Here is a 46,284-nt window from a genome sequence, read left to right on the forward strand (position 1 = left end):
ATGTATCGGATATTCCAGCAGGATGAATAGCTGTCCGGTGGAGATGGGTGTAGGGAGAACAGCTAGTTGTTCAAAAAATGTGGGCACACCTAAGCCGTGAGGGGAGAGGGAGTAACAGCCGTCGTCACTTCAAACGGCGTTGGCGCACTCGTCGGCTTCGGCCAAGGCACGTGGCCCTTACACGTCGATAGCCGCATCCGACTTGACCTTCTTGCGCAGCTCGAACTTCTGGATCTTGCCCGTCGAGGTTTTCGGCAGCGGCCCGAAGTAGACCGCCTTGGGCACCTTGAAGCCCGCCAGCAAGCTACGGCAATGGGCAATCAACTCCTCGGCCGTAGCACTCGCGCCATCCTTCAACTCGACAAAGGCGCACGGCGTCTCGCCCCATTTCGCATCCGGCTGGGCCACCACCGCCACCGCGAGCACGGCGGGATGGCGGTAGATCGCGTCCTCCACCTCCACGCTGGAGATGTTCTCGCCGCCGGAGATGATGATGTCCTTGCTGCGGTCCTTGATCTTGACGTAGCCGTCCGGCGTGCAGACGCCCAGGTCGCCGGTATGGAACCAGCCGCCGGCAAACGCCTCGCGCGTGGCCTTCTCGTTCTTGAGGTAGCCCTTCATGCAGATGTTGCCGCGGAACATGATCTCGCCGATTTCCTCGCCGTCCGAGGCCACCGGCAGCATGGTGACCGGGTCCAGCACCGCCACCTCCGTCTGCAGGTGATAGCGCACGCCCTGCCGTGCCTTCTTGGTGGCGCGGTCTTCTTGCGACAGGCCGGCCCAGTCGGCCTGCTCGGCGCAGACCGCGGCCGGGCCGTAGGTCTCGGTCAGGCCATAAACGTGGGTCAGCTCGAAGCCCATGGCCTCCATCTGCGCCAGCACCGCGGCCGGCGGCGGCGCGCCCGCCACCATGCCGCGCACCGGGCCGCGCAAGCCCTCGCGCCAGGCCGGCTGGGCGTTGACCAGCGCCGTGTGCACGATTGGCGCGGCGCAAAAGTGCGTCACGCCCTCCTCGCGCATCAGGTCGAACACCAGCTTGGGCTCGAACTTGCGCAGGCAAACGTTGACGCCGGCGCGCGCCGCGATGGTCCACGGGAAGCACCAGCCGTTGCAGTGGAACATCGGCAGCGTCCACAAGTACACCGCGTGCTTGGGCAGGTCCCACTCCAGGATGTTGGAGATGGCGTTGATGGCCGCGCCACGATGGTGATAGACCACGCCCTTGGGGTCGCCGGTGGTGCCCGAGGTGTAGTTGAGCGCAATCGCATCCCACTCGTCGGCGGGCATCTGCCAGGCGAATTCGGGGTCGCCCGAGGCCAGCAGGCGCTCGTAGTCGGTCTCGCCGAAGGCCGGGGCGTCCTGCGGGCCCAGCGCATCCACCACCGCCACCACCTTCAGCCCGGGGATCTCGTTGGCGATCTGCCGCGCCAGGTCGGCAAACTCGGTATCGGCCAGCAGCACCCGCGCTTCGCCATGGCGCAGCATGAAGATCAGGTTGGAGGCATCGAGGCGGATATTCAGCGCGTTGAGCACCGCGCCCGCCATCGGCACCCCGAAGTGCGCCTCCACCATGGCAGGCGTGTTAGGCAGCAAGGCGGCAACGGTGTCGCCCTTGCCCACCCCCAGGCGCCCCAGCCCGCTGGCCAGGCGCCGCGCGCGCGCATAGGTGTCGCGCCAGTTCTGGCGCACCGGCCCGTGCACGATGGCCAGGCGGTCGCCATACACGTCGGCGGCGCGCGCCAGGAAATCGATGGGGGTCAGGGGAACGTGATTGGCCGGGTTCTTGCCCAGGCCGGTGTCGAAATCGCTTGGCATTGCCGTAGTCTCCGCATGCGCCGGCTGTGCGAGTCCTGCCCTCAGGATGCGCCTCGCACCGCCGGTCGCTGTTACTTTTCGCTGTGCAAGGCTATCATCGCACAGGACAAAGCTCTGTCGTCCGGATGACAATGCCCGTGCCGGGCCACGCCGAAATCATGCCCAGCCTGCCCGCAGCCACACCCAGATCGCCAACCCTCCCCCCCGCAGATATCACGACTCCCCCGCCCTGCACCGGCCATGCCGCCCTGCTGTCCCGGCATGAATGGTTCGCCGCGCTCGCGCCTGGCCACCAGGCGCTGGCAGCGCGGCAGGTGGTGGTGCAGGATTTTGCCGCCGGTGCCTTCGTCGCGCATCGCGGCGAGCCGTCGCGCTACTGGATCGGGGTGGAGACCGGCCTGATCAAGCTCGCGGTCTATACACCGGACGGGCGCGGCTGCACCTTTTCCGGGGTGCCGGCGGGCGGCTGGTGCGGAGAAGGCAGCGTCATCAAGCGCGAAGCCCGGAGATACGACGTCGTCGCCATCCGCGATTCCCGCGTGGCGCTGGTGCCCGACACCGTGTTCCATACCTTGCTCAACGAAAGCCTGCCGTTTGCCAGCTTTGTGGTACGCCAGTTGAACGAGCGCATGGGGCAGTTCATCGCCACCGTGCAGAACGAGCGCCTCTTGAGCGTCGATGCCCGCGTGGCGCAGGCGGTTGCCCAGCTCTTCCACCCGGCGCTGTATCCCCGGACCAGCGCGGTGCTGGAGCTGTCGCAGGAGGAAATCGGCCTGCTGACGGGGCTTTCGCGCCAGCGGGTCAACCAGGCGCTGCGGCGTCTGGCGGCCGAGGGCATGGTCGACCTGTCGTACCAGAGCATCCGAGTGACCGATCTTGAGCGTTTGCGTCACTTTGGCCTGTCGGAGCTGTAGGCAGCGGCGCAGCCACCGCCAGCGTTGAAACCTTCCTTCGTCATCGCGAAAGCCACTGGCCGCGCGAAGCCGTACAATGCGGTCTCTCCCTGGCGCAGCACCTGTTGCATGCCAGCCCGCGTCACCTGAAATTCGCATGGCACTCGTCAGCAGCACCGATCTGCGCCTCACTCACCTGCGTTTTCCCTTTGCCGTGCGCGTCGACGCGCTGCATGGCGCCGCGCGCCTGCGCGATGCGAATGCGCGCCGGGAGGTGACGCCTGGCAACCCGTTCGTGGTGCCGGCGTTTGCGTATTTCGATTGCGACCTGCTGCCGGCGCCTGGCCAAAGCACGGCCATCACGCTGCAGGAAGTGCCGGACGACGCATGCCCGCGCATGACCCTGGCCACCCTGCCGGGCTGTCCCTGCCATTCGGAAAAACACTGGTCACGCGCGCTTGCCGGCGAGATCTTCTGCCTGCCGGGGCTACCGTGGAACGCGGCACTGGTGGCGCAACGGTGGGAAGTCACCCCGCGGCTGGTACGCGCACGTCTGTTCGCCGAGGGCGAGGCGCTAGGCGCGCTGCTGCGCGAGCAGCGCGTCGCACGCGCGGTGTACCTGCTTGCAAGCGGCAGCGGCGTGCGCACCGAATGGCTGGCCGCGCAAGTGGGACTGGGCCGCGCAGCTGCCTTGACCTCCGCTTGCGCGAACGCGCTGGGCCCTGCCGCGCTGCGCCTGCTCGAAGGCAACGACGAACGCGGAACCTCTTCGGGTCCCGCGCCGCGCTTGCACCTGGCGGCATAAGAGGCCGGCCCTTGGCGCCGCCCCGCTGATCTTCTGCCTGTGCTGTCGGTGGCGCCCGCGCACTGCCACTGCTCGTGTGCGGGTTCATGCATACGTCACTGCAAGTAGCGTTCCGGCTCGCCATGGCATGGGAATGCCGCAAAAACGCAGGATCGCGCACGTCCCCCCCGCATAGCGGCGCCGCCCCGGGCTTGTAAAAAATTGCGGAAGTTGTAAAAAGGGCTGCGCACCACCCTGCTTTCGAGCCTGGACAAGTGCAGGCCCGCAAACTTGCGGTGGTTGCCCGACGCAGCCATCGGCGGGCATCAAGACGGCACACGCCCGCGCCATCCCTTGCCAGACAGGCGTTCCCTGGGTATCAGGCGAGCAAGAAGGCGAGCAAGCCGCGCCCATGTGGCGCCAGCGCACACGCCGTGGCACGCGCCTTGCACCTTTCCCAATCGCGGCACTACCGCCGCGCCATGGAGATAGAGATGGGACAGCAACAGCAACCCGGCCAAGGCCAGCAAGACCAAAACAAACAACACCAGCAAGGCGGCCAACAAGGCGGGCAGCAAGGTGGCCAGGACCAGAAGGGCGGCCAGCAACAGCAGCAGGACCGCGGCCAAGACAAGCAAGGCCAGCAAGGTCAGAAGACCGATCAGGCCGGGCAGCAAAACCAGCAAGGCCAGAAGGGTGGCCAACAAGGCCAGCGCTAACCGCATGGCGCTGCAACAGCCTTAAAGACTTGAGCTCTTTGCTCGCGGCGACGTTCACAGTCGCCGCAAAGCGCCGCCTCTTCTCGAAAGCGTGGAGGCGGCGTTGTGTTTTCTACTTAAATGCTAAGTCTATCGTTAGCGCGCCTTCAGTAGATCCAGCGCCACGTCGACGATCATGTCTTCCTGGCCGCCCACCATGCGCCGCCGGCCCAGTTCCACCAGCACGTCGACGGTCTTCAGGCCGTACTTGCCCGCCGCGGCCTCGCTGTGGCGCAGGAAGCTGGAGTACACACCGGCATAGCCCAGCGCCAGCGTTTCGCGGTCCACCCGCACGGGACGGTCCTGCAGCGGGCGCACGATGTCATCGGCGGCGTCCATCAGCTTGTACAGGTCGCAGCCGTGGTCCCATCCCATGCGCTCTGCCGCCGCGATAAAGACTTCCAGCGGCGCATTGCCGGCGCCGGCGCCCATGCCTGCCAGGCTGGCGTCCACGCGGTCGCAGCCCTCTTCCACCGCCACGATGGAGTTGGCCACGCCGAGGCTCAGGTTGTGGTGCGCGTGCATGCCGGTCTGCGTTTCCGGCTTCAGTACCTCCTTGAAGGCACGGAAGCGGTCGCGGACATCGTTCATGGTCAGCGCCCCGCCCGAGTCCACCACGTAGCAACAGGTGGCACCGTAGCTCTCCATCAACTTCGCTTGCGCGGCGAGGTTCTGCGGCGTGGTCATGTGGCTCATCATCAGGAAGCCGACGGCTTCCATGCCCAGGTGGCGCGCGTACTCGATATGCTGCCGCGAGACGTCCGCCTCGGTGCAATGCGTGGCTACGCGCACGATGCGCGCACCGGCGTCATAGGCGCCCTTCAGGTCATGGACGGTGCCAATCCCGGGCAGCAACAGCGTGGCGATCTTTGCGTGCTTCACCACGCTGGCTGCCGCCTCGATCCATTCCAGATCGGTGTGGGCGCCGAAGCCGTAGTTGAAGCTGGATCCTTGCAGCCCATCGCCGTGGGCCACCTCGATCGAATCGACCTTGGCGTCATCCAGCGCCTTGGCGATTTGCCGGGCCTGCTCGACGCTGTACTGGTGGCGGATGGCGTGGCTGCCGTCGCGCAGCGTCACATCGGAAATGTAGATCTTCTTTTGGCCTTGCATGGCAGGCACTCCTTATCTGCAGGTGAGTCAGGCGGCGGCGCGTTGGGCAAGCATGGCGCTCGCCATCCGCTCGGCGATGGTGAGCGCGGCGCTGGTCATGATGTCAAGATTGCCGGCGTAAGCCGGCAGGTAGTGCGCCGCGCCTTCCACCTCCAGGAACACCGAGGTCTTGAGCCCGCTGACCCGGCCCACGCCCGGCACCACCAGCGGCGCATCCGCCAGGATGCGGTCGAACTGCACCTTCTGCTTGAGGCGATAGCCGGGCACATACTGCTGCACCTCGGCGGCCATGGCCTCGATCGACGCGGCGATGGCGTCTTCGTCCGCCGTCTCACTCAGGCAATACACCGTGTCGCGCATGATCAGCGGCGGCTCGGCCGGGTTGAGCACGATGATGGCCTTGCCCTTCCTGGCCCCGCCGATCGCTTCGATCGCCTTGGAAGTGGTCTCGGTGAATTCGTCGATGTTGGCGCGCGTGCCGGGGCCCGCGCTCTTGCTGGAGATGCTGGCAACGATCTCGGCATACAGCACCGGCGCCACCCGCGATACGGCCGCCACCATGGGGATGGTGGCCTGCCCGCCGCAGGTGACCATGTTGACGTTATGCGCGTCCAGGTGTGCGTCGCCGTTGACCACTGGGATGCAGTAGGGGCCGATGGCCGCCGGCGTCAGGTCGATCATGCGCAGCGACGGGCGCAGGCCGCGCAGGAACGCATCGTTCTTCACGTGCGCGCCGGCGCTGGTGGCATCGAACACAACGTCGATATCGTCAAACACGGGCAGGCGCGTGAGCCCTTCCACGCCTTCGTGGGTGGTCGCCACGCCGAGGCGCGCGGCGCGCGCCAGGCCGTCCGATGCCGGGTCGATGCCGACCATCGCGCCCATCTCGATATGCGCGCCGTGGCGCAGGATCTTGATCATCAGGTCGGTGCCGATATTGCCGGAACCGATGATGGCGGCTTTCAGTTTGCGGGTCATGGATCTCTCCTGTTCGATCTCTTGCGTCATTCCACGCTGGCGCCGCTGGCCTTGACCAGCGGGGCCCAGCGCGTGCTTTCACTGTTGAGGAAGGCGCCGAACTGCTGTGGCGTCATGGGCAACGCTTCGAGGCCCTGGTCGGCAAAGCGCTTGGTTACCTCGGGCGCCTTCAAGGCCTGGACGGCCGCCTCGTTGAGGCGCGCGACGATGGCATCGGGCGTGCCGGCCTTGACCACCATGCCGAACCAGACGCCGGCATCCAGCCCACCGATGCCCAGCTCCGCAAGCGTGCGCACATCCGGCAGCGATGGCGAGCGGCGCGGCGCGGCGATGGCCAGCGGCTTGACCTTGCCGCCCTTGATCAGCGGCGAGGTGGTGATCACCGGGTCGAACATCATGTCGACCTGCCCTGCCATGACATCCTGCAAAGCCGGGGCCGAGCCCTTGTAGGCCACATGCGTCATGTGCCCGCCGGCCTTGTCGGCAAACAGGCCGCCCAGCAGGTGGCCGATCGAGCCGATCCCCTGCGAGGCATAGTTCACGCCGTTCGGCTTGCTCTTGGACAGCGCCACCAGGTCCTTGACGGAATTGACCGGGCTGCCCTGCGGCACCACCAGCACCAGCGGCGACGCCGCCAGCGCCGTCACCGGCTTGAAGTCCTTCAACGGGTCGTATGAGAAATTGCGGTACAGGCCGGGATTGATCGCGAACATCTCCGTGGCGGCCACGAACATCGTGTAGCCATCCGCGTCGGCGCGCTTGACCGATTGCGCCGCGATCTGGCCGCCACCGCCAGGCCGGTTCTCGACCACCACCGGCTTGCCAAGGCCGGCCTGCATCTGCTGCGCCATCTGGCGCGCAATCATGTCGGTCACGCCGCCCGCGGGGAACGGCACCACGATGGTCAGCGGGTGGCTGGGGAAGGTGTCGGCATGGACGGGGGCGCCGCCAAGCACGCCGGCGGTCACGAGCAGTGCGCCTGCGAGGATGGATTGGGTGGTTTGCATGTTGTCTCCTTGTGTATTTCTAATGCGGTGCAAAAGCTTGATGCGCCGTGCCTCAGTCCGGTGCGAACCGTGCCCGCACACTGCCGATGCCGCTGATGCGGGCCTCGAAGCACTGCCCGGGCTGCGCGGCCACCATCGGACCCAGCGCACCGGTCAGGATCAGGTCGCCGGCACGCAGCGGGTCGCCCAGCGAGGCCAGCTTGCGCGCCAGCCAGACTGCCGCGTTGAGCGGATGCCCAAGGCAATCCGCGCCCGAACCCGTGGAGACGCGCTCGTCGTCGCGCAGCATCTCCATCTTCACGGTCTTCAGGTCCAGGCCGGCCAGCGGCACGGGCACCGCGCCCAGCACCACCAGAGCGCTGGAGGCGTTGTCGGCCACGGTATCCACGTACGAGATATCCCAGTTGCGGATGCGGCTGCCGACCACTTCAATCGCGGGCAGCACGTAAGCGACGGCATTGATGAGGTCGACCAGCGTGGCGTCCTCGGCCGTGACATCGCGGCCGAGCACCAGCGCGACCTCGGCTTCGGCCTTCGGCTGCAGGGTGCGTGCGACGGGAATCGGCTCGTCGTCGCCAAAGACCATGTCGGCGAACAGGGTGCCAAAGTCCGGCTGGTCCACGCCAAGCTGGCGCTGCACCGCAGGAGAGGTCAGGCCGATCTTGCGGCCAACCACGCGCCGGCCCTGGGCGCGCCACGCATCGACATTGGCACGCTGGATGGCATAGGCCATCGCCGCATCGCCGGGCGGGATCTCGCCCCGCAGCGGCTCGATCGGCGTGCGAGCCTGCTCTGCCTCGCGCAACCGTCTGGCGAGCGCAAGGGTCATTTCCTGGTTTGACATGGTTGGGTCCTTGTTGCGTTATACGCGCGCGGCGACGGGCTGTGCCTGCATCACGCCGAAGCCCGCGATCCATTCATCGATAGGCCGGTAGTACTCGATCGATGCCACGTAGGGCCCGGCAGCAGCTAGCGCGCCAAACGCGGCGATCCAGGTACGGATCTCGTGCGCCGACTTGCCGGCGTCGCGCGTGATGTCGCCATTGCGCATGGCATCCACCGCTGCGAGGTTGCCGCAGGCCAGCCGTTCCAGGAAGGCGCGGTCCCATGCCGGGTTGAGCGGATGCAGGGGGCTATCGCCGGCGGTGAAGGCCTGCGCGGCCGCCACGGTACGCGCCTGGCGGGCGGCACGCGATTCCGGCGGCGGGTTGCGCCCGGCGATCAAGCGCTCGGCGACCTCCGCGTTGGCCGAAGCGATTTCCGGCACGGGCGGCTCGTGCGAGATGCCGCCCGAGCCCACCAGCAGCACGCGCTTGCCGAGGCCCTGCAGGAAGCTGCCGATGGCGTCGCCAAGCAGCCGCGCACGCCGGCACGTCGCCATGGGCGGCGCCACCGAGTTGATGAAGACGGGGATGACCGGGCAAACGTCCAGCCCGCCCAGCAACACTTCCAGCGCCTGCGCGCAGCCGTGATCCACCTGCATGCGGTACGACACAGCCACATCCACGTCGCGGTCCAGCACGGCCTGGGCCATGGCCAGGGCGGTGTCGCGCGGCACGTCGAGCGGCCCCGCCAGGCTCTTGAAGTCGCCAATGGCGCTGGCCGCAACCCCGATGCAGAACTGCGGCATCACGTCGTAAAAGAAGCCATTGAAATGATCCGGAGCAAAGACCACCACCAGCTCCGGCGCAAAGGCTTGCACGCGAGCGCGCGCCGCGGCCTGCACGCGCTCCACTTCGGCCACGATCTCCGGAGCCGGGTCGTGGTAGCCGTGCAGCGGCGTGTGGGACAGGCATTCGAGATGCATCGGCATGTCAGGCTCCCCGTGCAAAGGCGATGGCGCGGTCGCCTACCGGCGCCGTCCCTGGCTGCGCCGGCAGGGCGCCCGGCGCAGCGCAGGCTGACCCCGACACATCGGCCAGGGCGAGCTTGCCGGCCAGCGCGTGGATGGCGTCGGACACCTGCTGCGGCGAGCACATGCCGGCGATAAAGCGGTCGGGGCGCAGCAGCACCACGGAGTCCGGCAGTTTGCCGAACCATTCCTTGAGACGCCCGGCGGCATCGCCGATGGCGATCACCCCTTCCGGCACGTCGTCGCGATAGGCAAGCTGCGTATCGGGCTTGGCCATGACGAAGCAGGCGCCGAGCTTTTCCCAGACGGCGCGCGCTTGCGGCGTCAGGCCGAAGGTTGGGTCCGCACCCCACGCGATGATGGCGAAGCGATTGCCGATGACGTCGTCCAGGCGCGCGGTATCGCCTTCCTCGGTCCGCACCATCGGCTGGATGAACATGCGCCCAACCGGCGAGCCGCCGGCGGGGTCGCGGCCGTGGACGAGCCGGCCAACCAGCGAATCCCGCTTCTCGCTCATCAGGCCCAGCATGCGTCCCAGCGGCGAGTTGCCGCAGCGTTCCAGCAGGCGCGCGAGGAACGGATCGTCACCCTGGCGCTCGGGCAGCAGCACCACGCCCGATTCGTAGCGTGGCATGGGCTTGAAGCGCATCTCCACGAAATACTGCTTGACCGAGGGAAACACGTTCAGCACACGGGTCAGCCCGTCGCGCAGCGATGCCCCGAAGCGGCTGGCCGGCGCGAAGATGTCGCCCGCCACCTCGGACAGGTGAATCATCGAACGCGCATGGGCGCGGCGCTCCATGCCGTAGGTATCCAGCAGGCAGTCCTGCGCCACGCCCTTGACGACCATCGCTAGCTTCCAGCCCAGGTTGCTCGCGTCGCGGATGCCGCTGTTGTAGCCCTGCCCCTGCCAGACCGGCATGATGTGCGCGGCGTCGCCCGCCAGCAGCACGCGCTTGACGCGGAACGTCCGCGCCAGCCGCGCGTTGTGCGTATAGACGCGCTTGCGGATGTAGTCGACCTTGTCCGGATCGGCCACCACCTTGCGGATCAGCGCGGCGAGGTTCTCCGGCCGGGACAGCGCTTGCTCCGTCTCGCCGGGCATGACCATGAACTCGAAGCGGCGGATCCCGTGGGGCAGCGCGGCCGACACATAGGGGCGCGTCGGGTCGCAATGCATGTAGATATGCGGCGTGCCGATCGGGTCGTTGCGCACGTCCACCACGATCCACTGGTTGGGCTTGGTGCGGCCTTCGAAAGGCACGTCCAGCGTGCGCCGCACGACGCTGTTGCCGCCATCGCAGCCGGCCAGGTAGCCGGCGCGGATCGAAGTGACGCGCCCGAGCGCGTCCTCCGCGCGGATCGTCACGCCGTGTTCGTCCTGCGTGAAGCCCGACACGCCGTGGCCGAACAGCACCTGCACATGGGGAAACCGCTGCAGCCCCTCGTACAGGATCCGGTCCGCCAGCGGCTGGATAAAGGCATTGCGGCGGGACCAGCCGAACTCGTCGGTGCGCGGCTCGATCGACGCAAAGCAGCGGCCGGTGTGCGTGACAAAGCGCATCCAGTGGTGCGGCGTGGTATGCGGCAGCAGTGCATCGGCCAGGCCGACCGACTGGAACACCCGCAGGGCCTCGTCATCCAGGCCGATGGCGCGGGGGTAGTCGATGATCTGGTCCAGCTTCTCGACCAGCACGACGCGCACGCCCTGCAGGCCAAGGATATTGGCGATCATCAGCCCGACGGGGCCGGCGCCGATGATGGCGACGTCGGTGTTCAGATCTTGCGGACGAGCGTCTGCGCCCACCATCTCGATGGCGTTGTTCATGTCTCCTCTCTCCTGCTTGTGCCGTATTGGCTGTATTTGCCGTAACTGCCGGATTCGCCCGGCTTACACCGTGGTCGCTTCGGGCACGGCGTTGCCGAGCAGGAAGTTCAGGTGGATACGGTTGAAGGTGGCGGCATCCTCGAACTGCGGCCAGTGCCCGCAGCCGTCCATCACCGTGAACAGCGCGCCGGGGATCATGGTGGCGATGCGGCGGCCTTCCGAGACATCCGCGGTCGGGTCATCGGAGGTCCACAGCACCAGCGTGGGCGCCTGGATGCGGCCGTAGTGCTCGGCGCGAAGGATGTTGCGCTGGCGCGTTTCCATGTCCTGCAGCACCATGTTGTCGCGCTGGGCGTCGACCATGCCGGGCTGCGCGTAGATCGCCTGGCGGGTGGCGATCAGGTCGTCGAAGGCCTTGCTCTTGTCGGCCATCAGCCATTCCACGCGCGCCTTGATGAAGTCCCAGCCCGGCTCTTCCACGGCGCGCATGGACAGCGTCTTGAGGCGTTCCATCACCACCGGGTCGGCCTGCGAGCCGCCGGCCGTGTTCAGTACCAGCCGCTCCACCCGCTCGGGATGGTCAATGGCGAGGCGCGAGGCCACCCAGCCGCCCAGCGATTCCCCGCTGAACGAGGCGCGCGCGATGCCAAGGGTATCCATCACGCGGATCACGTGGTCCACATAGTCCGGGATCTCCCGGCCGCCGGCCGGCTTGTCGGTCCAGCCGTGGCCGATCATGTCGATGGCCCACACGTCGAAATGCTCGGCATGCGACTGCAGGTTGCGCACGTAGGCCTCGGCGTGGCCGCCGACGCCGTGCAGCAGGATCAGGGCCGGCTTGTCATTGCTGCCAGCGTGCAGGTAACGGGTGCGGATGCCCTTGGCATCCAGCCAGCCCTGGCTGAAGGACACGCCGCGCAGCTCTGCCCAGATGCTCTGGAACTGCAGGCTGGGCTGGCTGGACTGGGCGGGCTTGAGGCTGGTGGCGGCGTTCGACATGGAGTCTCCTTCGTCAGTGCGCGTTTAAGTAGTACTGCGCAGTGTAGAGACCCGATTGCGCCGCGACAAAAAAACGAACAGAATGTGCAAGGAGTGCACAACGTTGATTTAAAAGGACTTTTTATGCCCGCCAGCCGAACCTCGCCCTACGCCAGCGTGCGCGGCCTTACCCGCGGGCTGGACGTGCTCAAGGCGCTGAACCGGATGGAAAGCGGGCGCGGCACCGCCCTGCAACTGAGCGAGTTGACCGGGCTGCACCGCACCACGGTCAGGCGCCTGCTGGAGACGCTGATCGCGGAAGGTTTCGTGCGGCGCAGCGAGTCGGACGACAGCTATCGCCTGACGCTGCAGGTCAGGGCCTTGAGCGAAGGCTTCAATGACGATGAGTGGATTTCCACCATCGCCGCGCCGCTGATGGGCGAGCTGCTGCAGCGCGTGCTGTGGCCGTCGGACCTGACGACGCCCGACGGCGACGCCATGATCATTCGCGAGACCACGCACCGCTTCAGCCCGCTGTCCTTTCACCGCGCGATGGTGGGGCGGCGCCTGCCGATGCTGTCGACAGCCGCCGGACGGGCCTATTTTGCGTTTTGCGGCGACGGGGAACGGGAGGACATGCTCAACCTGCTGCGCTCAGGCGGCGGCGGCGATGAGCAGGCGGCGCTGGCCAACAACGCCGCCTATGTCCGCAAGCTGGTCGAGCGCGTGCGCGCGGATGGCTTTGGGTCGAATCGCGGCGACTGGCTGGAGCAGCGCAAGATCGGCGCGGTCGCCGTGCCGATCCGGCACGCGGACCGCGTGCGCGGCAGCCTCAATGTGGTGTATCTCGCGCGCGCCTTGAGCGAGGAAGAGGCGGTCAAGCGCTTCGTCGGCCCGCTGCAGGACATTGCGAACCGCGTGCAGGCAGCGATGGTCTCGCCGCCGACGGCGCGCAGCGCGTCTTAGGTGGCATCCTTGCGCGCGCGGTCGAAGTCAACTCAATCCAGCTCGATCTTGTGCGCGCGGATCAAGGCGCCCCATTTGGCGCGCTCACGGGTTACGAACTCGGCAAAGCCCGCCCGGCTGTCGCCCATGGGCTCAAGTCCAAGCTCTTGCATCTGCCTGACCACCGCCGGGTCCTTCAGCGCCGCTGCAATGGCCGCGTTGAGCTTGTCGACAGAGGCCGGCGGCGTGCCGGCCGGCACCACCACGCCCTGCCACGCAAACGCCGTGAACCCGGGCAGCCCAGCCTCGGCAAAGGTCGGCACATCCGGCAGCACCGCCGAGCGCTGCTCCGCGGGCAGCGCAATGGCGCGCAGGCGGCCGGCGCGGATCAACGGCACCGCGGCCGAGAGATCGGCCATCATGAAGTCGACCTGTCCGCCCGCCACATCCTGCAGCGCGGGCGGCGTGCCCTTGTACGGGGCGTGGACGGCGCTAGCCTGCACGCGGTCGAGCAGCAGCTCGGCGCTCAGGTGGTGCGGGCTGCCGGTGCCGACAGAGGCATAGGTAGCCTTGCCCTGCCCCGCTTTCAGCCACGCGATGAACTCAGGCAAGGTCTTCATCGGCAAGGCCGGGTTGGCTACCAGCACCACGGGCAGCTTCACCAGCGAGGTCACCAGCGTGAAATCCTTGGCAGCGTCATAGGGCAGCTTGCGATACAGCGCTGGGTTAAGTACCAGCGTGCCCTGCCCGGCTGTCAGCAGCGTGGCGCCGTCGGCGCGCGCCTTGGCCACGTCCTGCGCCGCGAGGATGGTGGCGCCGCCCGGCTTGTTGTCCACCACGAAGTTCTGGTGCATGGCCGGCGCGATCTTCTGCGCGACGATGCGCGTGGCCAGGTCGCTGCCGCCGCCGGCGGTGTAGGGCACCACCCAGCGTGCGGCGGGGTCGGCGGCGTGGGCCTGGGTGGCAACGCTCAGCGCTACCGTGATTGCCAGCACGAGGCGGAATGCATGGCGCATGGTGAGAAGCGAGCTCGCGCGTCGCGGGCAGGCTGATGCTTGCACGTTGTGTCTCCTTTTGTATTTTTTGGGACCTGCCAACTACTTGATGTCTTGCTTTGGTTTGCTCTGAGGGGAGAGGGAGTAACTGCCGTCGTCATTTCAAGCGGCGTTGGCGCACTCTTCGGCTTCGACGGATGCCGCCGGTTTGCTCCCCTCTCCCGCGCAGCGGATGAGGGGTCGGGGGAGAGGGCGAGCGCTCGTCATGCCTTCGTGCTGGACAAAACCATTGGCTTTGCTTCCAGTGGCTCCTAGCTAAGCCACCCCTCTCCCCGGCCCTCTCCCCCTGAGGGGAGAGGGAGAGACAGCCGTCGTCGTAGCGCATGGCCTTGGCCCGTTCGGCGGCTTCGTCCAGCGCTCCTGGTGCGCGGCTAATACGTCTTGTCCCCGCCGCCCACCGCGCCGCCCTGCCCCTTGAACTGCGCGGCGAGGCTCTCTGCCGCGCGAGCCAGCATCGTGGCATCCACGCCAACCGCGGTGAACGTGGTGCCCAGCGCCATGTACTGCCGCGACTGCGCCACATCGGCGCTGAGAATGCCCGCGCCCTTGCCGGCCTGGCGAATGCGCGCGATGGCGTCGGCGATGGCGCTTTGCACGTCCGGGTGGCCCGGGTTGCCGAGATGGCCCATGTCGGCGGCAAGATCCGCCGGGCCGATAAACACGCCATCCACGCCTTCGGTGGCGGCGATCGCGTCGAGGTGCGCGAGCCCCGCGCGCGTTTCCACCTGCACCAGCACGCACATCTCGCGGTTGGCTTGGGCCAGGTAGCCGTCGACACGGTTCCAGCGCGAGGCTCGGGCCATCGCGCTGCCCACGCCACGCACGCCTTGCGGCGGGTAACGCGTGGCGGCGACCGCGGCGGCGGCCTCGGCGGCACTTTGCACCATCGGCACCAGCAAGGTCTGCACGCCCAGGTCGAGCAGCTGCTTGATCTGCACGGTGTCGTTCCACGAGGCACGCACCACCGGCCGCACCGGATAGGCGGCCAGCGCCTGCAACTGCGCCAGGATGGACGGCACGGTGTTGGGTGCGTGCTCGCCGTCGATCAGCAGCCAGTCGAAGCCGGCGTCGGCCAGCACTTCGGCGGTGTAGGGACTGGCCAGGCCGAGCCACAGGCCAATCTGCTGCTCGTTCGCGGCGAGCGCGCGCTTGAAGGTATTGAGGGGGATTTCCATGATGGCGGTATCGGGACGTTGGCGTCAGGCGAAGTGGCATGCCACGGCGCCCAGCGCGCCGTAGTCTACATGGAATGTATCACCCGGGCTGGCCGCAACCGGCCGGGTGAAGGAGCCGCCGAGGATCACCTCGCCGGCTTCCAGGCCCACGCCAAACGGATGCAGCTTGTTGGCCAGCCATGCCACGCCGTTGGCGGGATGGTTGAGCACGCCGGCGGCCACGCCGGTCTCCTCGATCACGCCGTTGCGCGACATGATGGCCGAGACCCAGCGCAGGTCCACATCGAACGGCCGCACCGGGCGCCCGCCCATCACCACGCCGGCATTGGCGGCGTTGTCGGCGATGGTGTCGAACACCTTGCGCGGGCGCTTGCTGTCGGGATCGATCCCATGGCTGCGCGCATCGATGATCTCCAGCGCGGGAATCACGTAGGCCGTGGCGTCATACACGTCGAACAGCGTGCAGTTCGGCCCCTTGAGCGGCTTGTCCAGCACGAAGGCCAGCTCCACTTCCACGCGCGGCACGATAAAGCGGCCCGGGGGGATCGTCGCGCCGTCCTGTAAGAACATGTCGTCGAGCAAGGTGCCGTAGTCCGGCTCGTCGATCTGCGAGGACAACTGCATGGCGCGCGAGGTCAGGCCGATCTTGTGGCCCTTGATGGTGCGGCCTTCAGCCAGCTTGTGGGCCAGCCATTCGCGCTGGATGGCGTAGGCATCTTCAATCGTGATGTCGGGATGGTCCAGCGAGATTTGCCGGATCTGCTTGCGCGATTGCTCGGCGTCGTGCAGGCGATGGGCGATCTGGCGGATCAGCTCTGGGCTGAGCATGGGGTCTCCGTGGGATGCGTTGAACGTTGAGCGTTGAGAGTTGGGGGCCGGCCGACGGTGGAACCGGTCAGGCCTTCTTGAAGCGGGCGTGCACGTTGTTGTGCTTGTAGCTGCCGCCCTCGTTGAACTCGACCAGCTCCATCGACAGCGCCAGGTAGCGCCGCGCATACAGCTCGGCAAAGTGCGCCTTGACAGCCTCGAACAGCGCATCGCAGGCCGCCTTCTTGGCCGCCTCGGGGCGCCCGGCGCCGATCTTCAGCGTGATGTGGACGAAGGCGTAGTCTTCCTCGCCGTCGGCCATGCGGTAGTCGGTCAGCGCCAGCGCGCGCGAGCGGATGCCACCGATGGGAAACACGCCGTCCTGGGCGATCAGCACGTCGTTGATGGTCTTGAGCAGGGCCGGCACGCGCGCGTCGGCGCGGATATTGTCGGTGTACTCGACGATGATGTGGGGCATTGGCGGCCTCTCCAATAAGGCGTGAATCGTGATCCGTCAGCGCACCGGGAAGATCGCATTGATCTGGCCGGTGCCAGAGCTGGTGAAGTAGTCGGTGACGATCTCCACCGGCCGGTCGTACTTGTCCCAGCCCAGCAAGCCGAGCAGCATGGCGGTGTCGTGCATGCCGCCCTCGCCGATGCAGTGCTCGTTGTACTCCGGCAGCATGCGGCAGAAGGTGGCCCAGTCGCCTTGCTTCCAGAGTTCCACGACGCGCAAGTCCACCTGCTTGAAGAACTCGCGGCTGATCTGGTGGATGCTCTCCTCGGGGCTGTTGTTGTCGTTGAAGCGGTGCGACAGCGAGCCGCTGGCGAGAAACGCCACATTGGCATCGCTGGCCTCGATGGACGCGCGCAGCGCCTCGCCAAAGCGGCGGCTTTCGTCAAGCTGGTGCCAGGCGCACCAGGCCGCGATCGATACCACCTTGAAATGGCGGTCGGCGTTCATGTAGCGCATCGGCACCAGGGTGCCGTATTCCAGCTCCAGGCTGGCGATCTCGTGGGCGCGGGTCATCACGCCTTGCTCGGTGGCGGTGCTGGCGATCAGGCGGCCCAGTTCGGGGTTGCCGTCATAGGCGTAGGCCATGTCCTTGATGAAGTGCGGCAGCTCGTTGCTGGTGTAGATGCCCTCGAAATGCCCATTGCAGTTGACGTGATAGCCGGCATTGACCAGCCAGTGCACATCGGCCACCACGATGGTGTCCACCCCAAGCTCGCGGCAGCGCCGGCCGATCTCGCGGTGGCCGGCGATTGCCGCCTCGCGGCAGCCGTAGTGCTTGCCGGGCAATTCCGATAGGTACATCGACGGCACGTGCGTGATCTTTGCCGCGAGTGATAGTCTGCCCATTGCGGTGTCTCCTGTCTTGTCATGGCGCCAGTGCCGGGTCGAAGCCGCTCACTTCGGGCGCTGGCAAAGGCGATCGTTCTCAAACGCCCCAGCGCGGAATATGATGCCCGCCCATCGAGATGCACACGTTCTTCACCTCCGCAAACACCTCGAAGCTGAACTCCCCGCCCTCGCGCCCGGTGCCGGATGCCTTGGTGCCGCCAAACGGCTGGCGCAGGTCGCGCACGTTCTGGCTGTTGACGAACACCATGCCGGCCTCAATGCCGCGCGCCAGCCGGTGCACCTTGCCAACGTCCTGCGTCCAGATGTACGAGGCCAGGCCGTAGGCGGTGTCGTTGGCCATGGCCAGGCCATCGTCCTCGCCCTTGAAGGGGATCAGGCAGGCCACCGGGCCAAAGATTTCTTCCTGCGCCACGCGCATGTGGTTCTCCACATTGGCGAGCACCGTGGGCTGCACGAAGTTGCCGTTGCGCAGGTGCGCCGGCAGGTCGGCCGGGCGCTCGGCGCCGCCGGCCAGGATGGTGGCGCCTTCCTGCTCGCCCAGGCGGATATAGCCAGTCACCTTCTCCCAGTGCTGCTGGGTGATCATGGCGCCCACGTGGGTCTGCTCGCTGGTCGGGTCGCCCACGCGCAGCTTCCTGGCGCGTTCGGCAAACTTGCCGACGAATTCGTCGTAGACCGTGTCCTGCACGAAGATCCGCGAGCCGGCGGTGCAGCGCTCGCCGTTGATCGAGAAGATGGTGAACAGCGCGGCGTCCAGCGCCCGCTCCAGGTCGGCGTCGTCAAACACCAGCACCGGGGACTTGCCGCCCAGTTCCATCGAGAACTTCTTCAGGCCGGCGCGTTCGATGATGCGCTTGCCGGTGGCGGTGCCACCGGTGAACGAAACCGCGCGCACGTCCGGGTGGCGCACCAGCGCATCGCCCGCGCTGGCGCCGTAGCCCTGCACCACGTTGAGCACGCCGGCCGGCACCCCGGCTTCCAGCGCCAGCATGCCGAGCTGGTCGGCGGTGAGCGGCGACAGCTCTGACATCTTCAGCACCGCGGTGTTGCCCAGCGCCAGGCACGGCGCGACCTTCCAGGTGGCGGTCATGAAGGGCACGTTCCACGGCGAGATCAGCGCGCACACGCCCACCGGCTGGTAGAGCGTGTAGTTGAGCATCTGGTCATCGACCGGGTAAGTGCGGCCGTTCATCTGCACGCACACCTCGGCGAAGAAATTGAAGTTCTCGGCGGCGCGCGGGATCAGCTGCTTGCCGGTCTGCGCGATCGGCAGGCCGGTGTCCTGCGTTTCCAGCGCGGCAAGATGCGGCACGTGCTCGGTGATCAGGTCGGCCAGGCGGCGCATGATGCGGGCGCGCTCCTTGGCCGGCGTATTGGCCCATTTGGGAAAGGCGGCCTTGGCGGCTGCCACGGCGGCGTTGACTTCCGCCTCGCCGCCCGCTGCCACCGTGGCGATCTCCTCGCCGGTGGCCGGGTTCCAGGTGGTGAATGTGTCCTTGCTGTCAACCTGCTTGCCGTCGATCCAATGCTTGATCATGTCTTCCTCCTTGTTGGCGCGTGGCGCTTCAGCGCACGCTGCCGTATTCGGTAGCCGAGGCAATGGTGTTGACCAGCCGCCCCACCCCTTCGATCTCAGTGACGATCTCATCGCCCGGCTGTGTATCGGCCAGCCCTTCCGGCGTGCCGGTGAGGATCACATCGCCCGCTTCCAGCGTCATGAAGCTGCTGAGGTATTCGATCAGCCACGGGATGCCGAAGATCATGTCGCGGGTGCTGCCTTGCTGAGTCAGCTTGCCGTTGACGGTGGTGGTCAGCGCGAGGTTCATCGGATCCGGCACGTCGTCGCGGTCCACCAGCCACGGCCCCAGCGGCGTGCAGGTATCGCGGTTCTTCACCCGCAGGTTGGGGCGATAGTAGTTTTCCAGGTAGTCGCGGATGGCGTAATCGTTGGCGACCGTGTAGCCGCGCACATGGTCGTAGGCCTGCGCTGCCTTGATGCCGCGCGCCGTGCTGCCGATCACCACCGCCAGCTCGCACTCGTAGTGCATGTACTTCACGCCCTCGGGCCGGATGGTGTGGGCCCGGTGGCCGATGAACGCGCCCGGCCCCTTGAGGAAGACCAGCGGTTCTTCCGGCGCCTTGAAGGCCAGTTCGCGCGCATGGTCGGCATAGTTCAGGCCGAGCGCAAAGGTGGTGCGCGGCGCCACTGGCGGCAGCCACGTCACGGCGTCTTCGCTGACCATGCGGCCATCGTCCAGGCGCAATGCGCCTTCGCCAGCGGGCTGCGCGGTGTGGACCAGGCCATCGAAGGCTACGCGTGCGGTTCTCATGCTGCCTCCCCGGGCGCTGCCTTGATGCCGTGCCGCAAGCGTCCTACGTGTTCGATCTCGATCTCCACCGTGTCGCCGGCACGCGCCAGCGGCGCGCCTTCGGGCACGCCCGCCAGCAGCACGTCGCCGGCTTCGAGCGACATGAAGGCGGTGACATCGGCCAGCAACTGCGCCACCGGGCGCAGCAGGTTGCCCGTGTGGTTGCGCTGGCGCTCTTCGCCGTTGATGCGCACCACCATGGCGAGCGCGTCGGCGTTGGCTACCTGCTCGCGGGCCATCACCCACGGGCCGATCGGGCAATAGCCGTCGCGGCACTTGTGGCGCACCGCCGGGCGGTAATAGCTGGCATGCGGCACGCTCACATCCGACACCACCGTGTACCCGGCGATATAGTCCGCGGCCTGCGCCGGGTCGATGCGGGTTGCGCGCCGGCCGATCACGATGCCCAGCGCGGCGCCGATCTCCAGGGTCTCCTGGCCCGGTGGCAGCTCGACAAGGCTGCCATGGGCGGCCAGCGTATTGGCCGGCTTGATGTAGAGGATAGGGCCCGCCGGCGGCGCCTGGTAAGGGGCCGCATTGACGCTGTCGCCAAGGGCCGCAAGCGCGCCCTTGAAGTTCAGCAGCGTGCCGTACACCGTGCCGGTGATGGCGGGCTGCCACATGAATTCGCCCTCGCGCAGGGCGCGCCCGCCGTCCAGCGGCAGCAAGGTGGCACCGTCCACCGGCACTGCCCGCACTGGCCGGCCGCCGGCGGCGATTCTGGCTTGTCGCATCGTGCTCCTCTCTGGTTGCGTCCGCGCTTGCCAGGCGCTTGCGCTGCCCGGCTGGCGGATCGTCGAGGACGGATCGCCCGTTGGCGCCGCCTGTACTTAACATGTTAATTAGATTGCGCCGGAGTTTCAACCCTATTGTGAGCCGCGCCACCGTGATCTTGCCGCCTGGCCCTTCGCGCCCTCGTCGGCGCCTGTCATCGTGCTGTCATGCAGCATCCCCAGAATTCGCCCTGTACCGGGTTTCGCCTTGCCGCAGCGCGATTGTGATAACGCACCGCAGCAGTAAAAAGGCTTGCTACCCGATTTTTTTGCGGCTTGAATGAAAACGTTTTCATTTTGACCGCCATTGCGTGCCTGGTTCGCCATGCGCGCAATGTGATCCCGAAACCAAGACCGGAAGCTCTTACGTGAAGCGCACCCAGGACCGCTCCAGCAGCACCGCCCCAGACGCCGTCGGCACTGCCACGCTGGTGGACGTGGCGCAGGCAGCGGGCGTATCGCTAGCCACCGCGTCGCGCGCGTTCAACAGCCCGGCGCTGGTGCGCGAAGGCACCGCGCAGCGTGTGCTGGACGCCGCACGGCAACTGAGCTTCCGCCCCAACCTGCTCGGCAGCAAGCTGCGCGCGCAGCAAAGCCGGATGATCGGCGTGATGCTGCCCACCCTGGAAAACGCAGTGTTCGCCGAATGCTGGCGCGGCATCGAGGACGCCGCGCTGGCCGCCGGCTACTCGCTGATGCTGGTGACCAGCGCCTACGACCCCGCGCGCGAACGCGAGCGCATCGAATACCTGCTGCGCCACCGGGTCGACGGCATGGTGCTCACGGTGGCCGACGCCGCGCGCAGCGCCGTGCTCGACCAGCTCGATGCCGAAGGCGTGCCCTATGTGCTGGCCTACAACCAGGCCGCCGCGCGCGGCCAGCGCCACTCGGTCTCGGTGGACAATCGCGGCAGCGCCCGCGAAGGCGTGCAAGCGCTGATCGCGGCCGGGCATCGCCGCATCCGCGTGGTCTCCGGCGCCTTCATCGCCTCCGACCGCGCGCGCCAGCGCTTCGAGGGCTACCGCGACGCCATGCACGCGCACGGCCTGCAAGCCGCGCCGCCGCTTTGCCTGCCCTCCCACACCGCCAGCAACGCCGACCAGATCCGCGCGCTGGCCGCCGGGCCGGATGCGCCCACCGCATTTTTCTGCACCAACGACCTGCTGGCGATCGGCGTGATCTCCGACCTGAAGCGGCTCGGCCTGCGCGTGCCGCGCGACATCTCCGTGCTGGGATACGACGGCATCGCGCTGGGCGCGCTGGTGGAGCCGGCACTGGCAACAGTGATGCAGCCCAATACCGAAATTGGCGAGCGCGCCGTCGCGCAGTTGCTCAAGCGCTTCCGCCATGCCGCCGCCGACGCGACCGACGCGATCGACGCGACGCGCGGCGCCAAACCTGGACGCATTACCTTGCTGCCCCATGGCCTGCGCCTGGGCGGCACTGTAGCCGCACCGGCATGACCCCGGCATGACCCTTCGCCAACCGCTTTCCCCCTGCCCCAGCCCACGTATGCAACCCAAGGAGTCCACCATGCAAGCAACCCGTTCCTGGCACAAACCGCTGCGCCGGATCGCCAGCGCGCTCGGCGCCGCCGCCGTCTGCGCATTCAGCCAGGGCGCGGCAGCGCAAACCGCGATCTGCTACAACTGCCCGCCCGAATGGGCCGACTGGGCCTCGCAGATCCGCGCCATCAAGGAAAAGACCGGTGTCACGGTGCCGCATGACAACAAGAACTCCGGCCAGTCGCTCGCGCAGCTGGTCGCCGAAAAGGGCAGCCCGGTAGCGGACGTGGTGTACTACGGCGTGACCTTCGGCATCCAGGCCAAGAAGGACGGCGTCACCGCCCCCTACAAGCCGGCCCACTGGAACGACATCCCAGACGGCCTCAAGGACCCGCAAGGCAACTGGTTCGCCATCCACTCCGGCACGCTTGGCTTCATGGTCAACGTCGACGCCCTGCGCGGCAAGCCCGTGCCGCAATCGTGGGCCGACCTGCTCAAGCCCGAATACAAGGGCCTCATCGGCTACCTGGACCCGGCCAGCGCCTTCGTCGGCTATGTCGGCGCGGTTGCCGTCAACCAGGCAATGGGCGGCTCGATGGACAACTTCGGCCCGGCCTTCAAGTACTTCCGCGACCTGCAGAAGAACCAGCCCATCGTCCCCAAGCAAACCGCCTATGCCCGCGTGCTCTCCGGCGAGATCCCGATCCTGCTGGACTACGACTTCAACGCCTACCGCGCCCGCTACAAGGACAAGTCCAACGTCGCCTTCGTGATTCCCAAGGAAGGCACGGTGGTGGTGCCGTACGTGATGAGCCTGGTGAACAAGGCGCCGCACGATGCGGATGGCAAGAAGGTGCTGGATTTCGTGCTGTCCGATGCGGGCCAAGCCCTGTGGGCCAATGCGTACCTGCGCCCCGTGCGCAGCGCCGCCGTGCCCAAGGAAGTGCAAGCCCGGTTCCTGCCGGCAGCGGATTACGCGCGGGCCAAGCCGGTGGATTTTGGACAGATGGCGGATGCGCAGAAGGGGTTCAGCGAACAGTATTTGAAGGAAGTCCGTTGAATGGCTAGCGCTAGCGGGTGAGTGCGGCCGGTCGCTCTTGACGAGCGCCCGCCCTCTCCCCCAACCCCTCTTCCGCCATGCGGGAGAGGGGAAACCGGCGACACGCCAGCGCGAATGAACCGGCGTGCACGAACTCTGGGAGCACCCCCATCATGCATAAACGAAGCCCCCCACTCCTTCTCTTCGCCCTTCCGGCGCTGATCGTCTTCTTCGCCTTCTTCTGCCTGCCCATGGCAAAGCTGCTGGCGATCAGCATCACGGGTGAAAAAGGCGCGAGCGTCTACTGGACCGTCATCTCAAGCGAGCGCTATCTGCACAGCCTGATGGTCACCGTGCTGCTATCGGCAACGGTAACGCTGGCCACCCTGATCATCGCCGGCATCACCGGCACCTTCCTGGAGCGCAACGCCGTGCCCGGAAAGGCCCTGCTGGTCGCCATGCTGACGTTCCCGCTCGCCTTCCCCGGCGTCGTCATCGGCTTCATGGTGATCATGCTGGGCGGCCGCAACGGCCTCGTCGCCATGGTCAGCGATTGGCTGGTGGGAGACCGCTGGACCTTTGCCTACGGTCTTGCCGGCCTGTTCGTCGGCTACCTGTACTTCTCCATCCCGCGCGTCATCCTGACCGTGATGGCAGCCGTTGCCAAGCTCGATGCCTCGCTGGAAGAAGCCGCCCGCTCGCTCGGCGCAGGCCGCTGGCGCGTGGTGCGCGACGTGATGCTGCCCGCGCTGATGCCGGCCATGATTTCCAGCGGCGCGATCTGCTTTGCCACCAGCATGGGCGCCTTCGGCACCGCCTTCACGCTGGCGACGCAGCTCGATGTGCTGCCGCTCACCATCTACAACGAGTTCACCAACTACGCCAACTTCGGCATGGCCGCCGCGCTGTCCTTGCTGCTCGGCACGGTCACCTGGGCCTTGCTGGCGGTGGCGCGCTGGTTCTCGGGCGACGCTGTCGCCGCTACTGCCTGAGGCTACCCATGATGACGTCTTCCCGCCGCGGCAATGCCTACTGGCTGCAACTCGCGCTCACGCTCCTGGTGTGCCTGTTCATGGTGGTGCCGGTGGTGCTGTCCGTGCTCGCCGGCCTGACCAACAACATCTTTGTGGGCGTGTCCAGCGGCCTCACCACGCGCTGGCTGGTGGAGGTGTGGGCGCTCTACCGCAACACCATCTTCCTGTCGCTGGGCATCGCCCTGGCGTGCCTGGCTTGCACGCTGGTGCTGGGCGTGCCCGCGGCCTACTACATGGCGCTGCGGCGCGGGCGCGTGACGCGCCTGATCGAGGAGCTGCTGATGCTGCCGGTGGCCGTGCCGGGGCTGGCCACCGCGCTTGGCCTGATCCTGCTCTATGGCGGCTGGCAGGCGTTCCGCACGAGCTGGGTGTTTATCCTGGTCGGCCACGTGCTGTTCACGCTGCCGTTCATGGTGCGCTCGGTACTGGCCATCATGTCGGCCATCGATATCCGCACGCTGGAAGACGCTGCCGCCAGCCTGGGCGCAAGCCGGCTGCAGCGCTTCTTTACCGTGGTGCTGCCGAACTGCCGCCAGGGCATCCTGGCCGGCGCGCTGATGGTGGTGACGCTCTCGGTGGGGGAATTCAACCTGACCTGGATGCTGCATACGCCCACCACGCAGACGCTGCCGGTGGGGCTGGCCGACAGCTACGCCTCGATGCGGCTGGAGATCGGCTCGGCCTACACCATCGTGTTCTTCTTCATGATCATTCCGCTGCTGGTACTGATGCAGGGCTTGTCCGCGCTGGGCGCGCGTGCCCGCAAGCACCAGCCGCTGGCAGACAGCGCCGACACCAGAGCGATCTCCGGCGCCGATCCGCTTTCCACTTCCGAGGCCCGCCATGCATGAACCGACCACCATCACGCTGCGCCACTGCGGCAAGACCTTCGCCGACGGCACGCTGGCGCTGCAACCGCTGGATCTCGACATCGGCGCGGGCGAGACCGTGGTGCTGCTCGGCCCCTCGGGCTGCGGCAAGACCACCACGCTGCGCATCATCGCCGGGCTGGAATTCCCCGACGCCGGCGGCGTGGTGATGTTTGGCGACAACGACGTGACGCCGCTGCCGATCGAGCAGCGCGGCGTGGGCATGGTGTTCCAGAGCTACGCGCTGTTTCCCAACATGACCGTGGCGGAGAACATCGCCTACGGCCTGCGCGTGCGCCGGATCGATGCCGCCGCGCGCCGCCGCCGGGTGGACGAGATGCTGGCCATGATGCATCTGGGGCCTTTCGCCGAGCGGCGCATCGACCAACTGTCCGGCGGGCAGCGCCAGCGCGTGGCGCTGGCCCGCGCCATCGCCGTGCAGCCGCGCGTGCTGCTGCTCGATGAGCCGCTGACCGCGCTGGACGCCAAGCTGCGCGACGCGTTGCGCGCCGACATCAACCAGCTGCTGCGCAGCCTGCATATCACCGCCGTCTACGTCACCCACGACCAGGCCGAGGCGATGGCGCTGGGCGACCGCATCATCGTGATGGACCGTGGCCGCATCGCGCAGACCGGCACGCCGCAGCAGATCTACCGCGCGCCGGCCAATGCCTTCGTGGCGGATTTCATCGGTACCATGAACCGCCTGCCGGCCGTGCTGGAGGCCGATGCCTGGCGCGTGCCGGGCGGCCTGGTGCCGCGCCATGGCGCCGCCGCGAGCCTGGCCGCCGCTCCCTCGGCCCGTGCCGAACTGCTGTTCCGCCCCGAAGACGTAGCGTTGGCACAGGCCGAGGATGCCCACCTGGGCGGCTCGGTGGTCACCGCGCTGTTCCTGGGCAACTACACACGCTTGCTGATCGACGTGGGCGCGCCGGCGCCGCTTGTCGTCGACACCACACGGCGCGATGGCTGGCTCGCGGGCGACCGCGTGGGCCTGCGCCTCGATACCGGCCACCTGATCACGCTCCCCGAAGCGCTCGCCGCATGAACACCGCCAACGACAACCCGGCCGGCACCTACCTGCTCGCCCACATCACCGACCTGCACATCAAGGCCGGCGGCAAATTGTCCTACCGCATGGTAGATACCGCCGGCGCGCTGCGGCGCTGCATCGCATCGCTGCTGGCCGCGCCGCAGCGGCCCGACTCCGTCGTCATCACCGGCGACCTGGTGGACTTCGGCACCGAAGAGGAATACCGCTTCCTGCGCGGCATCCTGGAGGATCTGCCCATGCCGGTGAGGCTATTGCCCGGCAACCATGACCACCGCGCCACGCTGCGCCGCGTCTTTGCCGATCACGACTACCTGTTTGCCAACGGTGACGGCGACGCGCCGATCCACTACAGCGTGGCGGCCGGCCCGCTGCGCCTGGTGGCCTTCGACTGCACGGTGCCCGGAAAGCCTGGCGGCCAGGTCGATCCCGCCGCGCTGCCGTGGCTCGAGGCCACGCTGGCGGCCGAGCCGGGCAGGCCCACGCTGCTGATGCTCCATCACCCGCCCTTTCATACCGGCATCGGCCACATGGACCAGCAGGGCCTGGCGGGCGCGGCGCTGCTGGAGGCGGTGGTGCGCAGGCACCCGACGGTTGAGCGCGTGTTGTGCGGCCACCTGCACCGGCACATCACGCACCGGTTTGGCGGCACGATCGCCATGACGGCGCCGAGCCCGGCCCATCAGGTCACGCTCGATCTCGATCCGCAGGCGGCCTCGCGGTTTCGCATGGAGCCGCCCGGCTACCTGCTGCATCAGTGGCAACCCGCGCACGGGCTGGTAAGCCACGCGGCGGTCATCGGCGACTTTGGCGCCGACCATCCCTTCTTCGATGCCGCGGGCAAGTTGATCGACTGACTGGCCGGTCGGTCAAGAACGCATCGGCACATCGGCACATCGGCCTGCAACCGGTTGCATCCGCCTGCGCCGGCCAATCCAGTGGCACGAAACCGTGGCCCAAAAAAAACCCACTGCCGGGTGGTAGTGGGTAACAAAAGTGGTATGGGCGAGTCGCGGAAATCACCCATGCATGCATGGTGGCACCGGACGTCCCCTAACGAAATAATCCTTCCGGACTAGTGCTCATCCCAATGGCAAGTCGTCGGCGCCGGCATGCCGCAGCGCCATTTCCCGCGAGCCCTAGTGTGCAAGCCATTTGCGGGGCGGCACGCTGCCAGAGCCAGCTGCGCCCCACCCTGCGTTTCCCCTCTTTAGTGGGGAAATGGACAAGACCCCCATAATCTAGTCCAATTCGCCCTGGCGCTCGCTTCGATCGGGGCGTAGCGCATCACATTTTGCTCCACTTGTTCCACCGGCCGCAACCTGCGCGCCGTCCGCCGCACAACCCCAACCCATGCCCAACGCCCACCTGCTGCTGATAGACGACCACACCCTGTTCCGCACCGGCCTGCGCCTGGTGCTGGCGGACAGCCAGAGCGTGGCGAGCATCATCGAGGCGGGCTCCGTCATGGGCGCGGTGGAGGCACACCGCGCCGCCAGCGTGGACATCATCCTGCTGGATATCCAGATGCCGGGCCTCAACGGGATCGAGGGCGTCAAGGTGTTGCGCCGCCACTTCCCCGCAGCGCGCATCCTGATCGTGTCCGGCACCTCCGCCCTGGAAACCATTCCCGCCGCCGCGCGCAAGGAGATTGCCGGCTTCCTGCCAAAATCCGCGAGCAGCATCGAGATCGAAGACGCCATCGCCTCTTGCCTGCGGGGCGACACATACTTCAACCCCGACCCCGCTGGCGCCGACTGCACCGACCCGGCTGGCCATGCCAACGGCAACGCGTACCAGGGCTACCAGGCCAGCTCGCTCACGCCGCGCCAGCTCGAGGTGCTGGACCAGCTCAGCCAGGGCCGCTCCAACAAGATCATTGCCCACCATCTGGGGCTCTCGGAGAACACCGTGCGCGTCCACGTGGCAGCCATTCTCGATCACCTGGGCGTGGTCAGCCGGGTCGAGGCGGTGCTGGAGGCCCAGCGCCGCGGCCTGGTGCAGACGGGCAGGTAAGCCATGGCGTTTCTCCTCCCCCGTTTTGACGAACCGCGGCTGCTGGCCGCGCAGATGGAACTGATCGACCAGAGCTTCGGCATCGCCATGCTGGGCTGCGCGCTGGCGGCGGGCATCCTGGCCTTCGGGCTTGCCCTCGGCGGCGGGCATCCGGGTGCGTTGCCCTGGGCGCTGACGATGGGGCTGGCGTGCGCCGCCGGGCATTTCGGGCGGCGCCTGATGCCCGAGCGCACGGGCGAAGCCCATGCCGGGCGCTACGCGCGCAGCATGACGCTGCTGCTGACGCTGATCGGCGCGCTCTGGGGGCTGGCGGCGTGGCTCTACATGGATATGAGGACGCCCGCCACGGTGATCTGCATCCTGTCGCTGATCGCGGGCATGAGCGCGGCCGCGCTGGCGGTGTTCTCCGCCTGCCTGCCGGTTGCCGTGGGCTTCTTCATCCCGGCCATCGTGCCGGTCTGGGCGGTCTTCATCGCCACCGGCGACGTCGCCTACCTGCCCATGTTCCTCGGCGCGCCGCTTTATCTCGTGGTGCTGATGATCTTTGCGCGCAACTATGCGCGCGTGGCACGGCACGGCATCGCGCTGCGCTTCGCCAACGTGGAGCTGATCTCGCAGTTGCGCGAGCAGACGGCCCGCGCGGAATATGCCCAACGCGAGGCCGAGGAAGCCAACCGCGCCAAATCGGTGTTCCTCGCCTCGGCCAGCCACGACCTGCGCCAGCCCCTGCATGCGCTCGGCTTGTTCGTGGTCACGCTGGGCCGCTCCGACCTCACCGACAAGCAACGCCAGTTGCTCACGCACATCGAGGCCGCCTCCGGTGCCGCGCGCGAAATGCTCAACACGCTGCTGGACTTCTCCAAAGTGGACGCGGGCGTCATCACCGCCCGGCCGCGCGCCTTCCGCCTGCAGCCCTTGCTCTACAAGCTGGAGAACGAGTTTGCTCCGCAGGCCGACGACCGCGGCTTGTTCTACCGGACCCGGGATACCACCGCCACGGTGTTCGCCGACCCGACGCTGGTCGAGCTGATCCTGCGCAACCTGATCGCCAATGCCATCCGCTACACCACCCAGGGCGGCGTGCTGGTGGCCTGCCGCCGCCGGGGCGAGCGCGCGATGATCGAGGTGTGGGATACCGGCGTTGGCATCCCCATGACCCAGCATCGTGCGATCTTCAAGGAGTTCCACCAGCTGGGCAATCCGGAGCGGGACCAGCGCAAGGGCCTTGGCCTGGGCCTGGCCATCGTGGCAGGGTTGGCGCGCACCATTTCCACCCGGATCCTGCTGAACTCACGGCCCGGCCGCGGTTCGGTTTTCCGCTTCGCCCTGCCCATGACCGAGGATCGCGCCGAAACCCAGCACGCGGGCTTGCATCACAAGCCCAGCCTGAAGGGGTTGCGCGTGCTGGTGATCGACGACGACCAGGAAATCCGCATCGCCATGGCAGCGCTGCTGGAGAGCTGGCAATCGGTGTGCCTGGCCGTGGAGTCCGAGGAAGACGCGCTGGCCGCGCTTGGCGCCTTCCGGCCTGACCTGCTGCTGGCCGACTACCGTCTGCGCGGCGAGCGCACTGGCCAGGAAGCCATGATGGCCATCCGCGAGCGGCTGGGTCGGGCCATTCCCACTGTCATCATCACCGGCGATACCGCCCCGGACCGCCTGCGCAGCGTCCATGCCGGGGGCGCCGCGCTGTTGCACAAGCCAGTTGTGGCGCATCAGTTGCATACAGCCATGACCGCGCTGCTGCGCGACGCCGGCTGGCGGCAGGACATCCCCCGGGGCTCCGCGGACCGGACAACACGCGCCGAAGGCTGACGGGCGCATCTGCCCCCGCATTCATCCCCTCCTTGATTCATGCTTTTTTTGCATTAATCAATCCGTCCTATTAATTGGACTTGGAGCCAACGCCCACCCACACTGCATCGTGACAGCAGGCACGGGCGTCACCGGCTAGCCGTATCGCTTCCGCCAATGTGCCGCGAGGTTCACCGACCCCAAGCGAGGAGCAACCATGAGCACGCAGCCCGAACTGCCAAGACACGACCTGCTGATCGACGGCAAGCGCCTGCCGCCCGGCACCGGGGAGTATTCCACCGACATCAATCCGGCCACGGAGCTCCCGATCGCCTTGGTCGCGCAAGGCAGCGCGGCCGATGTCGATCTGGCCGTGACTGCCGCCCGCGCCGCGCTCAAGGTCTGGGGCGGCCTGCGCGCGGCCGAGCGCGGCCGCATCCTGTACCGCTTTGCCGACCTGCTGGAAGCGAACCAGGAGGAACTGATCGCGCTGGAAAGCCTGGATGCCGGCAAGCCGCTCGCTGCCGTGCGGCGCCAGGACATGCCGGCCGTGATCGACACCGTGCGCTACTACGCTGGCTGGGCCGACAAGATCAACGGCCAGGTGGTGCCGACCCGCCCCGGCGCGCTGACCTACACCGTGCGCGAGCCGGTGGGCGTCGTCGCCGCCATCGTGCCGTGGAATTTCCCCCTGATGATCGGCATGTGGAAGATCGCGCCCGCGCTGGCCTGCGGCTGCACCCTCATCGTCAAACCCGCCGAGATCACGCCGCTGACCGCGCTGCGCGTGGGTGAGCTGGCGCTGGAGGCCGGCCTGCCGCCCGGCGTGCTCAATATCGTCACCGGCAAGGGCAGCGTGGTGGGCAATGCGCTGGTTGCGCATCCCGGCATCGACAAGGTGACCTTCACCGGCTCGCCTGGCGTTGGGCGCGGCATCATGCAGGGCGCCGCCGCCAACTTCAAGCGCGTCACGCTGGAGCTCGGCGGCAAGTCCGCCAACCTGATCTTTGCCGACGCCAATGTGGATGGCGCGGTGCGCGCCGCCGCCTCCGGCATCTTCTTCAATGCTGGGCAAGTCTGCTCGGCCGGCTCGCGCATCCTGGCGCAGCGCGCGGTCTACGACGAGGTGGTGGAAAAGCTGGCGGCGCGCGCCGCCTCGATCCGCGTGGGAGACCCCGCCGCGCCCGACACCACCATGGGGCCGCTGGTGTCGTCCGCGCAGATGAAGACCGTGCTGGACTACGTGGAGATCGGCAAGCGCGAAGGCGCCATCGCCGTGACCGGTGGCGAGCGCGTGGGCGGCAAGGGCTACTACGTGCAGCCCACCGTGTTCGCCAACGTGGAGCACGAGATGCGAGTCTCGCAGGAGGAAATCTTCGGCCCGGTCGCCAGCGTGATCCGCTTCGAGGACGAAGCCGACGCCGTGCGCATCGCCAACGGCACCGCGTTCAGCCTGGCGGCCGGGGTGTGGAGCGCCGACATCGGCCGCGTGCACCAGGTGGCCGCCGAGCTCAAGGCCGGCACCGTATGGATCAACACCTATGGCCACACCGACGTGCGCCTGCCCTGGGGCGGCGCCGGCGACTCGGGGCTGGGCCGGGAGCATGGGGAAGCCGCCATCGACAACTTCACCGAGCCCAAGGCAATCTGGCTGTCGCTGCGGCAATAGCGGGGAACCTGCTGCGGCGGGTGTGGAGCTGGCGGCGCCAGGACAGAGTTAAGATTGTGGGCAAGCGATAACAACCCGTCCCTCAACGCACCGATCCGCACCGATTCGCGCCATGCCCGTTCAGCGGCACGCGTCCTTCGCGCGCGCTGCCCTACGCGCTACAGGCACAAGCCCTGGTCGATGCCGGCCATGGGGCAGTGCACCTCAGCTTTTCCAACAGCGGCCAGGCCGGGGCAGTGTTCCACGTCTACGACCGGCTGCACCTGGACCGTGTGCCGCGCCGCTATTTCGTCGAAGCCTGCAAGCGCCTCGCCGGCAATTGGGACACGCGTGCCGATGCGGGGCGCTATGACCTGTGGGTGCTCGGGCCCAACGGCTGGCACCGGCATTTCATCGGGTCGGCAGACGGCGCTCGCACGGGCCTGGCCCCCGAGATCGAGATCGGCTACGACATCCCCGCGCGAAGCCTGCGCAACGGCTTGCGCAATGACGCGGACCAGCCCTGCACGTTTGTGCTTGCCGCCAATGCTTACGTGGATGGCGCGGCCTGCAAAGTCACCGTGCCGGCCCGCACCAGGCACGCGCTGGCGTGGCCGGTGGATTTATCAGGCGGCTGGTACGACTTCACCGTCATGGTAGCGGCCTTGCCCGGCTACGCGCGGCGCTGCGCCGGGCGCATGACTTGCCCCGCGTTGCCATACTTGCGCGGGGACTACATCTTCGGGATGCGCAGGGTCTTGCTGATCATCAGCGAGCCGGAGAGCACGAACAGCAGCGCGAGTGGGTGCAGGTCCGCCGGGCCGATCGACCACACGCCGCCGTAGAGCGCCTCGCCCACCCGGCCTTGCCAGGCGCAGAATGCCAGCACGCCGGTCAGCAGCACGCTGGTGGGAATCGGCGTGCCCTCGAAATACGCCACCTTGTCGCTGCCCTCGGACAAGGTCTCGGCGGAGACGTTAAAGCGTGCCAGCCGGCTCACGCCGCAGCAGACGAAGTAGATCAGCGCCGCCATGTCCCAGCCACCGCGCATGCCCGCGGCGAACGCCAGCGTGGCCGGGCCAACCCCGAAGGAAATGATGTCGGCGAGCGAATCCAGCTCGCGGCCCAGCGCCGAATGCTGGTGGCGCCAGCGGGCGATGCGCCCGTCGAGCACATCGAAGACAAAGGCCGCCGGCGCCAGCGCTGCCGCCGCCATGAAATGCGCTGGCGAGCCCGAGGCGATGTAGAACATGGCGAAGAACACCGATGCCATGCCGCAGGCTGCGTTGCCCAACGTGAACAGATCGGCAAGGTGCAACTCGCGGATCATCGAGAAATGCTTGGGACGTTCTGGTGTGGATGCCATGGCGGTGGGCTCCTGAATCCTTTGGTGAAATGACTGTCGGAACACAAGGTTCGCCCACAAGAAGCGAACCAAGCAATCAATCTGGCTAGAAGCGCAATCCCGCTGCGCGTAGCGCGCCTGCGGTCTGCGCGGCGCTGACGTGATGCACAGCCTGCCAGCCCAGCGCCGTTGCCGCAGCCACATTGGCCGCGTTGTCATCGATGAACAGCAACTCTCCCGTCGCGATGCCCGGCAGGCTGGCCTCGATGCGCGCCTGCATGAGCCGGTAGATGGCCGGGTCGGGCTTGGCGACGCCAACCTCGCCAGACACCAGGATATCGCGGAACCATGACAGGAAATCGCCGATACGCACGGCATGCGGATAGGTCTCGCTGGACCAGTTGGTCAGGCCGAACAGCGGCACCTGCGCGGCATGCAGGCGCTGCAGCAGCGCCACGCCCTCGGCCAGCGGACCACGCAGCATCTGGGGCCAGCGGCCATAGAACGCGCGGATCAGGCCGGCTTGCGCGGGATGCTCGGCCACCAGCGACTCGGTGGCCTCGTGCAGCGGCCTGCCAGCATCCTGGCGGATATTCCACGCCGGCGAGCACACTTCCGACAAGAACCGGGCGCGCTCCTGTGGATCCGGAATCAATTCGCGATACAGGTATTCCGGGTTCCAGTCGAACAGCACGCCACCAAAATCGAACACTACGGCACGGACAGTCACGGTATCTCGTCAGCTGCGTTGGGGACAAGGCTGCATTCTCGCAGAGTCTGCGCCGGGGCCAGTATGAGAATGGTCTCAGTCCGCGGGCCGGCCCTGGGTTCTACGCTTGGCATCGCCAGTCCACCCGGACTCATCACTGCGCCGAGACCTTGGAGACCCATCCATGCGCCTGTTTTCGCCAAAGCCTTTCCTGCACGGCTTCTTGCCACGCTGCCTGCCACCCTGCCTGGCCTTGCTCTGCCTTGCCTTGCCCGCCCATGCCGACGTGGGCTATCGCGACCAGGCACGTTCCCTCCTGGCCCCGCCCACCGCGCAGTGCGGCGCGCCGGCCACGCTGATCGCCAATCTGCGCGACGAAAGCGAGGGCACGCCGTCCATCGGGCGAAGGGTCGCGCTGGAGGCGGTGGTCACGGCCGACTACTCGGGCAGCGGCGGCTTCAGCGGCTTCTTCGTGCAGCAGGCCGACGCCCAGCGCCAGCGGCGTCCCGGTGTGTCGGAGGGCATGTTTGTCCATGCGCCGCGCGCGGGTGCGCGGGCGGGCGATCTGGTGCGCGTGCTCGGCACGGTGGAGGAGCGCGCGGGCCAGATGCGGCTAAGGCTGTCCGGCCGGGCCACGGTGTGCGCGGTGGGCCAGGCGGTCACCCCGGAAACCGTCACGCTGCCCGTGCCGCACACGGGCTCGCTGGCGGCCTATGAGGGCATGCTGGTGCGGCTGCCGCAGACCCTCACCGTCAGCGAGACTTTTGAGCTCGGCCGCTATGGCAGCGTGGTGCTCAGCCTCGGCCGCCTGCCCCTGCCCACCAACGTGGCCTTGCCCGGGGAAGCCGCCGCCGCGCAGGCTGCCGCCAATGCGCTCAATCGCCTGGTGCTTGACGACGGCTCCAGCCTGCAAAACCCGCCGCGTGTCATCCATCCCGCACCGGGCCTGAGCGCGTCGAACACACTGCGCGGCGGGGACTCCGTCGCCAATGTGCAGGGCGTGCTGGAATGGCGCTCAAATGGCTGGCGCATCCAGCCGCTCCCCGATGCGCCGCCACCAGCGTTCCAGCCCACCAATCCGCGCGCCGGCGCCCCGGCACGTGCCGCCCGCACCGATCTGCGCGTGGCGGCGTTCAACGTCGAGAACTACTTCAACGGCGACGGCCGCGGCGCGGGCTTCGATGACCCCGGCAACCGCGGCGCAAAGACGCCTGCCGAGTTTGCCCGCCAGGAAGCCAAGATCGTGAGCGCGTTGCAGGGCCTCGACGCCGACGTGATCGGCCTGATGGAGATCGAGAACAATGGCCATGACGAGCTGAGCGCCATCCAGCGGCTGGTGGGCAAGCTCGGTCCGGACTGGCGCTTCATTCATCCTGGCCGCGAGAAGTTGGGCAGCGATGTCATCAAGGTCGCCCTGATCTACAACGCCCGCACGGTGGAGTCCGTCGGCATGGCGGCCACCCTGGCGCTGGGCGCGAGAACCCGCCAGCCGCTGGCCGCCACCTTCCGCCTGCCCGGCCATCCCGCCAGGCTGACGGTGGTGGTGAACCACTTCAAGTCCAAGCGTTGCCACGACGCTCGCGGCGTCAATGCGGACCAGCACGATGGCCAGAGCTGCTGGAATCCCACGCGCGTGGCGGCGGCCAGCCGCCTGGCCGACTGGCTGGCCACCTCCCCCACCGGCCTGCCGGACGATGGCAAGCTGGTGATCGGCGACCTCAACAGCTACGCACGGGAAGACCCGATCCGCCTGCTGGCCGAGCGCGGCTATGCGGACATGATCGCGCGCTTCACCGAGGCCGGCGGCCACGCCTACAGCTATGTCTTCAGGGGCGAGGCCGGCTACATCGACCACGCGCTCGCCGATGCGGGGGCGGCGAGCCGCATCCTCGCGGCGCGCCATTGGCATATCAACGCCGACGAGCCAATCTCCCTGGCCTATGCGCTGGCCCACAAGAGCGAGGCGCAGCAGCAGTCCTTCTATGCGCCGGATGCCTATCGCTCTTCCGACCACGACCCACTGGTGGTCGATCTTGCCATGCGCGGCGATGCCGTGGCTGCGGGCGACACAACCGTGACCGAGGGTAGCGTGGGAAACATCAGCGCGGACACTGGCACCAGCGAAAAAACGGAAACCGGGGCCGGCGCCACGGATCCCTGGCTGCTGTGGACCGTGACAGGCGCCGCGGCGTTGGCCGCGTGGCACTGGTTTGCGCGCCGCGTCCTGCCACGCTGGCGGGCGTGATCCCCTCATTTCTCCAGGGGCGACGACGAAGCGGGCAAATGTATGCCAGCCATTCATGCCTGTGTCACCTGCGCTCAATAGTATCCCGGACTTCGCAAAACCCAATCTATCGAGCCGCCCCACATGCGCCTGTCCGTCCTTGGTACCGCCCTGCTCGCTATCGCCCTGCCCGCCCATGCCGACCTGATCATCAGCGAGGTCGTGGAAGGGACCTCCAACAACAAGGCGGTCGAATTGCATAACCCGGATGCTACGGCGATCGACCTGTCGCAATACAAGCTCCAGCAATACAACAACGGCGCCACGGCGCCAACCAGCACCTTCACGCTCAGCGGCACGCTGGCCCCCGGCGCGGTCTACGTGCTGGCGCATACCAGCATGGCGGCCACGCTCGGCAGCCGCCTGAACCAGGTCACCGCGTTTACCTTCAACGGCGACGACGCGCTGGTATTGACGCGCGCGGGCACCGTGATCGACCGCTTCGGCCAGGTCGGCGTGCAGCCTGCCGGCGGCGCCTGGGGCACCGGCACTTCCGTCACCAAGGACAACACCTTGCGCCGCAAGGCCGGCTTGGTGACCGGCGACACCGACAGCACCGGGGCCTTCGATCCGGCGCTGCAGTGGGACGGCTTCGGCACCGACGCCTTCGCCGACCTCGGCTACTACAACAACGCGCCGGCGCCTTTGCCGCCGGTCACCGCGCAGTGCGGTGCCGCGGCCACGCTGATCGCCGATATCCAGGGTGCCGGCGCCACCTCGCCGCTGGCCGGGCAGACCGTCGATGTGGAGGCGGTGGTGACGGCCGACTATCCCGGCACGGATGGCTTCGGCGGCTTCTTTGTCCAGCAGGCGGATACCCAGCGCCAGAACCGCCCAGGCGTGTCCGAGGGACTGTTCGTGTACGCCCCCTCGACCAGCGCCCGTGCCGGCGACCTGGTCCACCTGGTTGGCAAGGTCGAGGAGAAATTCGGCCAGACGCAGCTGGCGCTCGCCAGCGACGTGGCCGTCTGCGGCAACGGCCGGACCGTCACGCCGGCGGTGGTCACGCTGCCCGCGCAGACCGCGCAATCGCTGGCTGCCTTCGAGGGCATGCTGGTGCGCCTGCCGCAGACCCTCACCGTCAGCGAGACCTATGAACTGGGGCGCTACGGCAGCGTGCTGCTGAGCAACGGCCGCCTGCCGCTGCCCACTAATGTGGCGCTGCCCAAGGCCGGCGCGGCGGCGCAGGCTGCTGCCAACGCACTGAATCGCCTGGTGCTGGACGACGGCTCCAACAAGCAGAACCCGGCGGTCGTGCCCTTCCCGGCGCCGGGCCTGAGCGCGGCCAACACGCTGCGCGGCGGGTACACCGTGAGCAATGTGCAGGGCGTGCTGGAGATGCGCTTTGGCAGCTGGCGCCTGCAGACGGTGCCTGGCGCGCAAGCCCCGGCCTTCCAGGTCACGTCAAACCCACGCACCGGCGCGCCCGCACGCGCGGCCCAGTCCGATATCCGGGTGGCTTCGTTCAACGTGCTGAACTACTTCAACGGCGACGGCCGTGGCGCGGGCTTCGACGACCCGAACAATCGCGGCGCCAAGACGCTGGCGGAGTTCGAACGCCAGGAAGCCAAGATCGTGGCCGCGCTGAAAGCGCTCAATGCCGATGTCATTGGCCTGATGGAAATCGAGAACGACGGCTACGGTGAATTCAGCGCCATCCAGCGGCTGGTTGGCAAGCTCGGTGCGGACTGGCGCTTTGTCGACCCGGGCGTGGACAAGCTCGGCGGCGATGCCATCAAGGTCGCCCTGATCTACAACAGCCGCACCGTGGAGCCCGTGGGCGTGCCCGCCACGCTGGCCATCGACGACAAGAACCGCCAGCCGCTGGCACGCACCTTCCGCCTGCCCGGCCAGGCCCGCAAGCTCACGGTGGTGGTCAACCACCTCAAGTCCAAGGGTTGCACCGGGTCCACGGGCGCCGACGCCGACCAGGGAGATGGCCAGAGCTGCTGGAACCCCACCCGCCTCGCCGCCGCCGGCAAGATCGCCGACTGGCTTGCCACCTCGCCGACCGGCGTGGCGGATGACGGCAAGCTGCTGATCGGGGACCTCAACAGCTACGCCAAGGAAGACCCGATCCGCCTCTTTGCCGACAACGGCTACGCCGACATGGTGGCGCGCTTCGTCGGGGCCGGCGCCTATAGCTATGTCTTTGGCGGCGAGGCTGGCTACATCGACCACGCGCTCGCCAATGACGCAGCGGCGAGCCGCATCCGCGCAGTCAGCGAGTGGCATATCAATGCGGACGAACCCATCGCGCTGGAATACTCGGTGGCCTTCAAGAGCGCGGATCAGCAACAGTCGTTCTACGCGCCGGATGCCTACCGCTCCTCGGACCACGACCCGGTGCTGGTGGATGTGGCACTGCGCGACGACAGCCTTGCACCGGAGGGTGACCAAGTGGGTTCGGGCACCGGCAATGACGGTGGCACCACCGCCAGCCAGGGCGGCGATACGGGAGGCGGCGCAGCGGATGCGTGGATGCTGCTGGTGCTGGCCGGCGCCCTGGCGGCAGCGGCATGGCGCCGCTTTGCACACGGCTTTGCGCGCCGTTTTGCACGCCACTGAAATGCACCCTGACAGGCGGCGCAGCGCTGGCGGGTGGCTGCTGCTTGCGCTGGCGCAGGTCGCGCTCCAGGCTGCGGGGCCTGCACTGATGCAGGCCATGCGCTTTGACCGCGAGGCCATGCTTGCGGGTGAAGCATGGCGCCTGCTGAGCTGCCATTTCGTGCATCTCGGCTGGGCGCATTGCCTGCTCAACGTGGCTGGGCTGCTGATGCTGGCGGCGATCCTGCCGGCGCGCATGCGTGCCTGGCAGGTGGTGCCGCCATTGGCTGCCATGACAGGATTGCTGCTGCTGGCCGGCGAGCCGGAACTGCAACGCTATGTGGGATTCTCCGGCATCAACTACGGACTTGCCATGATCGCCTTGCTGCCACGGGCCCGGCACGATGGCCTCGCGGCGATGCTGCTGCTGGCGCTGGCCGGCCGCGCGAGCTGGCAGCTCCTGGCTGGCCCCGCCGGGGATGCGGGCGCGTGGCTGGGCGGCCCCGTCGTGGCCAGCGCCCACCTTTACGGCCTGGCCGGCGGGACACTGCTGGCCTGGCCAGGCCGGGGGGCGGCAGCGCTGGCTAGGCGGCGGCCGGATTGCGCCTGATGCTGTTGGCCAGGTAGGCCACGATCAGTGCATTGGCGATGGCCAGCCCGATGTGGATCGCGCTTGGATGCACCACTGCCTCGTACACTTCCACCGGAATGTAGACCGCGCCCGACCATACGCCGAGCCATTTCGCCCACACGCGCTGGCGCCACAGGCCGTAGGCCTCCGTGAGGCGCATGGCCGCGTACATCGTGGCCGATCCGCCGATGGCCCACAGCCGCGCATCGCTCGGATGGGACATCAGCGACAGGAAGATGGTCGGGTAGCGGCTCCCCGGGTTCAGGTGCAGGCGGCCGACAATGGCTTCGGCCAGCGCCTGCGCGTCCCGGTGCAGCAGCGCAACCAGGCCCAGCCCCGCCAGGATCACCAGCAAACCCTTGGCGGCCTCGAACAGGGCGATGCTTTTCAGGCCAGCGCCTGAGCCTTGCTTTGCCATCTTGCTTGTCCTCGTCAGCGATAAGGTGAGGATCGTACCCCGGCGCGGCGGGCGCCGGCAAACCGGGCGCGCCACGCTGGTAACATCCCCCTGCCGGCGCCATCCGAGGCCCGCCCGAGGTCGTCACTGATGAATCCCGAACACCTGCCACTCCTGCTCACCCGCACCATGCCCTATGGCAAGTACAAGGGCCGCGTCATCGCCAGCCTGCCGGGCACCTACCTGAACTGGTTCGCGCGCGAAGGCTTTCCGCCCGGCGAGATCGGCCAGCTGCTGGCCCTGATGCACGAGCTGGACCACAACGGCCTGACCAGCCTGCTGGATCCGCTGCGCGGGCGCTATCGGCCCGGGGCTTAGCGCGTCATGGCGGCAAGGGCTTCAGCCAGCAAAAATCCGGTGAATCGACCGCCCCTGGGCATCCACCGCCACCGTGGCAGGCATGTCCTCCACCTCGAACTCGTAGATGGCCTCCATCCCCAGCTCCGCGAAGGCCAGCACGCGCGCCTTGCGGATCGCCCGGGAAATCAGGTAGGCCGCGCCGCCCACCGCGATCAGGTACGCCGCGCCGTGGCGGCGGATGGCCTCGATGGCCTCGGGGCCGCGCTCGGCCTTGCCGATCATCACCAGCAAGCCCGTCTGATCCAGCAACTGCGGCACGAACTTGTCCATGCGCGTGGCCGTGGTCGGCCCTGCCGGCCCTACCGCCTCGTCGCCCACCGCATCGACCGGCCCCACGTAGTAGATCGCGCGATTGCGCAGCGGCACCGGCAGCGGCTCGCCCGCATCCAGCATGGCAACCAGCCGCTTGTGCGCGGCATCGCGCGCCGTCAGCAGGCGGCCGCGCAGCCGCAGCGTCTCGCCAACCTGCCATTGCGCCACCTCGGCGGCGTCGAGGCAATCCAGGTCGACCACGCGGCCAGGCTTGGCGGTCAACGCGGCGGGAATGCCGTCCCAGGTATCGGCCGGCGGCGGCTCCAGCAGCGCGGGGCCTGAGCCATCCAGTTCCACCGTGACAAAGCGCGTGGCCGCGCAATTGGGAATCAGCGCCACCGGCAGCGTCGCCGCGTGGCACGGCAGCGCGGCTACCTTGACGTCCAGCACGGTGGCCAGGCCGCCCAGCCCCTGCGCGCCGATGCCAAGCGCGTTGACGCGCTCGAACAATTCCAGCCGCAGGCGTTCGGTGTCATTCGCTGGCCCCCTGTCGCGCAGCGCATGGATATCGATCGGGCTGAACAACGCGCGCTTGGCCGCCAGCATGGCCTGCTCCGGCGTGCCGCCCACCCCAACGCCAAGCACGCCGGGCGGGCACCAGCCGGCGCCCATCTGCGGGATGGCGGCGAGGATCCAGTCAACCAGCGAATCGCTCGGGTTGAGCGTGGCGAACTTCGCCTTGACGTCGCCGCCACCGCCCTTGGCCACTACGGTCATCTTGATGGTGTTGCCTGGCACCAGTTCCAGCTGCAGGAAGCCCGGCGTGTTGTCGCCGGTGTTGCGCCGCTCGCCCAGGGCCGAGCCAACCATGGTGGCGCGCAGCGGATTGGCGCTGTGCGTGTAGCCTCGGCGCACGGCGGCATCCACCATCTGCTGCACGGACAGCAGGTCGGCGCCATCACGCGCGGCAAAGCGCACGTCCATGCCCACGGTCATGAAGACCTGCGCCACGCCAGTGTCCTGGCAGATCGGCCGACGCGCCTCGGCGCTCATGCGGCTGTTGACCAGCAACTGCTCGATGGCGTCGCGCGCCGCGCCCGCCGGCTCGGCGGCAAAGGCGCGCTTGAGCGCCTGCACGAAATCGACGGGATGGTAGTAGCTGACGTACTGCAGCGCGTCGGCAATGGTGTCGACGACATCTTCCTGGAAGATCACGGTCATGGCGAGGTGGGCGCAGCAAGGTGCAGCGGCTGGGCCAATTAAATATGTTTATACATAATGACACACCCCGCCACCCGAAAGCAAACCCGTTGGCTAACCGCCCTCAGCCCATCTTCAGGCTGGCGAAGGCTCAGCCCTGACGCTGCAACACGGTCGAATACGTGAACCGATCCGCCGGATGCAAGCTCACCACCACTTCGAACAAGCGGTCGGACTGGTCAAAATACCGCCGCACGAATTCCAGCGCATGGGCGTCGGGCGCAGTGCCCAGCACTTCAGCGAGCGCGGCGGGCACGCCCACCGCTCGCACAGTCTGCCGCACTTCCTTGACCAGGCGCCCGGTGGTCTTGCCAACCATGTCGCTGATCAGGCCGGGATCCGTCTTGAGCAGCTTGCGGATCTTGCTGCCGTCGGCGGCCATCACGTAGATATCGGACCACGACAACGGATGGGCCGGCGCCTCGGGATTGGTGCGGGAGGTTTCGATGTGCAGCCAGCGCGAGCCCGGCGGGCAGCCCAGCCGGGTGGCCAACTCGATGTCCAGCACGATCTCGCGCGCGCCGTGGATCACGCGCTGCGTAGCGGCGCCGTATTGCACCAGTTCTTCGATGGTGGAGAGCTTGGGAGTGTATTCGCTGCTGCGCGGCGCGGCGGCTTCCACGCGGGTGCCGGCGCGCTTTTTACGCGAGACCAGGCCAAGCTCCTGGATGCGCATCAGCGCCACCCGCACGGTGCCGCGGCTGACGCCATGCTTCTCGGCCAGTTCCAGTTCGCCCGGCAGGCTTGACCCGACCGGATAGACCCCGCTCGTGATGTCGTGAATAAGCGCCTTGGTCAACTCGGCGTGGCGTGGCTCCATGGGTTCCCTGAATGATCGATCGATGTGCCTGAGGCGTAGCAGATGCTAGCGCCTGGCGGCCCGCAAGCCAAGCGCAAAGGGTAAACGAGATGCGGAACCCGCTTGACGGTGGACGGCCACATTTCTAGAATATGTTTAAACATATTGTTTAAATGTACATATACGCAGTACCGATCAGCTCAAAACAACCGATACCACCTTGATGATGGAGACAACAATGACCAAGCACCTGGCCACCGCCCTGGCCCTGCTAGCCCTGTCCACCAGCGCCCTGGCGCAAAGCTACCCCGCCCGCCCGATCACGTGGATCGTGCCCTTCGCCGCCGGCGGCCCCACCGACGCGCTCGCCCGCAATATCGCGGACCGCGTCGGGCGCGACCTGGGCCAGCCGGTGCTGATCGAAAACCAGGCCGGCGCCGGCGGCACCATCGGCGCGGGCAAGGCGGCAAAGGCCGCGCCCGACGGCTACACCTTCCTGGTCGGGCACATGGGCTATATGGCCGCGGCGCCATCGCTGTACAAGAAGCTGTCCTATGACCCGGTCAAGGACTTCGAAGGCGTGTTCCGCTTCCCCGATACGCCGCTGGTGCTGCTGGTAGGCGCAAATTCCAAGTTCAAGACCGTGCAAGACCTGGTCGCCTTCGCCAGCGCCAATCCGGGCAAGCTGAACTTCGGCAATGCGGGCATGGGCTCCACCTCGCATCTGGTAGCGGCCATGTTCTCCCAGCAGGCCAAGATCAAGGTGACCCCGGTCTCCTACAAAGGCGCCGGCCCGGCCCTGACCGACGTGATGGGCGGCCAGGTCGACGGCATGTTCGACCAGACCAACACCGCCCTGCCGCAGGTCAAGGGCGGCAAGGTCGTCGCCATCGCGCAGACGGCGAAGCAACGCGTGCCGCAGTTCCCCAACGTGCCCACCGTGGCGGAGACCGTGGTGCCGAACTTCGAAGCATCCACCTGGTACGGCCTGTACGCGCCAAAGGGCACGCCCAAGGACGTCATCGCCCGCAACTACGCCGCATTCGCCAAGGCCATCGCCGACCCGGAGTTCGCCAAGAAGCTGGCCGACCAGGGCATCCAGCTGCTGCCGGACGCCGCCTACAAGCCCGCGGCGCTGAACCAGCACACCGCGGCCGAAGTGGCCAAGTGGAAGACGGTGATCACCACGGCGGACATCAAGCTCGAATAAGTCCGGCTGAGGTGCCCGGCCGCACGGTGGATCAACCCCGGCGCGGCTTGGCCACCGGCTCGATCGCGAGCCCGACTTGCAGTTGACCACCGGGCTGTCCGCGTAGATCGCATCCCGGATCAACGGCGCCGCTATCGCACTGGCCGCCCCGCCAACCGCACCGTCAGCGCATGCCTTGCCGCCCGCGGCCGCACCTGATAAGTCTTTCCCTAGCTCACAGGCGTAAAGCGAATGCCGGTCACGCCGTGCTCGACCAGCAGATCACGGATACGCTGAGAGCAAACTAGAGCGATCTGCCGGCCCTTTACACGGAAAAGTTCATGACCGGCTACCTTGTCAGCATTGACTCGAAGGACATTCATGCAATAGTCACCCACCTTATCCGGGCGCCCGTCCTCCACCGTCCAGCAGGTAAAGTCCGACTTGCTCTCATCAACGCAATCAATAATATCCAGGACATTTAGCACCTCAAAGGGCTCGCCTACACCATCGATTTCTATAGGTATGCCCTGAAGTTGCCCCGCAGGGAGTGCGGCGCGCAGAACTTCCATCAAGGTCTTAGAAACCACGTATTCCGAATGCCCGCAGTTGGAGAAGTTCACCGGATGCCCGGCTTTGCGTACGACAGTTCGTAGAGGAATGGATGTGTCCCATAGCCGGCCTTGCCAGAAGGTCCCACTTACAAGCTCATTTCCACCATCGTCCCTGGGCTGATCCAAATACCATTGATCTGCGTCGTTAAAGTCGAGACCGACCTTATAGAATATCTTGCTATCACTCATAGCTTCTCATTTCTTGGTTACCCAAGCCCGCGCTGACGCCGCCCTGGCCGACGGATACGGCCACCCCCACGCCGGCGCTGGCGTTGCTGCTCTTGCGATCGGTCTCGGCGGTGTTCTGCGCGGCCAATAGGGCGATGTCGCCATCGGCCTTCAGGTGGGCATTGCCGCCGGCGCTGATGGTGCTGCCGCGCACTGTGAGGTCGGAGTCCTGCCCGGCGCCGGTGGCGCTGACATGAGCAAAAATAGATCTGCCCCTTTTTCGTTCATTCCCTACCCTGCCACATACCTATCGATCACATAGACTTCTTTCACATCACAATCAGGATAAATCCATTTACTCCAATTAGAAATGACCCACTCAACACTTACTCCACCACCTATAGCCTGAACACTTTCGGGAGGCAAGTGCACGAGAATTAATCCTGCCTTTTGACCTGATGTAACTATTAGACCATACGGCGTATGCTCATCTTGGGCATCAAATACCATAAGATCAACAACATCTTCATACGGCCACTTGGCTGGCATTCTGAGGATGTTCCCGTGCCAGAGAGATGCCGACTTTATATCGGCCAATTTTGTGATTTTTTTCATTTCATTTAACCTTTAAATCGTGCCTTCCGGAACTGTCTGCCGGCTTTGTTCGCTCCATTGAACATCACACATGATGGCTGACCACCTAGAATCCAGGACGTAGCTTACGTCCACTCAAACCACTCGTCCCCTTGATCATTCCTCATTACCCAGACGATGCCTGCTGGGCAAGCATCACTATAAAACCAGACTCCACCCGCAAGACCATCTGATTCAAGCGCTAACGCCTCCGGGGTTCCAGCCTTTGGCAGAGCATTTTCCAGACTTTCAAGCTGATCGTCGATACTCCCACTTAAGAACTCCCCGTTCTTTGCCAGCCTTACTCTCGCGGCGCGAACGAGATATCCGACAATTTGAACAAACTCAGATTTCTTTTGCTCATAATTGGCCTCCTCGCTGGTGTATAACCAAAGTGAATCGATGGCCATAGTCTCACAAAGCCTGGCTATTTCATTTATTCGCTCTTCTGTCATTATTTCTACCTAAATTTCAGTTCAACCACATTCGCGTTTGGCACTACGCCTTTGATTTGCGAATTCCCCTGTATATCAACTGTCCATCGGGCTCCAGTGGAGCCTGTTGAAGAGGACACTGGCCTCAAACGGACCTGCCGGCCGTTCTGAAGACGAGCCATCCATACGCCGGGCGCCACTTGATTCAGAGGCACGTCACCAGCCAGTTGCTGCGCATAATCCCGGATCTGTTGATCGGTCAGATTCTGTGAATTGAAAACCTTCGCAGTGCCAGCCACGTTGCTACATTCCTCACTCGTCCTCTAAGGATGCCTTTGGCAGGACCAAAACCGCCATTGCCAATGACGTAACCGCGCCCAGAGCAAAATTAGCTTCTCTGGTTAATCCATGCCAGACGTAATCCCCCCAAAGTAACGCAGCCAATGCGCCTGCTATTGATATAAAGGCGAAATTCATCCAACTCTTCTTGAGTTTCATGACGGTGTATAGCAGCGACAAAAAGAAAAATGGAACAATATAGAAGCCGATAGCAGTGATGGCAGAAACAAACGAGAAGGCAATACTCGCCCACAGCGTTAGTAATATGTCCATGGAGCCATCGCGTGGGCCAATCAGCCTGTCAACGAGAAAGAGACCGCCGAAAATAGGACCCACCAATCCTGGGCACAGGGTGAACCCTACCAACACTCTACACTTGGGGTAAATCTTCCTCATGGTTTGCAGCCTTGGGTATCTCCATAGTCCAGCAACTGGCATTCGTAACGTAGCCAAGTAAATATGCCACTTTCCATAAAGCAAAAAACGGAGTCACTATTCCAGCGGCCGCCATTTTAAATTTGCTCTTCGCAATCGATTTTTCTCCAGGGAAGCACCCACAATGCCATAACAAATTAAGTTATTACCCAAAATATAAAAACACCTAAATAGGGCGCCATATAAAAAGTGCCGATTATTTGGTTTAGGAAACTCTGATCTGCACTGGCCAGGAAGAATTAACCTGATCCACTGCTATCGACCCCGACAGGGCTTGATGCATTCAGTTATACACAAATGTCAGTACTGCCCTCGTCCCGTAGGCCACGCAGCGTTCTTGCAGCGACATGAACCTCTTTGAGTCCAAGCCAGATTG

Annotated in this window: 46 protein-coding genes; 18 read left to right on the plus strand and 28 right to left on the minus strand. The window is 66.5% G+C overall.

The window, feature by feature from the left end; all coding sequences use genetic code 11:
• Positions 1–177: 177 nt before the first annotated feature.
• On the minus strand, positions 178–1,815 hold the full coding sequence (locus tag ACYP5B_RS03885) for an acyl-CoA synthetase (protein ID WP_459568613.1): 1,638 nt from the start codon (positions 1,813–1,815) through the stop codon (positions 178–180).
• A gap of 158 nt (positions 1,816–1,973) precedes the next feature.
• Here ACYP5B_RS03885 and ACYP5B_RS03890 point away from each other — a divergent pair, with 158 nt between their 5' ends.
• Positions 1,974–2,729 carry a Crp/Fnr family transcriptional regulator gene (locus tag ACYP5B_RS03890; protein ID WP_459568614.1) on the plus strand — a complete coding sequence of 252 codons (756 nt, stop codon included), beginning with the start codon at positions 1,974–1,976 and terminating at the stop codon, positions 2,727–2,729.
• A 136-nt stretch (positions 2,730–2,865) separates the two neighbouring features.
• On the plus strand, positions 2,866–3,513 hold the full coding sequence (locus tag ACYP5B_RS03895) for an AraC family transcriptional regulator (RefSeq protein ID WP_459568615.1): 648 nt from the start codon (positions 2,866–2,868) through the stop codon (positions 3,511–3,513).
• Between the two features lie 305 nt (positions 3,514–3,818).
• Here ACYP5B_RS03895 and ACYP5B_RS03900 read toward each other — a convergent pair whose 3' ends face one another.
• The 8 genes from ACYP5B_RS03900 to ACYP5B_RS03935 form a co-directional block, all read right to left on the minus strand.
• Complete coding sequence (locus tag ACYP5B_RS03900) at positions 3,819–4,169, minus strand: hypothetical protein (RefSeq protein WP_459568616.1); 351 nt, start codon at positions 4,167–4,169, stop codon at positions 3,819–3,821.
• Between the two features lie 177 nt (positions 4,170–4,346).
• Complete coding sequence (gene dmpG / locus ACYP5B_RS03905) at positions 4,347–5,363, minus strand: 4-hydroxy-2-oxovalerate aldolase (protein WP_318236950.1); 1,017 nt, start codon at positions 5,361–5,363, stop codon at positions 4,347–4,349.
• 27 nt (positions 5,364–5,390) lie between these two features.
• Positions 5,391–6,341, minus strand: a complete 951-nt coding sequence (locus ACYP5B_RS03910) for an acetaldehyde dehydrogenase (acetylating) (protein ID WP_459568617.1) — start codon at positions 6,339–6,341, stop codon at positions 5,391–5,393.
• Positions 6,342–6,367: 26 nt separating this feature from the next.
• Positions 6,368–7,348, minus strand: coding sequence for a Bug family tripartite tricarboxylate transporter substrate binding protein (locus ACYP5B_RS03915; protein ID WP_318236952.1), 981 nt, complete (start codon positions 7,346–7,348; stop codon positions 6,368–6,370).
• 52 nt (positions 7,349–7,400) lie between these two features.
• Positions 7,401–8,192 (minus strand): 2-keto-4-pentenoate hydratase, encoded by a 792-nt coding sequence (gene mhpD / locus ACYP5B_RS03920; protein WP_400100618.1) that lies wholly within the window; start codon positions 8,190–8,192, stop codon positions 7,401–7,403.
• Between the two features lie 18 nt (positions 8,193–8,210).
• Positions 8,211–9,161, minus strand: coding sequence for a 3-carboxyethylcatechol 2,3-dioxygenase (locus tag ACYP5B_RS03925; protein ID WP_459568618.1), 951 nt, complete (start codon positions 9,159–9,161; stop codon positions 8,211–8,213).
• Between the two features lies 1 nt (position 9,162).
• Positions 9,163–11,028, minus strand: a complete 1,866-nt coding sequence (locus tag ACYP5B_RS03930) for a bifunctional 3-(3-hydroxy-phenyl)propionate/3-hydroxycinnamic acid hydroxylase (RefSeq protein ID WP_459568619.1) — start codon at positions 11,026–11,028, stop codon at positions 9,163–9,165.
• A 63-nt stretch (positions 11,029–11,091) separates the two neighbouring features.
• Positions 11,092–12,027: an alpha/beta fold hydrolase gene (locus ACYP5B_RS03935; RefSeq protein WP_459568620.1), complete on the minus strand. Its 936-nt coding sequence runs from the start codon at positions 12,025–12,027 to the stop codon at positions 11,092–11,094.
• Between the two features lie 123 nt (positions 12,028–12,150).
• Here ACYP5B_RS03935 and ACYP5B_RS03940 point away from each other — a divergent pair, with 123 nt between their 5' ends.
• Positions 12,151–12,972, plus strand: a complete 822-nt coding sequence (locus ACYP5B_RS03940) for a DNA-binding transcriptional regulator (RefSeq protein ID WP_459568621.1) — start codon at positions 12,151–12,153, stop codon at positions 12,970–12,972.
• A gap of 32 nt (positions 12,973–13,004) precedes the next feature.
• Here ACYP5B_RS03940 and ACYP5B_RS03945 read toward each other — a convergent pair whose 3' ends face one another.
• The 9 genes from ACYP5B_RS03945 to ACYP5B_RS03985 form a co-directional block, all read right to left on the minus strand.
• Positions 13,005–14,012, minus strand: coding sequence for a Bug family tripartite tricarboxylate transporter substrate binding protein (locus ACYP5B_RS03945; RefSeq protein WP_459568622.1), 1,008 nt, complete (start codon positions 14,010–14,012; stop codon positions 13,005–13,007).
• Positions 14,013–14,377: 365 nt separating this feature from the next.
• Positions 14,378–15,181: a 4-hydroxy-2-oxoheptanedioate aldolase gene (gene hpaI / locus ACYP5B_RS03950; RefSeq protein WP_318236720.1), complete on the minus strand. Its 804-nt coding sequence runs from the start codon at positions 15,179–15,181 to the stop codon at positions 14,378–14,380.
• Between the two features lie 24 nt (positions 15,182–15,205).
• Positions 15,206–16,009, minus strand: coding sequence for a 2-oxo-hept-4-ene-1,7-dioate hydratase (gene hpaH / locus ACYP5B_RS03955; protein ID WP_459568623.1), 804 nt, complete (start codon positions 16,007–16,009; stop codon positions 15,206–15,208).
• A gap of 67 nt (positions 16,010–16,076) precedes the next feature.
• Complete coding sequence (locus ACYP5B_RS03960; protein WP_318236722.1) at positions 16,077–16,466, minus strand: 5-carboxymethyl-2-hydroxymuconate Delta-isomerase; 390 nt, start codon at positions 16,464–16,466, stop codon at positions 16,077–16,079.
• Between the two features lie 36 nt (positions 16,467–16,502).
• A complete protein-coding gene (gene hpaD, locus ACYP5B_RS03965; RefSeq protein WP_400097177.1) occupies positions 16,503–17,351 on the minus strand; it encodes a 3,4-dihydroxyphenylacetate 2,3-dioxygenase in 849 nt (282 codons plus the stop codon).
• 79 nt (positions 17,352–17,430) lie between these two features.
• Positions 17,431–18,891: a 5-carboxymethyl-2-hydroxymuconate semialdehyde dehydrogenase gene (hpaE, locus tag ACYP5B_RS03970; RefSeq protein WP_459568624.1), complete on the minus strand. Its 1,461-nt coding sequence runs from the start codon at positions 18,889–18,891 to the stop codon at positions 17,431–17,433.
• Positions 18,892–18,919: 28 nt separating this feature from the next.
• Complete coding sequence (locus ACYP5B_RS03975; protein ID WP_459568625.1) at positions 18,920–19,684, minus strand: fumarylacetoacetate hydrolase family protein; 765 nt, start codon at positions 19,682–19,684, stop codon at positions 18,920–18,922.
• A complete protein-coding gene (locus tag ACYP5B_RS03980; RefSeq protein ID WP_459568644.1) occupies positions 19,681–20,346 on the minus strand; it encodes a fumarylacetoacetate hydrolase family protein in 666 nt (221 codons plus the stop codon). Before ACYP5B_RS03980 ends, ACYP5B_RS03975 begins: the two co-directional genes overlap by 4 nt.
• A gap of 243 nt (positions 20,347–20,589) precedes the next feature.
• Positions 20,590–20,823: a hypothetical protein gene (locus ACYP5B_RS03985; protein ID WP_400097179.1), complete on the minus strand. Its 234-nt coding sequence runs from the start codon at positions 20,821–20,823 to the stop codon at positions 20,590–20,592.
• 41 nt (positions 20,824–20,864) lie between these two features.
• Between ACYP5B_RS03985 and ACYP5B_RS03990 the strand changes: the two genes are divergently transcribed.
• The 10 genes from ACYP5B_RS03990 (at position 20,865) to ACYP5B_RS04035 (ending at position 32,297) form a co-directional block, all read left to right on the plus strand.
• Entirely contained in the window at positions 20,865–21,959 is a 1,095-nt protein-coding gene (locus ACYP5B_RS03990) for a substrate-binding domain-containing protein (RefSeq protein WP_459568626.1), read from the plus strand.
• Positions 21,960–22,029: 70 nt separating this feature from the next.
• Entirely contained in the window at positions 22,030–23,061 is a 1,032-nt protein-coding gene (locus tag ACYP5B_RS03995; protein WP_459568627.1) for an ABC transporter substrate-binding protein, read from the plus strand.
• A 152-nt stretch (positions 23,062–23,213) separates the two neighbouring features.
• Positions 23,214–24,032, plus strand: coding sequence for an ABC transporter permease (locus ACYP5B_RS04000; protein WP_318236728.1), 819 nt, complete (start codon positions 23,214–23,216; stop codon positions 24,030–24,032).
• Between the two features lie 11 nt (positions 24,033–24,043).
• On the plus strand, positions 24,044–24,925 hold the full coding sequence (locus ACYP5B_RS04005) for an ABC transporter permease (RefSeq protein ID WP_459568645.1): 882 nt from the start codon (positions 24,044–24,046) through the stop codon (positions 24,923–24,925).
• Positions 24,918–25,991 carry an ABC transporter ATP-binding protein gene (locus tag ACYP5B_RS04010; RefSeq protein WP_459568628.1) on the plus strand — a complete coding sequence of 358 codons (1,074 nt, stop codon included), beginning with the start codon at positions 24,918–24,920 and terminating at the stop codon, positions 25,989–25,991. The genes ACYP5B_RS04005 and ACYP5B_RS04010 overlap by 8 nt, the downstream gene beginning before the upstream one ends.
• Complete coding sequence (locus tag ACYP5B_RS04015) at positions 25,988–26,851, plus strand: phosphodiesterase (protein WP_400097189.1); 864 nt, start codon at positions 25,988–25,990, stop codon at positions 26,849–26,851. Before ACYP5B_RS04010 ends, ACYP5B_RS04015 begins: the two co-directional genes overlap by 4 nt.
• Before the next feature lie 496 nt (positions 26,852–27,347).
• The gene (locus ACYP5B_RS04020) at positions 27,348–28,010 is read left to right on the plus strand and encodes a response regulator transcription factor (RefSeq protein ID WP_459568629.1); all 663 of its coding nucleotides are present in this window, start codon (positions 27,348–27,350) and stop codon (positions 28,008–28,010) included.
• Positions 28,011–28,013: 3 nt separating this feature from the next.
• Positions 28,014–29,825 (plus strand): ATP-binding response regulator, encoded by a 1,812-nt coding sequence (locus ACYP5B_RS04025; protein WP_459568630.1) that lies wholly within the window; start codon positions 28,014–28,016, stop codon positions 29,823–29,825.
• A 196-nt stretch (positions 29,826–30,021) separates the two neighbouring features.
• On the plus strand, positions 30,022–31,473 hold the full coding sequence (locus ACYP5B_RS04030) for an aldehyde dehydrogenase family protein (protein WP_459568631.1): 1,452 nt from the start codon (positions 30,022–30,024) through the stop codon (positions 31,471–31,473).
• 146 nt (positions 31,474–31,619) lie between these two features.
• The gene (locus tag ACYP5B_RS04035; protein ID WP_459568646.1) at positions 31,620–32,297 is read left to right on the plus strand and encodes a phospholipase domain-containing protein; all 678 of its coding nucleotides are present in this window, start codon (positions 31,620–31,622) and stop codon (positions 32,295–32,297) included.
• Here the strand turns inward: ACYP5B_RS04035 and ACYP5B_RS04040 are convergent.
• Both ACYP5B_RS04040 and ACYP5B_RS04045 read right to left on the minus strand, forming a co-directional pair.
• Positions 32,186–32,818: a CDP-alcohol phosphatidyltransferase family protein gene (locus ACYP5B_RS04040; protein ID WP_459568632.1), complete on the minus strand. Its 633-nt coding sequence runs from the start codon at positions 32,816–32,818 to the stop codon at positions 32,186–32,188. The genes ACYP5B_RS04035 and ACYP5B_RS04040 overlap by 112 nt on opposite strands.
• An 85-nt stretch (positions 32,819–32,903) precedes the next feature.
• On the minus strand, positions 32,904–33,527 hold the full coding sequence (locus tag ACYP5B_RS04045) for an HAD family hydrolase (RefSeq protein WP_459568633.1): 624 nt from the start codon (positions 33,525–33,527) through the stop codon (positions 32,904–32,906).
• Between the two features lie 163 nt (positions 33,528–33,690).
• Here ACYP5B_RS04045 and ACYP5B_RS04050 point away from each other — a divergent pair, with 163 nt between their 5' ends.
• The 3 genes from ACYP5B_RS04050 to rrtA all read left to right on the plus strand — a co-directional run bounded on the left by ACYP5B_RS04050 (position 33,691) and on the right by rrtA (position 38,947).
• Positions 33,691–35,751, plus strand: a complete 2,061-nt coding sequence (locus tag ACYP5B_RS04050; protein WP_459568634.1) for an ExeM/NucH family extracellular endonuclease — start codon at positions 33,691–33,693, stop codon at positions 35,749–35,751.
• A gap of 123 nt (positions 35,752–35,874) precedes the next feature.
• Positions 35,875–38,358 (plus strand): ExeM/NucH family extracellular endonuclease, encoded by a 2,484-nt coding sequence (locus ACYP5B_RS04055; RefSeq protein ID WP_459568635.1) that lies wholly within the window; start codon positions 35,875–35,877, stop codon positions 38,356–38,358.
• A 1-nt stretch (position 38,359) separates the two neighbouring features.
• Positions 38,360–38,947: a rhombosortase gene (rrtA, locus tag ACYP5B_RS04060; protein ID WP_459568636.1), complete on the plus strand. Its 588-nt coding sequence runs from the start codon at positions 38,360–38,362 to the stop codon at positions 38,945–38,947.
• On the opposite strand, the gene ACYP5B_RS04065 is transcribed toward rrtA, so the two are convergent.
• Entirely contained in the window at positions 38,922–39,386 is a 465-nt protein-coding gene (locus ACYP5B_RS04065; RefSeq protein WP_318236741.1) for a DUF2127 domain-containing protein, read from the minus strand. The genes rrtA and ACYP5B_RS04065 overlap by 26 nt on opposite strands.
• A 129-nt stretch (positions 39,387–39,515) precedes the next feature.
• Here ACYP5B_RS04065 and ACYP5B_RS04070 point away from each other — a divergent pair, with 129 nt between their 5' ends.
• Positions 39,516–39,743: a DUF3820 family protein gene (locus ACYP5B_RS04070; protein ID WP_174428098.1), complete on the plus strand. Its 228-nt coding sequence runs from the start codon at positions 39,516–39,518 to the stop codon at positions 39,741–39,743.
• Between the two features lie 21 nt (positions 39,744–39,764).
• Here the strand turns inward: ACYP5B_RS04070 and ACYP5B_RS04075 are convergent, their stop codons facing one another.
• Complete coding sequence (locus ACYP5B_RS04075; RefSeq protein ID WP_459568637.1) at positions 39,765–41,258, minus strand: fumarate hydratase; 1,494 nt, start codon at positions 41,256–41,258, stop codon at positions 39,765–39,767.
• Between the two features lie 130 nt (positions 41,259–41,388).
• Positions 41,389–42,117 (minus strand): GntR family transcriptional regulator, encoded by a 729-nt coding sequence (locus tag ACYP5B_RS04080; RefSeq protein WP_459568638.1) that lies wholly within the window; start codon positions 42,115–42,117, stop codon positions 41,389–41,391.
• A gap of 217 nt (positions 42,118–42,334) precedes the next feature.
• Here ACYP5B_RS04080 and ACYP5B_RS04085 point away from each other — a divergent pair, with 217 nt between their 5' ends.
• Positions 42,335–43,306 carry a tripartite tricarboxylate transporter substrate-binding protein gene (locus tag ACYP5B_RS04085; protein ID WP_459568639.1) on the plus strand — a complete coding sequence of 324 codons (972 nt, stop codon included), beginning with the start codon at positions 42,335–42,337 and terminating at the stop codon, positions 43,304–43,306.
• 209 nt (positions 43,307–43,515) lie between these two features.
• On the opposite strand, the gene ACYP5B_RS04090 is transcribed toward ACYP5B_RS04085, so the two are convergent.
• The 5 genes from ACYP5B_RS04090 to ACYP5B_RS04110 form a co-directional block, all read right to left on the minus strand.
• Positions 43,516–44,088 (minus strand): imm11 family protein, encoded by a 573-nt coding sequence (locus ACYP5B_RS04090; RefSeq protein WP_459568640.1) that lies wholly within the window; start codon positions 44,086–44,088, stop codon positions 43,516–43,518.
• Complete coding sequence (locus ACYP5B_RS04095; protein ID WP_459568647.1) at positions 44,081–44,332, minus strand: hemagglutinin repeat-containing protein; 252 nt, start codon at positions 44,330–44,332, stop codon at positions 44,081–44,083. Before ACYP5B_RS04095 ends, ACYP5B_RS04090 begins: the two co-directional genes overlap by 8 nt.
• Before the next feature lie 26 nt (positions 44,333–44,358).
• The gene (gene imm45 / locus ACYP5B_RS04100) at positions 44,359–44,682 is read right to left on the minus strand and encodes an Imm45 family immunity protein (protein ID WP_459568641.1); all 324 of its coding nucleotides are present in this window, start codon (positions 44,680–44,682) and stop codon (positions 44,359–44,361) included.
• A 104-nt stretch (positions 44,683–44,786) separates the two neighbouring features.
• On the minus strand, positions 44,787–45,155 hold the full coding sequence (locus tag ACYP5B_RS04105) for a DUF596 domain-containing protein (RefSeq protein ID WP_459568642.1): 369 nt from the start codon (positions 45,153–45,155) through the stop codon (positions 44,787–44,789).
• Between the two features lie 291 nt (positions 45,156–45,446).
• Entirely contained in the window at positions 45,447–45,869 is a 423-nt protein-coding gene (locus ACYP5B_RS04110; protein WP_459568643.1) for a hypothetical protein, read from the minus strand.
• Positions 45,870–46,284: the final 415 nt, after the last annotated feature.

This window comes from Cupriavidus sp. 8B (genome assembly GCF_054589115.1).

What these genes read in the sequence shown, in the direction of transcription:
- ACYP5B_RS04080 (WP_459568638.1), bottom strand. Translation starts at nt 42,117, where the DNA reads ATGGAGCCACGCCACGCCGAGTTGACCAAGGCGCTTATTCACGACATC.
- ACYP5B_RS03910 (WP_459568617.1), bottom strand. Translation starts at nt 6,341, where the DNA reads ATGACCCGCAAACTGAAAGCCGCCATCATCGGTTCCGGCAATATCGGC.
- ACYP5B_RS03935 (WP_459568620.1), bottom strand. Translation starts at nt 12,027, where the DNA reads ATGTCGAACGCCGCCACCAGCCTCAAGCCCGCCCAGTCCAGCCAGCCC.
- ACYP5B_RS03975 (WP_459568625.1), bottom strand. Translation starts at nt 19,684, where the DNA reads ATGAGAACCGCACGCGTAGCCTTCGATGGCCTGGTCCACACCGCGCAG.
- ACYP5B_RS03885 (WP_459568613.1), bottom strand. Translation starts at nt 1,815, where the DNA reads ATGCCAAGCGATTTCGACACCGGCCTGGGCAAGAACCCGGCCAATCAC.
- ACYP5B_RS03980 (WP_459568644.1), bottom strand. Translation starts at nt 20,346, where the DNA reads ATGTGGCAGCCCGCCATCACCGGCACGGTGTACGGCACGCTGCTGAAC.
- dmpG (WP_318236950.1), bottom strand. Translation starts at nt 5,363, where the DNA reads ATGCAAGGCCAAAAGAAGATCTACATTTCCGATGTGACGCTGCGCGAC.
- ACYP5B_RS03895 (WP_459568615.1), top strand. Translation starts at nt 2,866, where the DNA reads ATGGCACTCGTCAGCAGCACCGATCTGCGCCTCACTCACCTGCGTTTT.
- ACYP5B_RS04090 (WP_459568640.1), bottom strand. Translation starts at nt 44,088, where the DNA reads ATGAGTGATAGCAAGATATTCTATAAGGTCGGTCTCGACTTTAACGAC.
- ACYP5B_RS03915 (WP_318236952.1), bottom strand. Translation starts at nt 7,348, where the DNA reads ATGCAAACCACCCAATCCATCCTCGCAGGCGCACTGCTCGTGACCGCC.
- ACYP5B_RS04000 (WP_318236728.1), top strand. Translation starts at nt 23,214, where the DNA reads ATGCATAAACGAAGCCCCCCACTCCTTCTCTTCGCCCTTCCGGCGCTG.
- ACYP5B_RS03985 (WP_400097179.1), bottom strand. Translation starts at nt 20,823, where the DNA reads ATGGCGAACCAGGCACGCAATGGCGGTCAAAATGAAAACGTTTTCATT.
- hpaH (WP_459568623.1), bottom strand. Translation starts at nt 16,009, where the DNA reads ATGCTCAGCCCAGAGCTGATCCGCCAGATCGCCCATCGCCTGCACGAC.
- ACYP5B_RS04105 (WP_459568642.1), bottom strand. Translation starts at nt 45,155, where the DNA reads ATGACAGAAGAGCGAATAAATGAAATAGCCAGGCTTTGTGAGACTATG.
- hpaE (WP_459568624.1), bottom strand. Translation starts at nt 18,891, where the DNA reads ATGATCAAGCATTGGATCGACGGCAAGCAGGTTGACAGCAAGGACACA.
- ACYP5B_RS04040 (WP_459568632.1), bottom strand. Translation starts at nt 32,818, where the DNA reads ATGGCATCCACACCAGAACGTCCCAAGCATTTCTCGATGATCCGCGAG.
- imm45 (WP_459568641.1), bottom strand. Translation starts at nt 44,682, where the DNA reads ATGAAAAAAATCACAAAATTGGCCGATATAAAGTCGGCATCTCTCTGG.
- ACYP5B_RS04005 (WP_459568645.1), top strand. Translation starts at nt 24,044, where the DNA reads ATGACGTCTTCCCGCCGCGGCAATGCCTACTGGCTGCAACTCGCGCTC.
- mhpD (WP_400100618.1), bottom strand. Translation starts at nt 8,192, where the DNA reads ATGTCAAACCAGGAAATGACCCTTGCGCTCGCCAGACGGTTGCGCGAG.
- ACYP5B_RS03940 (WP_459568621.1), top strand. Translation starts at nt 12,151, where the DNA reads ATGCCCGCCAGCCGAACCTCGCCCTACGCCAGCGTGCGCGGCCTTACC.
- hpaI (WP_318236720.1), bottom strand. Translation starts at nt 15,181, where the DNA reads ATGGAAATCCCCCTCAATACCTTCAAGCGCGCGCTCGCCGCGAACGAG.
- ACYP5B_RS04075 (WP_459568637.1), bottom strand. Translation starts at nt 41,258, where the DNA reads ATGACCGTGATCTTCCAGGAAGATGTCGTCGACACCATTGCCGACGCG.
- ACYP5B_RS04025 (WP_459568630.1), top strand. Translation starts at nt 28,014, where the DNA reads ATGGCGTTTCTCCTCCCCCGTTTTGACGAACCGCGGCTGCTGGCCGCG.
- ACYP5B_RS04085 (WP_459568639.1), top strand. Translation starts at nt 42,335, where the DNA reads ATGACCAAGCACCTGGCCACCGCCCTGGCCCTGCTAGCCCTGTCCACC.
- ACYP5B_RS03960 (WP_318236722.1), bottom strand. Translation starts at nt 16,466, where the DNA reads ATGCCCCACATCATCGTCGAGTACACCGACAATATCCGCGCCGACGCG.
- ACYP5B_RS03925 (WP_459568618.1), bottom strand. Translation starts at nt 9,161, where the DNA reads ATGCCGATGCATCTCGAATGCCTGTCCCACACGCCGCTGCACGGCTAC.
- ACYP5B_RS04020 (WP_459568629.1), top strand. Translation starts at nt 27,348, where the DNA reads ATGCCCAACGCCCACCTGCTGCTGATAGACGACCACACCCTGTTCCGC.
- ACYP5B_RS04010 (WP_459568628.1), top strand. Translation starts at nt 24,918, where the DNA reads ATGCATGAACCGACCACCATCACGCTGCGCCACTGCGGCAAGACCTTC.
- ACYP5B_RS03930 (WP_459568619.1), bottom strand. Translation starts at nt 11,028, where the DNA reads ATGAACAACGCCATCGAGATGGTGGGCGCAGACGCTCGTCCGCAAGAT.
- ACYP5B_RS04050 (WP_459568634.1), top strand. Translation starts at nt 33,691, where the DNA reads ATGCGCCTGTTTTCGCCAAAGCCTTTCCTGCACGGCTTCTTGCCACGC.
- hpaD (WP_400097177.1), bottom strand. Translation starts at nt 17,351, where the DNA reads ATGGGCAGACTATCACTCGCGGCAAAGATCACGCACGTGCCGTCGATG.
- ACYP5B_RS04065 (WP_318236741.1), bottom strand. Translation starts at nt 39,386, where the DNA reads ATGGCAAAGCAAGGCTCAGGCGCTGGCCTGAAAAGCATCGCCCTGTTC.
- ACYP5B_RS04070 (WP_174428098.1), top strand. Translation starts at nt 39,516, where the DNA reads ATGAATCCCGAACACCTGCCACTCCTGCTCACCCGCACCATGCCCTAT.
- ACYP5B_RS04030 (WP_459568631.1), top strand. Translation starts at nt 30,022, where the DNA reads ATGAGCACGCAGCCCGAACTGCCAAGACACGACCTGCTGATCGACGGC.
- rrtA (WP_459568636.1), top strand. Translation starts at nt 38,360, where the DNA reads ATGCACCCTGACAGGCGGCGCAGCGCTGGCGGGTGGCTGCTGCTTGCG.
- ACYP5B_RS03995 (WP_459568627.1), top strand. Translation starts at nt 22,030, where the DNA reads ATGCAAGCAACCCGTTCCTGGCACAAACCGCTGCGCCGGATCGCCAGC.
- ACYP5B_RS03890 (WP_459568614.1), top strand. Translation starts at nt 1,974, where the DNA reads ATGCCCAGCCTGCCCGCAGCCACACCCAGATCGCCAACCCTCCCCCCC.
- ACYP5B_RS04015 (WP_400097189.1), top strand. Translation starts at nt 25,988, where the DNA reads ATGAACACCGCCAACGACAACCCGGCCGGCACCTACCTGCTCGCCCAC.
- ACYP5B_RS04055 (WP_459568635.1), top strand. Translation starts at nt 35,875, where the DNA reads ATGCGCCTGTCCGTCCTTGGTACCGCCCTGCTCGCTATCGCCCTGCCC.
- ACYP5B_RS04110 (WP_459568643.1), bottom strand. Translation starts at nt 45,869, where the DNA reads ATGAGGAAGATTTACCCCAAGTGTAGAGTGTTGGTAGGGTTCACCCTG.